We start from the raw sequence: 55167 nt of genomic DNA, 5'->3' as shown, positions 1-55167 counted from the left end.
TGAATTCGATGCCTACAAGCTCAAAGCCCAACGCTTCTACGGGTGCCGAAAGCATCTCTGTTAACTGTTGCTCTAATGTGGACAAGCCCACCCCCAAGACATAAAAAAAGGGCTAAATAGCCCAGTGATTCTGTTGCCAAATAACAAAAAACCCCGAAAAATCGGGGCTTTATGCAACTGGACCCTGTTTGCCGCTAGGCGGCCTCGGTACAACTTTCGAGCAAGTGTCATTTTCAAATGTTGATCGAGAAAAGCGGATTTCAATCGAAAAGTGTATTTGAAAATAAACACTTAAAGGAAAGTGGTTGCGGGGGCCGGATTTGAACCGACGACCTTCGGGTTATGAGCCCGACGAGCTACCAGGCTGCTCCACCCCGCGTCCGAAAACGTGGCAAATACTACGCCGATAATCGCAAAATTGCAAGTTATCTCTGGGATTTGGTACCGAGGATGGGACTCGAACCCACAAGCCCGTTAGGGCACTACCACCTCAAGGTAGCGTGTCTACCAATTCCACCACCTCGGTACTGATTCTTACTGCTAACGGCCGTTGTTCTTTCGAGTTCACAACCACCGTTTACAAACTTTTTCGGCTTACTGCGGGATATCGCTGCTCGGCTTGGCAGGTGCTGCCGGCGCGGTTGTCTGCTCAGTTTTCACTGGCTGACCCAGGTTTTCCCACTCGCTGCCTTTCTTGCTTTGGTTGCTGCTGAGGTTGCCCAGAATCAGGCTGATGACGAAGAACAGCGTCGCCAGCACAGCAGTCATGCGGGTCATAAAGTTACCGGAACCACTCGAACCGAACAATGTGCCTGATGCACCTGCTCCGAAAGAGGCTCCCATATCAGCGCCTTTACCTTGCTGCAACATAATCAGAGCAACCAGCCCGATTGAAATCAGCAGGAAAATTACCAGAAGAGCTTCGTACATAGTAGTACCCGTATCCTTGCGGCCTCACCGCATGCCAAATGCTTCACACTCATCAAGCAGGCGTTTTTATAAACTGCCTACTGAAGCGGGTGTGAATACTAACCAAAGCCGCCAACCCGCGCAAGGGCAATTTGCAGCCGCCGGCGCGTTTGCGGAAAAAAACGCCAACAATCGCCTATTCGGGCTCAGCTGTGCCGAGCCCGATGGCTAACTGTCTGTTTTAACCGGCGGATTTCACCGCGTCGGCGATGCGATGCGCCAGCGCGGTCACCTGCTGCTCGTCCTCGCCTTCCACCATTACGCGGATCAGCGGCTCGGTGCCCGATTTGCGCAGCAGCACCCGGCCGCGGCCGGCCAACTCGGCCTCTACCTGCTCGGTGACCTTGCGCACCGCGTCGGACTCCAGCGGATTGTGATCGCCGGCGAAGCGCACGTTGACCAGGATTTGCGGCAGCAGCTTCATGCCGCTGCACAGGTCGTGCAGGCTCATGTGGTTGCGCACCATGGCGGTCAGCACCTGCAGCCCGGCCACGATGCCGTCACCGGTGGTGGTTTTGTCCAGCAGGATCACATGGCCGGAGTTTTCCGCACCGATACGCCAGCCCAGTTCCTGCAGTTTTTCCAGCACGTAGCGGTCGCCCACTTTGGCGCGAGCGAACGGAATACCCAGCTGTTTCAGCGCCAGCTCCAGCCCCATATTGCTCATCAAGGTGCCGACCGCACCGCCGCGCAGCTGGCCCTGACGCAGGCCTTCGCGGGCGATGATGTACAAGATCTGATCGCCGTCCACCTTGTTGCCCAGGTGATCCACCATCATCACGCGGTCGCCGTCGCCGTCAAACGCCAGGCCTACGTGCGCTTTTTCCTGCAGCACGCGCTCCTGCAGCTGACGCACGTCGGTAGCGCCGCATTTTTCGTTGATGTTCATGCCGTCCGGCTCAACGCCGATGGCGATCACCGTGGCGCCCAGCTCGCGCAGCACGCTCGGCGCGATGTGGTAGGTCGCCCCGTTGGCGCAGTCGACCACGATTTTCAGCCCCTTCAGGCTCAGCTCGCTTGGGAAGGTGCCTTTGCAGAACTCGATATAGCGGCCGGCGGCGTCGATGATGCGGCTGGCTTTACCCAGCTCGGCGGACTCCACGCAGGTCAGCGGCTTTTCCATCTCGGCTTCGATAGCTTCTTCGACGTTGTCCGGCAGCTTGGCGCCGTCGATCGAGAAGAACTTGATGCCGTTGTCATAGAACGGGTTATGAGAAGCGGAAATGACGATGCCCGCTTCTGCGCGGAAGGTGCGCGTCAGATAGGCCACCGCCGGGGTGGGCATCGGCCCGGTGAAGGAGGCGGACAGCCCTGCGGCCGCCAGGCCGGCTTCCAGCGCGGACTCCAGCATATAGCCGGAGATGCGCGTATCCTTACCGATGATGATCTTGCGCGAACCGTGGCGCGCCAGCACTTTACCGGCCGCCCAGCCGAGCTTCAGCACGAAGTCCGGCGTGATGGGGCTGTCCCCGACCTTGCCACGGATGCCATCGGTGCCAAAATATTTGCGCTCGCTCATGTCTCTACTGTCCCTTAGCTGAAAGTGTTGCCTCGACGACACGCATCGCCTCGACGGTTTCTTTAACGTCATGCACTCTGACAATCTGCGCGCCCTGCATCGCCGCGATCACCGCGCAGGCAACGCTGCCGATCACCCGTTGATCCGGCGGCACGTTCAGCAGTTGCCCAATCATCGATTTACGCGACATGCCGACCAATAGCGGCAAACCGAAACGATGAAACTCCGACAACCGCGCCAGAAGCTGATAGTTGTGCGCCAAATTTTTACCGAAACCGAAGCCTGGGTCGAGCAGCAATTTCTGATTTGTTATCCCCGCCTCGTTGCAGCGCCGAATATGGTGCTCGAAAAACGCCTGAACGTCGGCGATCAGATCGTCGTAGTGCGGCGCCTGCTGCATGGTGCGCGGCTGCCCTTGCATATGCATCAAGCAAACAGGCAGGCCGCTTTCCGACGCCGCCGCCAGGGCTCCCGGCTCCTGCAGCGAACGGATGTCGTTGATCAGGTGTGCGCCGGCGTGTGCCGATTCGCGGATCACGCCCGCTTTCGAGGTATCGACTGAGATAAAGACTTCAAAACGCTGCGCCAGCGCTTCCACCACCGGCACGACCCGTTCCAATTCTTCCTCTTCACTCACCTCTGCCGCCCCCGGCCTTGTCGACTCGCCGCCGATATCGATCATCGTGGCGCCGGCCGAAATCAGCGCATGCGCGTGCAGCAATGCCTGGTTCAGGGTGTTGTGGCGGCCGCCGTCGGAAAACGAATCCGGCGTCACGTTGAGGATACCCATCACCTGCGGATGGGAGAGATTGAGCGTCATGTCGCGCACGGTTAACTGCATGGTTGGTCCACCTTACTGTTGCCTGGTTCACTGCCCGCCGGGCAAAAAAAAACCCCGGCGTACCGGGGTTTGATGTTATTACACAGCCACAGTTACTTGTCGAGCTGTTCGGACATGGTGTTGCCCGGCGTTGGGGTGCGCGGCTCATCTACCGGCGTCGGGGCTTTCGGGGTGCCGCCGTTGTCGGAGCTGTTGCCTTTGTTCGCATCGTCCCAACCTGCCGGCGGACGCACGTCTTTGCGGTTCATCAGATCGTCGATCTGCGGCGCATCGATGGTTTCGTACTTCATCAGCGCATCCTTCATCGAGTGCAGGATGTCCATGTTTTCCATCAGCAGCGAGCGAGCACGCGTATAGTTACGCTCGATCAGCGACTTCACTTCCTGGTCGATGATGCGCGCGGTTTCATCCGACATGTGCTTCGCCTTGGCCACGGAACGGCCCAGGAACACTTCGCCCTCTTCTTCCGCATACAGCAGCGGCCCCAGCTTCTCGGAGAAGCCCCACTGGGTCACCATGTTGCGGGCGATGGAGGTCGCCACTTTGATGTCGTTCGACGCACCGGTAGAGACTTTCTCCGGCCCGTAGATGATCTCTTCCGCCAGACGGCCGCCGTACAGGGTGGAGATTTGGCTCTCCAGCTTCTGACGGCTGGCGCTGATCGCATCCCCTTCCGGCAGGAAGAAGGTCACGCCGAGCGCACGGCCGCGAGGAATGATGGTCACCTTATGCACCGGATCGTGTTCAGGAACCAGGCGGCCAATGATGGCGTGGCCCGCTTCGTGATACGCGGTCGACTCTTTCTGCGCTTCGGTCATTACCATGGAGCGGCGTTCCGCACCCATCATGATCTTGTCTTTGGCTTTCTCGAACTCCACCATCGACACCACGCGCTTGTTGCCGCGGGCGGCGAACAGCGCCGCTTCGTTGACCAGGTTAGCCAGATCGGCACCGGAGAAGCCCGGCGTACCGCGCGCAATGACGGAGGCGTCGATGTCGGCCGCCAACGGCACGCGGCGCATGTGCACCTTCAGGATCTGCTCACGGCCACGCACATCCGGCAGCCCGACCACGACCTGACGGTCGAAACGGCCCGGGCGCAGCAGCGCAGGGTCAAGCACGTCCGGACGGTTGGTGGCCGCGATGACGATGATGCCTTCGTTGCCTTCGAAACCGTCCATCTCAACCAGCATCTGGTTCAGGGTCTGTTCGCGCTCATCGTGACCGCCGCCCAGGCCGGCGCCACGCTGGCGACCGACGGCGTCGATTTCATCGATGAAGATGATGCACGGCGCGGCTTTCTTCGCTTGCTCGAACATGTCGCGCACGCGGGATGCACCCACACCGACGAACATTTCGACGAAGTCGGAACCGGAAATGGTGAAGAACGGCACCTTCGCTTCGCCGGCGATCGCTTTCGCCAACAGCGTTTTACCGGTCCCCGGTGGGCCAACCATCAGCACGCCTTTCGGGATCTTGCCGCCCAATTTCTGGAAACGGCTCGGCTCGCGCAGGTATTCCACCAGTTCGCTCACCTCTTCTTTCGCTTCGTCACAACCGGCGACATCGGCGAAAGTGGTCTTGATCTGGTCTTCCGTCAGCATGCGGGCCTTGCTCTTGCCGAAGGACATCGCGCCCTTGCCGCCGCCGCCCTGCATTTGCCGCATAAAGAAGATCCAGACCCCGATCAGCAACAGCATCGGGAACCAGGAGATAAAGATAGAAGCCAGCAGGCTCGGCTCTTCAGGCGGCTCGCCGACAACTTTCACATTCTTCGTTAACAACGTATCCAGCAACTTAGGATCGTTGACAGGGATGTAGGTCGTGTATTTGTTACTGTCTTTCTTGGTAACGTTAATTTCACGTCCGTTGATTCGCGCTTCGCGAACCTGGTCCTGGGTCAGTTCGGACATGAAGGTAGAGTAATCCACCCTACGGCCATTCGACTCGCTGGGCCCAAAGCTCTGGAATACAGACATCAACACTACCGCGATGACTAACCAGAGAATTAGGTTTTTCGCCATGTCACTCAAGGGATTAACCTCATCTTACAACTGTGTTAACAAACAGCGTTAGGGTACTACAGTTTGCGCCCTGTCGCTACAATGTACACTTCGCGCGAACGGGCGCGGGAAGCGTCTGGCTTACGAATCTTAACCTTCGTAAACAGGGAGCGAATTTCCCGTAGGTACTCGTCAAAGCCATCTCCCTGGAACACCTTCACCAGGAAACTTCCGCCTGGTGCGAGGACATCCCGACACATATCCAGCGCCAACTCCACCAGATACATCGACCTTGGAATATCGACCGCCGGGGTGCCACTCATATTCGGGGCCATATCGGACATGACCACCTGAACCTTACTCTCGCCTACTCGTTCCAACAGCGCCTTCAGCACCAGTTCATCACGAAAATCGCCCTGAAGGAAATCGACGCCAACGATAGGATCCATTGGCAAAATATCACAGGCGATGATGCGCCCGGTACCGCCGATTTGGGTGACCACATACTGCGACCAGCCGCCCGGCGCGGCGCCGAGATCCACCACGGTCATGCCCGGTTTGAACAGTTTGTCGCTCTGCTGTATTTCATCAAGTTTAAACCAGGCGCGGGAACGCAGTCCCTTTTTCTGCGCCTGCTGTACATATTTATCGCTAAAGTGTTCTTGTAACCAGCGACTGGAGCTAGCCGAACGCTTTTTATTAGCCATCTCGTTTTCCAACTATCATAAAAAGAGTCTTATGTCAGGGTCGCTGCTCACGTAGACTCACACCGGTGAAGACCGATTTGGTGATATACATGAGATGGCGGTAGAATGTACCGTTTTCAATCCCAACTTAAGCAAAAAAGACAATGAATCTGAATAATAAACAAAAACAGCACCTGAAAGGCCTGGCGCATCCGTTAAAACCGGTGGTGATGCTGGGCAATAACGGTCTTACCGAAGGGGTGCTGGCTGAAATTGAACAGGCTCTGGAGCATCACGAGCTGATCAAGGTAAAAATCGCCGCTGAAGATCGCGAAACCAAAACCCTGATCGCCGATGCTATCGTGCGTGAAACGGGCGCCTGCAATGTGCAAGTTATCGGCAGTACGCTTATTCTTTACCGCCCGTCGAAAGAGCGCAAGATCAGTCTACCGCGTTAATAACCATCAGGTTAACGAAAAGGTGCCATGCGCCTGACCAAGATAAAAGGCCGCTTGCGGCCTTTTTCCTATCTTTACAAAACGTTGGCGCATTAATGACCAACGGCCTCGATCAGAGATACTCAACCTTCAGGATCTCATACTCGACGTCGCCGCCAGGGGTTTTGATCACCACCACATCGTCTTGCTCTTTGCCGATCAGGCCGCGCGCCATCGGCGAGTTTACCGAAATCAGATTTTTCTTGAAATCGGCCTCATCGTCGCCAACGATGCGGTAAGTCACTTCTTCTTCACTGTCCAGATTCATCACCGATACGGTGGCGCCGAAGATCACTCGGCCGGTGTTCGGCATCTTGGTGATATCGATCACCTGAGCATTGGACAGCTTGGCTTCGATTTCCTGAATGCGGCCTTCGCAGAAACCCTGCTGTTCGCGGGCGGCGTGGTACTCGGCATTCTCTTTCAAATCGCCGTGCTCGCGCGCCTCAGCGATGTCCGCAATGATTTTCGGGCGGCGCACGCTTTTCAGATATTCGAGCTCTTCGCGCAGTTTTTCAGCGCCAAACAAGGTCATCGGAATTTGGTTCATCGTATAAATACCTCTAAATCTTTCCTGTTCAAATAACCGTCATCCTGACGTATTCGTATGAAAACACGGTTGGCATACCGCCACCCGCCTCCAGGCGACAAACAAAAGAAACCTGACTCGGAACGGAGCCCAAGCCAAGATCGGTTTTGCATTTTGATACGCATTTTAGCCTAGAGTTCCTTGAGGGTCATCGTTTACTTTTTCCCTGATTGCACCGTAGTATGACGGCACGTTATCCAGCTGTTATCCCGAGATTATGCGTTTTTCACGAATTGTCAGTGCATTGGCTTGCGCATTTGTTCTGAATGCGAATGCGGCCCCGGTTGAAGAGTACACACAATATCTGCCTGATGGGGCCAACCTTGCCCTGGTCGTTCAGAAAATCGGTGCCGGCGCGCCGACGATCGATTATCACTCTCAGCAGATGGCGCTGCCGGCCAGTACCCAAAAAGTGCTGACGGCGCTGGCGGCATTGCTGCAACTCGGGCCCGATTACCGTTTCACCACCACGCTGGAGAGCCAGGGCGATATCCGCGACGGCGTGCTGCGCGGCAACCTGATCGCCCGCTTCAGCGGCGATCCGACCTTCAAACGCCAGAGCCTGCGCAATATGGTGGCCGTCCTGAAGAAACAGGGCGTGCGCCAAATCAGCGGCGACGTGCTGGTCGATACCTCGGTCTTCGCCAGCCATGACAAGGCGCCCGGCTGGCCGTGGAACGATCTGACGCAGTGCTTCAGCGCGCCGCCGGCCGCCGCCATCGTCGATCGCAACTGTTTCTCGGTCTCGCTGTACAGCGCGCCGAATCCGGGCGACATGGCGTTTATCCGCGTCGCCTCCTATTATCCGGTCAATATGTTTAGCCAGGTGCGCACCCTGGCGCGCGGCTCCGCTGACGCGCAGTACTGCGAACTGGACGTGGTGCCGGGCGAGCTGAACCGCTTTACCCTGACCGGCTGCCTGACGCAGCGCAGCGAACCGCTGCCGCTGGCCTTCGCCATCCAGGACGGTGCCAGCTATGCGGGCGCCATCCTGAAAGACGAACTGATCCAGGCCGGCATCCAGATCGACGGGCACTTGAAACGCCAGACGCGTCCCGGCATCACCGGCACGGTGATCGCGCAAACCCAGTCGGCGCCGCTGCACGATCTGTTGAAGATCATGCTGAAAAAATCGGACAACATGATCGCCGATACCGTCTTCCGCACCATCGGCCACGAACGCTTCGGCGTGCCGGGCACCTGGCGAGCGGGTGCCGATGCGGTACGTCAGGTGCTGCGCCAGAAGGCCGGCATCGATCTGGGCAACACCATCATCGCCGACGGCTCCGGCCTGTCGCGCCACAACCTGCTGGCGCCGGCGACCATGATGCAGGCGCTGCAGTACATCGCGCAGCACGACAACGAGCTGAACTTCATCTCGATGCTGCCGCTGTCCGGCTATGACGGCACCTTGCGCTACCGCGGCGGCCTGCACGAAGCCGGCGTCGACGGCAAAGTGTCGGCCAAAACCGGCGCGCTGCAGGGCGTGTACAACCTGGCGGGCTTCATCACCACCGCCAGCGGCCAGCGCATGGCCTTCGTGCAGTATCTCTCCGGCTACGCCGTGCCGCCGGAGGATCAGAAACAGCGCCGCGCGCCGTTGGTGCGTTTCGAAAGCCGCCTGTATCGGGATATTTACCAAAACAACTGAGGATCATCATGAAACTGCTGGTCGTTGAGGATGATGAACTGTTGCAACAGGGGCTGGCGCTGGCGCTGACCGGCGAAGGTTACGTCTGCGACTGCGCCGCCACGGCGGCGGAGGCCAACAGCCTGCTCATCACCAGCCAATACAGCATGGTGATCCTGGATCTCGGCCTGCCGGACACCGACGGCGCCGCGCTGCTGCGGCAGTGGCGCCGCCAACAGATCGATCTGCCGGTGCTGATCCTGACCGCCCGCGACGCGCTGGAAGACCGCGTCGACGGGCTGGACGCCGGCGCCGACGACTACCTGGTCAAACCCTTCGCGCTGGTCGAACTGCAGGCACGCGTGCGCGCCCTCCTGCGGCGCTACCAAGGCCACAGCGACAATCTGATGCAGGTGGATGATCTGCAGCTGAACCTCTCCAGCCAGCAGGTCTATCTGCAGCAGCAGCCGGTGGAGGTTACGCCGAAAGAGTTCGCCATTCTGGCGCGTCTTATCATGCGTGCCGGCCAAACGGTCAACCGTGAACTCCTGCAGCAGGATCTCTATACCTGGCAAGACGATTTAGGTTCCAACACGCTGGAAGTGCACATTCACAACCTGCGCCGCAAACTGGGCAAGGATCGCATCCGCACCGTGCGCGGCATCGGCTACCGTCTGGAAACCTCCTCATGATCAGCATGCGCCGCCGCCTGCTGCTGATGCTGGCGCTGATCCTGCTGATCACGCAGCTCATCAGCGCCTTTTGGCTGTGGCACGAAAGCCAGGAACAGATCGGCTTCCTGGTGGACGAAACCCTCTCCGCCAAAGTGCGTACCGAACGCGTCGATAGCGAGATCGCCGAGGCCATCGCGTCGCTGTTGGCGCCTTCGCTGATCATGATGATCGTCACGCTGCTGGCGTCGTTTTGGGCCATCAGCTGGATCATCCGCCCGCTCAACCAATTGCAGAAACGGCTGGAAAAGCGCTCTGCCGATAACCTGACGCCGCTGCCGATCACCAGCGACAGCCAGGAAATGGTGGCGGTCACCAATGCACTCAATCAGCTGTTCTCACGATTGGACAACACCATTCAACAGGAACGCCTGTTCACCGCCGACGCCGCCCACGAGCTGCGCACGCCGCTGGCCGGCATCCGCCTGCATCTGGAACTGATGGAGAAACAGGGCGTCAAGGGCAGCCAGGCGCTGATCGCCCGCATCGATCAGCTGATGCACACCGTCGAGCAGTTGCTGATGCTGTCGCGCGCCGGGCAAGACTTCGCCCGCGGCCATTATCAGCATGTCGATTGGGTGGCCGATGTGATCCAGCCGCTGCGTGAAGAGCTCGACGAAATGGCCGCCCAACGCGCGCAGACGCTGGACTGGCACTTGCCGGCTACTGCCACAGTAAACGGCGATCCGGTGCTGCTGCGGCTGCTGCTGCGCAACCTGGTCGAAAACGCCCACCGTTACGGCCCTGAAGGCGGCGCGATACAGGTGCAGTTAACGCCGCAAGACAACGGCTATCTGCTGCAGGTCATCGACGATGGCCCGGGTATCAAGGAAGAGATGGTCGGGGAGCTGACGCAGGCGTTTCGCCGCATGGATCAACGCTACGGCGGCAGTGGGCTGGGCCTGAATATCGTGATCCGCATCGTGCAGTTGCACCAGGGGCGTTTGACGCTGGAAAACCGCCGCGATGCGCGCGGCCTGAACGCCCAGTGCTGGCTGCCGGAAAAGGCGCTTAAATAACAAGGGCCCAGCGTTGCTGAGCCCCTTATCACCGAATTACTTCTGGTAAATGATTTCGACGCCTTCGTCGTCGTCTTCGTCCCAGTCGTCATCCCAGTCATCTTCCGCTTCGGCTTCCACTTCCGCGATTTGCTCGCGGTGGTAGTCATCCCACATGAATTCGACTTTTTCCGGTGCGCTTTCTTCGATCGCCATCGCTTTCGGCTGGGTGTTGATGAAGTTCATCACGTCCCAGCACAGCGCGTTGACGCCTTCGCGGTTGGCGGCGGAGATCATGTAGTACTTCCCTTCCCAGCCCATGCCTTCCACAATCGCCTTGGCGCGTTCGGCGGCTTCTTCCTCACCAATCACATCAATTTTGTTGAACACCAGCCAGCGAGGCTTCTGCGCCAGATTTTCGCTGTATTGGTTCAACTCGTTGATGATGACTTTGGCGTTCTCCACCGGATCGGATTCGTCGATCGGCGCGATGTCCACCAGGTGCAGCAGCACGCGGCAACGCTCCAGGTGTTTCAGGAAGCGAATGCCCAGGCCAGCGCCTTCGGAGGCGCCCTCGATCAGCCCCGGAATGTCGGCGACCACAAAGCTCTGCTCGTGGTCCATACGCACCACGCCCAGGCTCGGCACCAGCGTAGTGAACGGATAATCGGCCACCTTCGGCTTGGCGGCGGACACCGCGCGAATGAAGGTCGATTTACCGGCGTTCGGCAGCCCCAGCATGCCTACATCGGCCAGCAGCAACAGCTCCAGCAACAGGTCGCGCGCTTCGCCAGCGGTACCCAGCGTCTTCTGACGCGGTGCACGGTTAACCGAAGATTTGAAACGGGTGTTGCCCAGGCCGTGCCAGCCGCCTTTGGCGACCATCAGCTTCTGCTCGTGGCGGGTCATGTCGCCGAGGATCTCGCCGGTGCCCTGATCCTTCACGCGCGTGCCGACCGGCACCTTGATGATGACGTCTTTACCGCGTTTACCGGTACAGTCGCGGCTCTGGCCATTCTGGCCGCGCTCGGCGCGGAAAGACTTCTCAAAGCGATAGTCGATAAGAGTGTTGAGGTTCTCGTCCGCCAGCAGGTAGACGTCGCCGCCGTCGCCGCCGTCGCCGCCGTCAGGCCCGCCGTTGGGGATATATTTTTCGCGGCGGAAGCTGACGCATCCGTTGCCGCCGTCGCCTGCAACGACCAGAATCGCTGCTTCATCTACAAACTTCATTTACCGTCTCCGTAAATCATTCACCGGGCTGCTTCAAAGGAGCAACCAGGGGGGGTTCTGCCCGTCGCGGCCACCACCGGTGACCAATTGCGGAAAACATAGCGCCCGCCACAACCACAAACGCACCGACATAGCCGACAATGTTCAGCGTCGGCGCGGCGAATGCCTGGGGCCAGGCCAACGCCAATAAATCTGAAAACAGCAGGGTAAACAGCGGGGTCAGCGTCACCAACGCGCTTACCTGCGCCGCCTGCCAACGCGCCATCGCCTCTGCCAGCGCGCCGTAGCCGATCAGCGTATTGGCGCCGCAAAACAGCAAACACGCCAATTGCCAGCCGCTCAGCTGGAAAATCACCTCGGGCTTGGCCAGAGGGAACAACGCCATCGCACATAAAGTGTACAACATAACCAGGATCTGCGGCGAAGCCAGCCGGCGCAGCAACACCTTCTGCGCCACGCCATAGCTCACCCAGACCATCGCCGCGCACACGCCCAGCATGACGCCCAGCGTGTAGTCCGTCAGCCGGGTGAAGATCTCTATCAGACTGACGTTGAAAAACAGCATCAGTCCGCAAATCAGCATCAGGGCGCCAATGACCTGGGTGACGCGCATGCGTTCTTTTAAAATCAGCACGCTGGCGAACATCATGCCGACCGGCGACAGCTGGCCAATCACCTGCGACGCCGTCGGGCTCAGGTATTGCAGCGAGGAACTGAAGAACACAAAGTTGCCCAGCAGCCCCGCCGTCGCGATCGCCAACAGCAGCAGCCAACGCGGCTGGCGGAACATCGTCAGCGGCGGCAGCTTGCCGCGCACCGCGAGGATCGCGCCCAAACCGATGGCGGCCATGGTAAAGCGATACCAGACAACGGTAAACGGCTCCATCACCACCAACACTTCTTTCATCGCAATCGGCAACGCGCCCCAGCAAACCGCCGTGGTTAACGCCAGAGAAATGCCAACGCCGACCTGCTGCTTCGTATCCATATCACCTTCGCCAACGCTGACGGGCCTGCCCTCAGGCAACCCATAAATGTAAAAAGCCCCGCAACGAATTGCGGGGCTTACATCTATTTCGTAAGGCTCGAAAAATTATTCAGCTTCGATGCTGATGAATTTACGATTGCTCGGGCCTTTAACTTCGAATTTGACTTTACCGTCTTTCAAAGCAAACAGAGTGTGGTCTTTGCCGCAACCCACGTTGGTACCAGCGTGGAATTTGGTGCCGCGCTGACGAACGATGATGCTGCCTGCCAGTACTGCTTCGCCGCCAAAGCGTTTTACGCCCAGACGTTTAGCTTCTGAATCGCGACCGTTACGAGTCGAGCCGCCAGCCTTTTTGTGTGCCATTAATCCGCTCTCCTAACTTAAGCGCTGATGCCGGTGATTTTAACGTCAGTGAACCACTGACGGTGGCCCTGCTGCTTACGGTGGTGTTTACGACGACGAAACTTAACGATTTTAATTTTCTCGCCACGACCGTGAGCAACGACTTCAGCTTTGATCTTGCCGCCATCGACGAAAGGAACGCCGATTTTGATATCTTCGCCATTAGCGATCATCAGAATCTGGTCAAACTCAACCGCTTCACCAGTTGCGATGTCCAGCTTTTCCAAGCGAACGGTCTGACCTTCGCTTACTCGGTGTTGTTTACCACCACTTTGGAAAACCGCGTACATATAAAACTCCGCTTTCCGCGTGCCCGACTGTGTTAGTTCAGAGCGCGCTATAAATATTCACAATAGGGCGCGAATTCTACGCAAAAAAGCAGCGCATGACAAGAGCAGAATAAGACCAGAACAAGAAAAAAGAAGAAAAAAAGCGCAGTTTCTTTCGTGGCGTTTATCTGAACCGTTTTTCAAGTACAATCATAGGGACAGTTACCGCCATGTACCGATGTGAGCAGCGATCTCAACGCGGTGAAGAGAAACACAGCTGAAAAAAATACAATGAACCTAGAGCAAATTACCGAGTTAACCGCGCAAGATATGGCGGCCGTGAACGCAACAATTCTCGAACAGCTGAATTCCGATGTCACGCTCATCAATCAGCTTGGCTATTACATTATCAGCGGTGGCGGTAAGCGCATCCGGCCGATGATCGCCGTCCTGGCGGCGCGGGCATTGGGCTATGAAGGCAGCAAGCACGTCACCGTGGCCGCCCTGATCGAATTCATCCATACCGCCACGCTGCTGCATGACGACGTCGTCGACGAATCGGACATGCGCCGCGGCAAAGCCACCGCCAACGCGGCGTTCGGCAACGCCGCCAGCGTGCTGGTCGGCGACTTTATCTACACCCGCGCCTTCCAGATGATGACCAGCCTGGAATCCCTGCGCGTGCTGGCGCTGATGTCGGAAGCGGTCAACGTCATCGCCGAAGGTGAAGTGCTGCAGTTGATGAACGTGCACGATCCCGACATCAGCGAAGAAAGCTATATGCGGGTGATCTACAGCAAAACCGCCCGTCTGTTTGAGGCGGCGGCGCAATCGTCGGCGATCCTGTCCGGCGCCAGCGCTGAGCAAGAACGGGCGCTGCAAGACTATGGCCGCTACCTCGGCACCGCTTTCCAGCTGATCGACGATCTGCTCGACTACAGCGCCGACGGCAGCACCCTGGGCAAAAACACCGGCGACGATCTGAACGAAGGGAAACCGACCCTACCGCTGCTGCACGCGATGCACAACGGCGACGACGCCCAGCGTGACATGATCCGCGGCGCGATTGAGCAAGGCAACGGCCGTCACCTGTTGGAGCCGGTGCTGCAGGCGATGCAGCAATGCGGTTCGCTGGAATACACCCGCAAACGCGCCGAGGAAGAGGCCGACAAGGCGATCGCCGCGCTGCAGGCATTGCCGGCATCGGAGCACCGCACGGCGCTGGAGGGCCTGGCCCATCTGGCGGTGCAACGCGACTTTTAAGAAATCAATATTTCTTAAAAACCATCAGGCCCGCGTACGCGGGCCTGCCTAGGTATTGCTCTCTTCGTCGATACGCGCCAGCAGGCCGCCGATCCCTTCCCGCATCAGGAAAGCCACCATTTTCTCGCGCTCGCTTTCCGTCAAATGGTAGTAATACTCGATCCAGACCGCCAGCGGATCCTGACGCTCTACGTCATATGCCGCCCCGTCTTCCTTCAACACCAGCAGGTTACGCACGTCTGAAGGCAGGCTGTCGATATAGTACTCCAACGCTTTTCCCTGCACGCCTTTACGCCTGCGGCTGATCCAGCCTTCGCGCCGGGCCATCAGATTGATTCCCTGTGGTGAGGAAGGTAATCCTGCGATGCCTGTCAGTTCCTTGGCGGCAAACCACTCTTTTTTCATAGCCATCATCTCTGGGCAATAGTGGGCAACGTCATTTTTTGGAAATTACTTGGGTATTTTTTAGGAAATTTAATGGTATTCTGGTTTCCGAATAAGCGTTTCACGTTGTTCATGCGCTTAACCTTGACCCGTTAGTTATACCACTAACGCAACTTTGGCTAATCAGAAAAGGAATGTAAACATGAATTCAAGGAACCCAGATTGGCATCCGGCAGATATCATCGCGGCGCTACGCAAGCAGGGCACCACGCTGGCGGCAGTGTCGCGCAAGGCCGGGTTAAGCTCATCGACGCTGGCCAACGCGCTGTCGCGCCCGTGGCCGAAGGGGGAATGGCTGATCGCCGAAGCGATAGGCGTCCACCCTTCGGAGATCTGGCCAAGCCGCTATTACGATCCGCACAGCGATTGCCTGCTGGATCGCAAGGCGCGCATCAAATCGTGAACGCGGAGCAAAAAAAACCGCCGGAACAGCGTCCGGCGGCGTTTATCGGCTGACTATCGGCGTCGATCAGTTATTGATGAACTTCTCGCCCAGTTCGATATCTTTGTGCAGCACGTCCAGCATCTCGTTCAGCGCTTTCTGCTCGAAGGCGCTCAGGGTGCCGATATCCTTGCGCTCTTCAACGCCGTTCTTGCCCAGCACCAGCGGCTGTGCGAAGAAACGAGCGTATTTGCCGTCGCCTTCAACGTAAGCGCATTCCACAACGCCTTTCTCGCCCTGCAGCGCACGCACCAGAGACAGACCGAAACGGGCGGCCGCCTGACCCATGGACAGCGTCGCAGACCCGCCGCCGGCTTTGGCTTCCACCACTTCGGTGCCGGCGTTTTGAATGCGCTTGGTCAGATCCGCCACTTCCTGATCGGTGAAGCTCACGCCTGGGATCTGCGACAGCAGAGGCAGGATGGTCACGCCGGAGTGGCCGCCGATGACCGGCACGTTCAGCTCTTCCGGCTGCTTGCCTTTCAGCTCGGCCACGAAGGTGTTGGAACGGATGATATCCAGCGAAGTCACGCCGAACAGTTTGTTCTTGTCGTAAACGCCGGCTTTTTTCAGCACTTCCGCCGCGATGGCGACCGTAGTGTTAACCGGGTTGGTGATGATGCCGATGCAGGCTTTCGGGCAGGTTTTCGCCACTTGTTCAATCAGGTTACGCACAATGCCGGCGTTAACGTTGAACAGATCAGAGCGATCCATGCCTGGCTTACGGGCCACGCCGGCGGAAATCAGCACCACGTCCGCACCTTGCAGAGCCGGGGTCGCGTCTTCGCCGCTGAAGCCTTTGATTTTAACTGCGGTTGGGATGTGGCTTAAGTCGACGGCAACGCCTGGGGTAACGGGGGCAATGTCGTAGAGAGAGAGTTCAGAACCTGAAGGAAGCTGGGTTTTGAGTAGAAGGGCGAGGGCCTGGCCGATACCGCCAGCAGCACCGAGAACTGCAACTTTCATCCTATACTCCTTTATTATCTTAAATATATAAAGCGCCGTGAATGTGTTGGTTACGGACCTTAAGTCATTACACCTTTCAAAACAATAAATTAGCCAATTCTTGCCTGCAGGTGTAATAAAACGGCCGCTGTCGCGCCCATTTTAGATTAAATCGCTTACGCATGAAGGGCATAGCGCACACTAATCAAAAATAGTGCGAGGTTATTCACGAGCAAGTTAACCGGCCGTTACATTACACCCTTACGCAACATCAGAACAACATCATTTTAATAACATTTTATTTACCACTGTGGGCCGATTTTCCGTCGCCAAAAGGGCATATTCATCGCGGCCGGATTTTGTTAAAATGCCGCCCTTTCCTCGCCGCCCGGTCATGCTTATTTTCTTTGGGTCGGCCTTTGTTGCATAAAAATTCATCTATATGCATAATCATGACTTCCACTATCAACATTCCACGGTGCAAAATGCGTAATCCCGCAAAACAGGAAGATCTGATCAAGACGTTCAAAGCGTTATTGAAAGAAGAAAAATTCAGTTCTCAAGGCGAGATCGTTTTGGCGCTGCAAGAAGAAGGCTTCGAAAACATTAACCAATCCAAAGTATCGCGCATGCTGACCAAGTTCGGCGCGGTACGTACGCGCAATGCCAAAATGGAAATGGTGTATTGCCTTCCTGCCGAACTCGGTGTGCCGACCACCACCAGCCCATTGAAGAATCTGGTGCTGGACGTCGACCATAACGACGCCGTCGTGGTGATCCACACCAGCCCGGGCGCCGCGCAGCTGATCGCCCGCCTGCTCGACTCATTGGGGAAATCCCAGGGCATCCTCGGCACGATTGCCGGCGACGACACGATTTTCGTCACCCCGTCCAACGGCTTTACCGCTCAGAAACTGCATGAGGCTATTCTGGGCGTGTTCGAGCAAGAGCTGTGAAACCTGGCGCTAACAAAGTGCGGCTTTAGCCCGCACTTTGTTAGCGCTTCTTTAACTCTCACGTTACCTTTCCCGTCTTCAACCGCGTTTAACACTGCTTTTTTATCCCTCAGCAACACATTTCCATGACATCTCCATGTAACCAGCAGTACCCACTGTGATCTTCCGCACTTTTGGTCAAAAGCACTTACCTTATTGAAACTACATAAATTTAACATCAAAAGATCGTTTTGTGAGCGTTTTTTATTCCTTACAGTTATAAAAAATAAGGATCATAAGGTTAAAGTTTCACTAGCAACTGTTAGCGAACTATTAATTTTTCGCGTTACTAGCTGTATACTCATTTTCGTGAACTGAATCACAGTTCGTTGGAACTGATAAAAGAATACGATGAGGTGAGATGATGAAAATTAAAGCTACCGTTGCAACCCTGAGCGTTCTGTCCATGCTTTCCTTTGGCGCATTCGCAGCACAATCTATTGATGCAACTCAGGCCGCAAAACTGCAGCCGGCCGGTGTAATCACCGTGAGCGGCGTCGCCGCTGCGCCTTCCGACATCCGCCAGGCGCTGTCCGACAAAGCCGACGCCAAAGGGGCGACCGCTTACCGCGTAATCGAAGCCCGCAATGACGGCAGCTTCCACGCAACCGCTGAAATCTACAAATAAGTACCGGCATTACCCGGCAACGGGCAATACATCTCTGGAATCAAACGCTGTCATAACGGCCTTCAAGAATAAAAATCGCTGCCAAGCCCTTCCAGGCTGTTATGACCAAGGATCGCTATCATGAACATGAAAACTACTCTCGCTGCATTCGGCCTGCTGTCTGTCATCTCCTTCGGCGCCTCCGCCGCCCAACTGGTGACTAACGATCAGACCGCCAATCTGCAATCTATCGGCACCATCACCGTCAGCGGCATCGACGGCGCGCCGACCGACATTCGCCAGGCGTTGTCGGAGAAAGCCGACGCGAAAGGCGCGACCGCCTACCGCGTGATCGAAGCGCGTAACGAAGGCAACTACCACGCCACCGCCGAGATTTACAAATAACAACTCTGGGAACGGCTTTGCAGAGCTGATTACCCTCGTCACTGCCACTGCCGAGTTCTGACGCAAACGCCGATTTCCCAGAGACCCTCTCGTCGTCCTATCCGACGAACCCCGTTGCCCTCGCTCGCGAGGGCTTTTTTATGGGCGTAAAAAAGGCCGCGAATGCGGCCCTTGATGTGGCTGATGCGGCTGAGCGATCAGTAGGTGACTTTCGGTTCCTGCTTTTTCGCCAGCGCGTCCAGCAGACGGTCGTGAATGCCGCCGAAGCCGCCGTTGCTCATCACCAGAATGTGATCGCCCGGCTGTGCGGTTTTCACCACCATGTCCACCAGCGTGTCGAGATCCGCGCTCCAGTGCGCCGGCTGCACGCAGGCATCCGCCACCTCCGCCACCTGCCACGGAATGTGGTGCGGCTGGAACAGAAACACCTCGTCGGCGCGGCCGAGCGAAGGCGCCAGATCGTTTTTGCTGATGCCCATTTTCATGGTGTTGGAGCGCGGCTCCAGCACCGCCAGAATGCGCGCCGTGCCGCCGACCTTGCCGCGCAGCGCGGCCAGGGTAGCGAGGATCGCCGTCGGGTGGTGCGCGAAGTCGTCGTAAACCGTGACGCCGTTGGCCTCGCCACGCAGCTCCAGGCGGCGGCGGGCGTTGATGAAGTCGCCCAAGGCGCGGCAGGCATCCGCCGGCTGCACGCCGACGTGACGGGTCGCCGCGATGGCCATCAGGCCGTTATGCATGTTGTGCTCGCCCACCAGCGCCCAGTTCACTTCGCCGACCTGCTCGCCGTCGAGGAACACCGCGTAATGACTGGCGTCCGGCGTCAGCTTCTGCGCGCGCCAGGTGCCCTCTTCGCCTACCAGCTCCTGTTCGCTCCAGCAGCCCATCGCCATCACCTGCTTCAGGTGGCTGTCGTTGTCCGGTAGGATGATCTTGCCTTTGCCCGGCACCAGGCGCACCAGGTGGTGGAATTGTTTCTGAATGGCTTTCAGATCGTCGAAGATATCGGCGTGGTCGAACTCCAGGTTGTTCATGATCAGCGTGCGCGGGCTGTAGTGCACGAACTTGGAGCGCTTGTCGAAGAACGCGCAGTCATACTCGTCGGCCTCGATCACGAAGAACGGGCTGCCGCCGAGGCGAGCCGAGACGTCGAAGTTGCCCGGCACGCCGCCGATGACGAAGCCCGGCTGGTAGCCGCAGGCTTCGAGGATCCAGGTCGCCATGCCGGCGGTGGTGGTTTTGCCGTGGGTGCCGGCGACCGCCAGTACCCAGCGATCGCGCAACACGGCGTCGTGCAGCCACTGCGGGCCGGAAACGTAAGGGATGCCACGTTCCAGTACCGCCTCCACGCACGGGTTGCCGCGCGTCATGGCGTTGCCGATGATCACCAGATCCGGCGCCGGATCCAACTGGGCTGGATCATAACCCTGAATAAGATCGATCCCCTGGTTCTCCAGCAGCGTGCTCATCGGCGGATAGACGTTGGCGTCCGAACCGGTGACGTCATGCCCCAATGAACGCGCCAGCATCGCCAGCCCGCCCATAAAGGTGCCACAGATCCCAAGAATGTGAATGCGCATAGGTTTCTCATGTGAGTGCATCGAATGTCGGCATATTCTAACGCTCAGAATCGTCCAGAAGAAATGGATTTGCCTATGAATAGCGCGCATCTTTGGGCTACACTGCACGCGAAAACGTTGGCGGTTTGTTAACAGGCCGCTATCCATCCGTAGATTCAGGGATTGTGTCATGAAAACGTTAGGCGAATTTATCGTCGAGAAACAGCACGACTTCTCTCACGCCACCGGCGAGCTGACCGCGTTACTTTCTGCAATTAAACTGGGCGCCAAAATCATCCACCGCGACATCAACAAGGCCGGCCTGGTTGATATTCTGGGAACCAGCGGGGTGTCCAACGTACAGGGCGAAGTTCAGATGAAACTGGACCTGTACGCGAACGAAAAACTGAAAGCGGCGTTGAAAGCACGTGGTGAAGTTGCGGGTATCGCTTCCGAAGAAGAAGATGAAATCGTGATATTCGACGGCGAGCGAGCTGAAAATGCCAAGTATGTCGTTTTGATGGACCCGTTGGACGGTTCGTCCAACATCGATGTCAACGTCTCGGTCGGTACGATTTTCTCTATCTACCGTCGCATCACGCCGGTCGGCACGCCGGTGACCGAAGAAGACTTCCTGCAGCCGGGTAGCGCCCAGGTCGCAGCGGGTTATGTGGTTTACGGTTCGTCCACCATGCTGGTGTACACCACCGGTTACGGCGTCCACGCCTTCACTTACGATCCGTCTCTGGGCGTGTTCTGTCTCTCTCACGAGAAAGTACGTTTCCCGGCGAGCGGCAACATGTATTCCATCAACGAAGGCAACTACATCAAGTTCCCTCTCGGCGTGAAGAAATACATCAAGTACTGCCAGGAGCAGGATGAAGCGACGCAGCGCCCTTACACCTCGCGCTACATCGGTTCTCTGGTGGCGGACTTCCACCGCAACCTGCTGAAAGGCGGCATCTACATCTACCCAAGCACCGCCAGCCACCCGCAAGGCAAGCTGCGCCTGCTGTACGAATGCAACCCGATGGCGTTCCTGGCCGAACAGGCCGGCGGTAAGGCCAGCGACGGCAAAAACCGCATTCTGGACATCACGCCGGTGAAACTGCACCAGCGCGCGCCATTCTTCGTCGGCACCAAGTCGATGGTAGAAGACGCGGAACGCTTCATCGCCGAAAACCCGGACGAGTAACGCGTTCTTTGCAAGGGTTCGGCGCCGCGCCGAACCCTTATCGCCTTACAGCTTGAACGCCGCCATGCTCTGCGCCAGCAGCTGAGCTTGATCTTCCAGCGAGCGCGTCGCCGCCGCCGACTCTTCCACCAGTGCCGCATTCTGCTGCGCCACCTGATCCATCTGCGCCACCGCCAGGTTCACCTGTTCGATACCGCTGCTTTGTTCGCGCGTCGCCGCCGAGATCTCACGCATCAACGCCGTCACCCGGCCCACTTCGCCGGTGATGCCGCTCATGGTCTGCGCCGCCGACTCCACCATCTGCTCGCCTTCCTGCACCCGGTTCTGCGACGCTTCGATCAACCCTTTGATCTCTTTCGCCGACTGGGCGCTGCGCTGCGCCAGATTGCGCACTTCACCGGCCACTACCGCAAAACCTCGGCCCTGTTCGCCGGCGCGCGCCGCTTCCACCGCCGCGTTCAGCGCCAGGATATTGGTCTGGAAGGCGATGCCGTCCATCACGCTGATGATGTCGGCGATGCGGCGCGAGCTGTCGGTGATCGCCTGCATCTTGCTCATCACCTGGCTGACCACCTCGCTGCCCTGGTTGGCGATATCGGACACGCTCAGCGCCAGCTGGTTGGCCTGTTCGCAGTTCTCGGCGTTCATTTTCACCGTCGAGGTCAGCTGTTCCATGCTGGCGGCGGTTTCTTCCAGCGAAGCGGCCGATTCTTCGGTGCGCTGCGCCAGATGCAGGTTGCCGGCCGCCAGTTCGCGTGAACCGGTGTCAATCTGGCTGCTGGCGTCGCGCACTTTGCTGACCGAACTGGCCAGCGCCTGCTGCATACGCTGCATCGCCCGCACCAGGCGGCCCATCTCGGTATCGCCCTCGCCGCGGATCTCGTGGGTCAGATCGCCGCCGGCGATGTGTTCCAACTGCGCGATGGATTCGTCCAGCGGGCGCAGAATGATCACCCGCAGCGCGAACCAGGCCAGCACCGCCAGCAGCACGCTGAGCAGGCCCGCCACCACGATCAGCGAGATCTTGGTGCTGGCGTTGCTTTCCGCGTCATACACCTGCTGCGCGCCGAGCTTCATGGCGAAGCTGCGGAAATCGCTGAGATCCTTTTCGAACGCGATGCTCAACGCGGAGATGCGCGTTTCCTGAATATGATAATACTCATCGATTTTGCCGGCCTTGATGGCGGCGGCCATCGGCTTCACGCCCTGATCCAGATAGGCGCGGTAGCTGTTTTGCAGGCGGTTGGAGAGTTCGCGGCCGCGCTCGGTCACGGTGCCGACGCCGACAAAGCGCGCCATTTCCTTGTTCGACTGCTCAAGGTAACCGTAGATGCGGCCCACGGTGGCGTCGGAGACATCAGTCTGGCCGATCTCCCGTTGGCGCACCGCCAGCGAGGCGGCGGTTCTGGCGCGCAGCGTCAGGTTGGAGCTGTTGGCCAGCGAGCCCAGCTCTTCGCCGAGGATCTGGTTTAAGGTATGGATCGAGCGCGATCCTTCGTTAATCGCGTTGACGCCAATAACGCTGACCATGATCAGCAGCATGGTCATCAGGCTCAGCAGGGCGATCAGCCCAGCCTTCACCGTAATCTTTTTTAGCATGAGTTCTTCCCGGCTTCAGAATAGTGAGATCAGACGTAGTAGGGGCGGCAAAACGCGGAGCCAGCTTTGCTGGCTCATTATTGTTTGTTGAAGTTATCGGCAGGCGGAGGCAAAACTTCATGCCGCGGCGGGATTAATCTGGAAATTCTCCGTGCGCCAGCGCACTGGGTTTTCGACGATGAAAAGGGCAGGAAATCGCAAAAGAGTCCGCTATAATAGCCGCCACTCCATTTCTGGTTTGATGATTAAAGGAAACCGACATGAGCTTGAATCTGGTCCCTGCTGGCAAAGACCTGCCGGAAGACATCTACGTAGTAATCGAAATCCCGGCCAACGCCGATCCAATCAAATACGAAATCGACAAAGAAACCGGCGCGCTGTTCGTTGACCGTTTCATGTCCACCGCGATGTTCTACCCGTGCAACTACGGCTACATCAACCACACCCTGTCTCTGGACGGCGACCCGGTTGACGTGCTGGTCCCAACCCCATACCCGCTGCAGCCGGGCTCCGTGATCCGCTGCCGTCCGGTTGGCGTGCTGAAGATGACCGACGAAGCCGGTGAAGACGCCAAGCTGGTTGCGGTACCGCACAGCAAGCTGACCAAAGAGTACGATCACGTGAAAGACGTGAACGACCTGCCGGAACTGCTGAAAGCCCAGATCGCTCACTTCTTCGAGCACTACAAAGATCTGGAAAAAGGCAAATGGGTGAAAGTGGAAGGCTGGGCAGACGCTGCCGCGGCTAAAGCGGAAATCATCGCCTCGTTCGAACGCGCCGCCAAGAAGTAATGCCTGCCGCCGTCCGATGAAAAAACACCGCTCAATGAGCGGTGTTTTTTTATTACTGATCGTCGAGACGTTTCAGCCAGTCGCCGCTGGTAATTCGCGGGTAACCGTCCACGCTGTGTTTGTACAGGTAGATCCACGCACTCCCATAAGGCGTCTGAATCAGTTCGCGCTTATAGTCCTTGGTGTTGCTTTTCAGTTCGTCCAGCTCTGCCAGAATCGATGAGTTAATACGATACACTTCGCAATGTATCGTGCCCTCTCCAGGGATCGCCGCCGGGTAATGGCCCAGATTATAAATCTGATAGCCTTCGAGCTCGTGCTCGCCGAGCCATTGGGCGTTGGTCATCCAATGGCTGTTTCCCTGTTTGCGCCGTAAACTGCCGTAGACAATTATTCGCATCGCTAAAACTCAAACTGATAGAGCAAATCTAATGCCTGGTCGAGACCAGACACCGCTTCAAGATACAACTTAGGCATCAGGCGATAACGCAACGTCAGCGTGGCCAAGGAGTCGAAGATGCCCACCCCATATTTTACTTGTAAGCCTGGGAGAACATAGCCGCTCACGACAACCTGGGAACTGTCGCCAACCCCCTGAGTGTCCAGAGCCAAATTACTTACGCCGAATGCCTCGCCGATTTTACCCACAAGTTGACCACTTTGTGCAACCCCCATGCCGATTAACATCGAGGTCATGGCGTTGCCGTCGGCGCCGGAGCTGCTCAAGCCCTGGCCGCGCAGCAGATAAGACAGGGCTTCCTGTTGCGATTTGGCCGGATCGGAGAACACTTCCAGCTTCGGCGCATCCGCCAGGCCGGTCACGCGCACGCCGGCGGTCACATCGTCCTCGGTGGATTCCGGGTTGCGGATCGCCTCGATATTCAGCAGCGGCTGATCCGGCGGGCCGGAGAACATCAGCTGCCCTTTACGCACGATCAAATCCTGACCATAAGCATGGAAGCGGCCGGAAGGGATGTCAATCTGGCCGTTGAGGCCCAGCCCTTTCTTGTCCTGCACCACCTTCAGGTCGCCCTTCAGGCGGGCTTTCAGACCAAAAGCGTCCAGCCGCACGTCGTTGCCGACGTGGATCATCAGATTGCTGTTGATCGGGATCGAGGCGGTCTTCGGTTGAATCGGCTTCAGCTGGTCGTCCAGCATCACCTCGTCGGAAGAGACGCCCACCGCGCTTTCCGGCAGCTCCTGCACCGTGATGCGCGCCCACGGAATGTCGACCTTGCCGTTGAGCGAGAACAGCTGCGGCGTGGCTTCGAACACCAGATCCGGCGACACGTCGATGCGGATCATCGGCGGCACCGTCACCCGCAGCTTATCGCCCTTGGCGGCAATGCGCGCACGCCAGGCGTTGATGTCACGCCAGTCGGCGTCGCCCGCCAGATTCAGCTGGCCGCGCGTGGTGCTGAGCAGCCCTTCCAACGTCGAAGTCATGCCGTTGAAATTCACCGCCAGCCGCGCGTCGGTCATATCGAACGGCATCCAGTGCCCCTGCACCTTCGCCCGATCCAACGCCAGGCGCCCGAACACCAGCGGCTTCTGCGCGCTGCCGCCCAGGCGCAGGTTGGCGTTCAGCATGCCCGCCGCGCTTTCGCCCTTCATCAGCGCCGGGTTGATCAGCGCCAGTGAGATGTTGGTGATATTGACGTTGCCGCTGATGGTGCGCCGCACCTGCGGATCCGCCACCTGGATATTGCCGTCGAACTGGCCGTTGTTGGTCAGCTTGATCCGCCAGTCGGCCAGCGCGCGACCGTTGTTCAGGCCGGCGTTGAGGGTCAGCATGTCGAAGGCGATCGGCAGCGCGTTGCCCTGCACCTGCTGCACCACTTTGACGCCGTTGCCGGCCAGCGTGACTTTCGCCTCCGGCAGCGCGCCGCCCGGTTTCCAGCTGACATCGGCCCGGCCGGTGAACACCCCGCTCAGGGCAGTTTCCGGGCCGAGGAACGGCTTGATCATCGCCAGATCGAACCGGTTGAGCACCACGCTGGCCTGGCCGCTCTGGCCGGCTTCAATGGTCTTAGGCACGCACAGCTCGGCGTTCGGGTTCTGCCAACAGTGCGGCCCGACGCTGATTTTCTGCTCGGTGTTCAGGTAGTCCAGCGCGATGGCGCGCGTCAGGCGCCATTCCCCGACCGGCGTATCGAAGCGGGTGTTGTTCAGATTGCCGCGCCAGCGCTGCTGCTGGCGATCGAAGCTGCCCTGCAGCGCCAGCTGGCCGGAGACCGGTTTGCCGTCGATCTTCAGCTGCAGCTGGTGCTGCTTCTCGCTGCCCTTGGCGTCGAGGGTCAGCAGGCTGACCTCCAGCGCATCCTGCTTCAGCTGCTCGACGCGTACCGCCAACTGCCCCTGGATCTGATCCGTGGAGCGCACGTCGCCGTCTATTTTCACGCGGTTGATGCGCAGCGCCTGCCACTGCAGGCCGGAAGCGGTCAAATCCGCCAGCAGCTGCGGCGCCTGCAGATTGCCGCGCAGCTTCAGCAGCCCTTTGGCGGTGCCGCCCAGGCCCGGCAGCGCGCCGTCCAGACGCGGCGCGTCGATGTTGGCGTCCAGGTTCCAGCTCTTCTCGTCCAGTTGCCCTTTGACGTTCAGTTGGTTACGCCCCAGCGCCAGATCGATGCCGGGGATTTTCCACTGCCCGGCGGCGTTGCCGCTCAGCGTACCGCGCGCCGTGACCTTGTTCTGCTTCACGTTGCCGTCCAACTGCAGCACCGGCACCTGCAGCTGCCAGCTGCCGCCGTGCAGGCTGCCGCGCGTGGTGATCTTGCCGTCGAGTTTCGCCGGCCATTCCGGCCACTGCTTGGCGGTATTGATGCCGCTCAGCGTCAATTGCGAGTTCCAGCTGATGGCCTTGCTCCAGTCCACCAGCGCGGTGAGATCGGTATTGCCCTGCAGCGCCGCCAGCCGCAGGCGCTCCAGCTTGAACTGCTCGACGTTGCCTTTGCCGTCCAGCGTCAGCACCGCCGGCGGCAGATCCTGGCCTTTCAGATTGGCGCGCGTCGACAGCGCGTAGTCGGTCGCCTTGCCGTTAAAGCGCAGGCGGAAATCGTTGACCTGATACTGCGCCTCGCCGCTCAGCGGCCATTTCAGCTGCTTGCTCTGCAACGTCAGCGCCAGCGGCAGGCCGGCTTCGGCCAGCCGGGTTTGCACATCGAGCTGGGCGCCGACCGGGCCGGACAGGTTCAGCGCCACCTTCAGCTCGTCACGCAGCCCGCCGCCGACGTTCAGCTTCACCTTCTCGCCCTTCAGCGGTTCGATGTTCAGCGCGCTGTTGGCGCTCAGGGACACCGGCCAGTCGCCGGTCAGCGTTGCCTGCCCCTGCAGCGACAGCGTGCCCTGTGGCGACTTCACGTCGAAGTTGTCCAGCTGGATATGTTGATCCTGCGTGCTGGCCTGCAGCAACAGGCTCGTGATCAGCACGTCGGTATCGCCGGTCAAGCGCAGCTGCTCGCCGCTGATCTCTTTGACGGTGATATCCAGCGGCAGGCGGATGTCCGGCAGATCCGGCAACAGCGGTTTGGCGAACAGTTCCTTCAGCGTTTCGCCCAGCGGCTTCTCTTCCGGCTGCGGCGCCGGCTTCGCCGCGTCGGTAACCTGTTCGCCGACCTTTTTCGCCACCTCGACCGCCGGCTGCACCGCTTCCGGCAACGGGTTTTGCGGGGTTTTCGGCAAGGCGATCAGCAGCGAGCCGATCTTGGTCGGCATCAGCGTCAGCGCGCGCTCTTGCCACTGCGCGCCGGTGCGGAACTCGGCCAGCGAGATGGCGGTGTCGTCGACGGTGACCTTGACGTTGTTCAACGCCAACAGGCGCAGCGTGATCGGGTAAGGCGTGCTGAGATTGGTGGTCGGCTCACTGCTCTCCTCCACCGGCGCGGAAGGCGCCATCTCTTTGGTGTTCACCGCCACGTCCACATCCTGGGCGGTCAAGGCGTTGACGCACAGCGAGCTGCGCTTAAAGCAGGAGAGATCGAGCGACAGATGGAACTGCCCGGCGTTAACCGTCACGCCCGGCATCTGATACTTCACGCCCTTCAGCGTCAGATCGCGCCAGCCGCCGCTGACGCCGGCGATCTCCAGCCCCGGCACCCAGCGCGCCGCGCCGTTGATGACCATATGCAAACCGGTGGTGGTGCCTATCAGGAAGGCCAGGCCGCCGATCAGCAACAGCAGAACGACCAGAAATCCGAGACAAATCTTTTTAACCAGGCTCATAGTTCAGGCCCCAAACCGATGTAGAACTGCATCCCGTGGGTGTCCTTGTCCCCCACGGGCGCGGCGATATCCAGCTTCACCGGTCCCACCGGCGACTGCCAGCGCACGCCTACGCCGGCGCCGGTCTTGAAGTTGCTCTTCTTGATATCGTTCACCGCTTCACCGGAGTCGACGAACATCGCCCCCCACCATTTGCCGGTCACGTTGTATTGGTACTCCAGCGAGCCGGTCAGCATCTTGGAGGCGCCGGTCAGCTTGCCGTCGTCACCGCGCGGCGAGATGTCTTTGTACTTGTAGCCGCGAATGCTGCGGTCACCGCCGGCGAAGAAGCGCAGATCCGGCGGCACCTTGTCGAAGTCGTTGGTTTCTATCCAGCCCACCTGCCCGCGCGCCACAAAACGATGCTTGTCGGCCAGGGTGCGGATCCAGACGTTCTGCGCCTGCATCAGCGCAAAGTCCACGCCGGAGCCCCAGGAGGTGTCGGACACGTCGATAGAGTAGCGCTGGCTGTCGCCCCAGGTCGGCATCAGACCGCCGCGCGAACGGGTGCGGCTGAAGCTGACGCCGGGATACAGCAGCATGGTGGTGTTGCTGACGTTACCCTGGGTAAAGTTATCCCAGCGCCAGGTCAGGTTGATCGCCCGCTGCCAGCCGCTGGAAAGATCCCAGTTGCGCGAGGCCACCACTTTGGAGGTGACGGACTTGGTGTCGTTAAGATCGACGTTCTTGAGGCCGCCCTGCAGCAGGTAATACTGCTCCAGCGGGTTCTTCAGCAACGGGATCTTGTAGGTCAGATCCAGCTGCTGCTCCGGCGCCGACACGCTGGCGCTGGTTTCCAGGCTATGCCCGCGATCGTTGAGCCAGGGCTTTTTCCAGGTGCCTTTCACCCGCGGGCCGACGTCGGTGGAGTAGCCGATACCGGTTTCGACGGTGTTGCGCGTGCGCGGCGTCACCAGCGCGTCCAACGGCAAAATCTTGTTCTCTTTGGCATCGTTGAAATCAGGGGACACCACCACCGAGTTGAACCAGTTGGTGGCGGACAAACGGCGGTTCAGCTCGGCCAAATCCTCCGAACTGTAGTAATCCCCCTGATGAAAGGGCACCAGATTTTGCAGATAGTCTTCGCGGATTTGCGAACCGGTGAATTTCACCTTGCCGAAGCGGTAACGTTCGCCGCTGTTGAAATCGATATCCCAAAACGCCTTGTGCAGATCTTCGACCACGCCGAGTTGGCTTTTGGTCATGTCGGCGTCGAAGTAGCCTTTGCGCAGCGCCAGGCCGGTGAGCGAGCCTTTGAAACTGTCATACTTGCCGTGGTTGAGGATCTCGCCGATGGTCGGCCGCCCCTTCTTCACCAGCGCCAGGTAGTCCTCATCGGTCTTCGCGCCGCCTTCCAGCACGATGTTGGCGCCGGCGATACGCACCGGTTCGCCCGGATTGACCTTGGCGTGCAGCACCGGGCGCGACATCCCCGGCCGATCGTCCAGCGTAAACTCGATGGTCGGCTGGTAATAACCGAGCGCGCGCAGCCCCTGGCGCACCGCCTCATCCACCCGCGCGCGGAAGCGCCCGTCGGTGCCGACCTCTTCAGGCGTGATCGACGACAGCCGCACCCGGACGTTTTTTTCCAACTCTCCGCTTAACCCCTCCACCTGCAAGCGCACGTTGGCCGCATAGGCCGCAGGTGCCGCAAGCAACACAGATATCAAGCACATGACCGGGTACTTTGGCACGTGTTCTCCTTATTGATTTTACTTTCCTGTTATGGTGTTCGCTCCGGGGCCAGGGCAGACTCCGCGCTATCATGACGGCAGCCCTCTTCAACCTTGTTCCGGACGCCGCCCGCCGCGCTTGCCACCACCGCGCAACAGGCGAATTCTTCACTTTTGGCGCTCAAAATACTGCGTTAAGCTTATACATAAACTCAACTTGCCACTTATTGTGGGCAAAGACGCGGTGAGATACAACCGAACCGCCCCCATGTAGGGTCAATTCTTACTGTGACAACAGGAGTCAACCGTGGTGCCATTTTTTGATAAATCACAAACCGTCGATAAGGCAAGCGCGCTGCCTGGCCGCACCACGCCAATGCCTGTCGCAACGCTCAACGTGGTCACCGAACACTCGATGACCCAGGTGCCGGCAGGCATGGAGGTGGCGATCTTCGCCATGGGCTGTTTCTGGGGCGTTGAGCGCCTGTTCTGGCAGCAGCCGGGCGTCTACAGCACCGCCGCCGGCTACAGCGGCGGCTACACGCCGAACCCGACCTACCGCGAAGTGTGCAGCGGCCAGACCGGCCACGCCGAAGTGGTGCGCGTGGTGTTCGATCCGCAGGTCGTCAGCTACAAACAGCTGCTGCAGGTGTTCTGGGAAAATCACGATCCGGCACAGGGCATGCGCCAGGGCGGCGACGTCGGCACCCAGTACCGCTCGGCGATTTATACGCTGAGCCCGGAGCAGCAGGCCGAGGCGGAAAGCAGCCTGCAGCGCTTCCAGCAGGCGATGGAGGCGGCGGGCGACAAGCGCGTCATCACTACCGAGATCGCGCCGGCGCTGCCGTTCTATTACGCGGAAGACGATCATCAGCAGTACCTGTTCAAAAACCCGGAAGGCTACTGCGGGCTGGGCGGCATCGGCGTTTGCCTGCCGCCGCAGGGCTGATCCGATGCCGGCCGGCGGCACTTTTTTAACCGCTGGCGGCCCCTATGGGGCAACTGCTATACTGTGCGGGCCGCTTCTGCGGCCCGATAGCTTCCCTTCTGGTTGTTATCGCTGCTTTTTTTGCTATGTACTACCCTTCCTCAAGAGCGCCGGCATCCCGTCGGCACGTATGGATAGATTATGTTAAACAGTATTTTACTGATTCTTTTTCTGATCGCGGTGAGTGCGTTCTTCTCACTGTCGGAAATCTCTCTGGCCGCCTCGCGCAAGATCAAACTGAAGCTGATGGCGGACGAAGGCAACGTCAACGCCGCCAGAGTGCTTAAACTGCAAGAAACCCCAGGCATCTTCTTCACCGTGGTGCAGATCGGCCTGAACGCCGTGGCCATCCTCGGCGGTATCGTCGGCGACGCGGCTTTCTCTCCCACCTTCAAGGTGTTGTTCGATCGTTTCCTGTCGCCCGAACTGGCGGAACAGGTCAGCTTCATCTGCTCCTTCGTGCTGGTGACCAGCCTGTTTATCCTGTTCGCCGATTTGACCCCGAAGCGCATCGGTATGATTGCACCAGAGACGGTCGCCGTCCGGATCATCAACCCGATGCGTTTCTCCATCATGATCTTCCGCCCGCTGGTGTGGTTCTTCAACGGCATGGCCAACCTGATCTTCCGTATGTTCAAGCTGCCGATGGTGCGCAAGGACGACATCACCTCCGACGACATCTACGCGGTGGTGGAAGCCGGCGCCCTGGCGGGCGTGCTGCGCAAGCAGGAGCATGAGCTGATTGAAAACGTGTTCGAACTGGAATCGCGCACCGTGCCGTCTTCGATGACCTCGCGCGAAAGCGTGGTGTACTTCGACCTGCGCGAAAGCGAAGAGAGCATCAAGGAGAAGGTCTCGACCCATCCGCACTCCAAGTTCCTGGTGTGCGACGGCCATATCGATCAGGTGGTCGGCTACGTCGATTCCAAAGACCTGCTGAACCGCGTGCTGGGCAACCAGAGTCTGGTGCTGAGCAGCGGCGTGCAGATCCGCTCGGCGCTGATCGTGCCGGATACGCTGACGCTGTCCGAAGCGCTGGAAAGCTTCAAGACCGCCGGCGAAGACTTCGCGGTGATCCTCAATGAATATGCGTTGGTGGTGGGCATCATCACCCTCAATGACGTGATGACCACGCTGATGGGCGATCTGGTCGGCCAGGGCCAGGAAGAGCAGATCGTGGCGCGCGACGAAAGCTCATGGCTGATTGAGGGCGGCACGCCGATCGACGACGTGATGCGCGTGCTGGATATCGACGAGTTCCCGCAGGCGGGCAACTACGAGACCATCGGCGGCTTTATGATGTATATGCTGCGCAAGATCCCGAAACGCACCGACTTCGTCAAATACGCCGGCTACAAGTTCGAAGTGGTGGATATCGACAGCTACAAGATAGACCAGTTGCTGGTCACCCGGCTGAGCGACAAACCGGCGGCGGTGCTGCCGAAAGCGCCGGAAGACACCCCGTAGCTTGACGGCGATAAGACAAAAACATCAGCGGCCCCATCGGGGCCGCATTTTTTTACCGCTGTCAGCGAGGTGTTCACCCCATCTCGGCCTGCAGCAGCAGCACCTGACGGTTCACTTCAGACATCACGCTGAAATGGCGCTTGTCGCGAATCTTCGGCGGCAGGATTTTCCCCTCGTCGAATTCAAATGCGCCCACGTCCTTGATATACAGCCTTCCGCGAAACAGGGTCTTAACGTACTTCGCCACTTTCAAAGGGTTATAACGCTGGAAGATTCTCATTCTTTTACGCTCCTCCCGTTGATCCATGCGCTCAGCGAGCCGCCAAAGGTGGCAGCCTCGAAATTCAGAACGCAACTTGATTGCATGTAGTAGACCCAGTAAAGACCAGATCGTTCACTTCTGCCCGGTGATCTGCACTGGATTTACACTTTTTGACAGAATTGTATATGATAATTTATAACGTTTTCAGGATATCCCTTCAAAATCTGATGATTAGCGAACCAAGGGAAAATCTGCGATCCGGTTAACAGGACAGACCTCTTATCACATCCTATGCTTTAGGCTGTCGAAGTGCTGTCGCACAAATTTCCCCCATTACAAGGAGAAAGCATGAAAACAAGTCGCATGCTGATGGTATCCCTGCTGCTCGCCCCGCTTTTCGCTTCCGCGCACAACTTCCAGCTCCAGCAGCGCGTGGCGCCGGTCGGCGTCAGCGACAAAGGAGAGCTCAATTACGCTGAAGGTAATTTTAGCTACCAGAACTGGAACAGCGCGCAGCTCAGTGGAAAAGTGCGAGTGATACAACATATTGCCGGCCGCAGCTCCGCCAAAGACATGAACGACCCACTGATTGAAGCGATCAAGAAGGCGAAGCTACCACACGATCGTTACCAAACGACGACAATCGTCAACACCGACGATGCCCTGATGGGCACCGCGATGTTTGTGCGCAGCAGCATTGAAGACAGCAAGAAGGAGTTCCCGTGGTCGCAGTTTATCGTCGACAGCGACGGTAACGTGCGCAAGGCCTGGGATCTGCAGCCGAAAGGCTCCGCCATCGTGGTGCTGGATAAGCAAGGGCGCATTCAGTTTGCCAAAGACGGCGCGCTGACGCCGGAAGAGGTGCAGCAGGTGATGTCCAAGCTGCACCAGCTGTTGGCGAACTAACTCAGAACAGCGACACCCGGAAGCCGGGGTTGAGGAAGGATTCACGCGGGGTATAGAGCAACGGCTTGCCCTGCCAATCGTGAATTTGCGCCCCGGCGGCCACCGCCACCGCATGCCCTGCGGCGGTATCCCAAATGTTGGTCGGCCCGAAGCGCGGATAGAGCTGCGCCTTGCCTTCCGCCACCAGGCAAAACTTCAGCGAGGAGCCGACGGACACGGTCTGGTGCTCGCCCAGCTGCTGCAGATAATCTTTCAGCTCGTCGTCGATATGCGAGCGGCTCACCACCACCAGCGGCGGATGCGCGTTGCTGACGCCGATCGCCTGCCGCACGCCCTTCTCTTCTTTCCAGGCCTTGCCGCGCTCCGCCAGATACAATACGTCTATCGCCGGCGCGTACACTACGCCCATCACCGCCTGCCCCTCTTCAATCAGAGCGATATTGACCGTGAACTCACCGTTGCGGTGCAAAAACTCTTTGGTGCCGTCCAGCGGATCGACCAGCCAGTAACGCGTCCAGCTGCGGCGCTCTTCCCACGCCGGCGGATCTTCTTCCGACAGCAGCGGCACCTCGGGCGTCAGCGCCGCCAGGCCGCGCTTGATGATGTGATGCGCCGCCAGATCGGCCGCCGTCACCGGTGAATCATCTTTTTTCTGTGCGACATCAAGCGGTTGTTCACCGTCGTACACCGCCATGATCGCCGCCCCCGCCTCGCGGGACAGTTGGCAAATTCGCTCTAACATCATGCACCTCAACTCTGCATCTCCGTGGGAAATTTCCCTCTGTCTCTGCTAGCAGACTAGTTTTTTTTACGCCGAATATCCATCTCAACCGGCTAACCCCCGGGAATTCCTCAGATCTTGTTGGGCACAACTGTGAACTTCCCCGCGTTACCTGCCGCCGTTTTCTGCCACACTTCACAGTTTACTGTGGCAAGCAATGTTAATTACATTTCCCTCTGCGATAACACTCGAATAATGGAATGGAGAGCCCCCAAATGATGAAGCATCCACTGACGCTGTCCGCGCTTGCGCTGCTGGTGTGCGCCTCGGCGCAGGCGGCGACCGTCGATCTGCGCGTGCTGGAAACCACCGATCTGCACAGCAACATGATGGACTTCGATTACTACAAGGACACGCCGACCGACAAGTTCGGCCTGGTGCGCACCGCCAGCCTGATCCAGCAGGCGCGCCAACAGGCTACCAACGCGGTGTTGGTGGACAACGGCGACATCATTCAGGGCAGCCCGCTCGGCGACTACATGGCGGCCAAGGGGTTGAAGCCGGGCGACGTGCACCCGGTCTATAAGGCGATGAACACGCTGGACTACGTGGTCGGCAACATCGGCAACCATGAATTCAACTACGGGCTGGACTACCTGAAGAACGCCATCGCCGGCGCCAAATTCCCGTACATCAACGCCAACGTCATCGACGCCAAAACGCAAAAACCGCTGTTCACGCCCTACATCATCGTCGATACGCCGGTGAAGGACCGCGACGGCAAGGCGCATACGCTGCGCATCGGCTACATCGGCTTCGTGCCGCCGCAGATCCTGGTGTGGGATAAAGCTAACCTGCAGGGCAAAGTGACGGTGGACGACATCACCGCCACCGCCAAGCGCTACGTGCCGGAAATGCGTAAACAGGGCGCCGATCTGGTGGTGGCGATCCCGCATTCCGGGCTGTCCAGCGAGCCTTACAAGGCAATGGCGGAAAACTCGGTCTATTACCTCAGCCAGGTACCGGGCATCGACGCCATCATGTTCGGCCACGCCCATGCGGTGTTCCCGAGCAAGGACTTCGCCAACATCAAAGGCGCGGATATCGATAAAGGCCTGCTGAACGGCGTACCGGCGGTGATGCCGGGCCAATGGGGCGATCATCTCGGCGTGGTCGACCTGCAGCTCAACAACGATGGCGGCAGCTGGAAAGTGACCGCCGCCAAAGCGGAAGCGCGGCCGATCTACGACAAAGAGAACAAGAAATCGCTGGCGGCGGAAGACGCCGCGCTGGTGAAAGTGTTGGCGGACGATCACAAGGGCACGCGCGAGTTCGTCAGCCAGCCGATCGGCAAATCCGACGGCAATATGTACAGCTACCTGGCGCTGGTGCAGGACGATCCGACGGTGCAGATCGTCAACAATGCGCAGAAGGCCTACGTTGAACATTACATTCAGGGCGATCCGGATCTGGCCGATCTGCCGGTGCTGTCGGCGGCGGCGCCGTTCAAGGTCGGCGGCCGCAAGAACGATCCGGCCAGCTTCGTCGAAGTGGAAAAGGGCCAGCTCACCTTCCGCAACGCCGCCGATCTCTATCTCTACCCCAATACCCTGGTAGTAGTGAAGGCCAGCGGCAAAGAGGTGAAAGAGTGGCTGGAGTGCTCCGCCGGCCAGTTCAACCAGATCGACGTCAACAGCGCCAAGCCGCAGGGCTTGATCAACTGGGACGGCTTCCGCACCTATAACTTCGACGTGATCGACGGCGTCAACTACCAGATCGACGTCAGCCAGCCGGCACGCTACGACGGCGAATGCCAGCTGATCAACGACAAGGCGGAGCGCATCAAGCAGCTGACCTTCAACGGCAAGCCGATCGATCCGAACGCCACCTTCCTGGTCGCCACCAACAACTACCGCGCCTACGGCGGCAAGTTTGCCGGCACCGGCGACAAACACATCGCCTTCGCTTCGCCGGATGAGAACCGTTCGGTGCTGGCGGCCTACATCAGCGCCGAAACCCAACGGCACGGCGCGGTGCATCCGCAGGCGGACAACAACTGGCGTTTGGCGACCTTCAACAGCCAGCAGCCGCTGGATATCCGCTTCGAGACTTCGCCGTCGGACAAAGCGACGGCGTTTATCAAGGAGCACGCTCAATATCCGATGACCGCCGAGGGCAATGACCGTATCGGCTTCACGGTCTATCGCATCGATTTAAGCGCGAAATAATCACCCGGCCGGGGCAATCCCCCGGCCATCTTCGCTATTTTCCCACTGGCGCGCCCTTTAAATTGCATTTAAAATGCATGTTATAAAATTCCTTCGTTTAAAGAGGCACTACCATGGATTACCGCAACCAATCCCTTGGCGCGCTCGCCATCGCCATTCCCCGGGCATCCCGACTGTTTCGCCAGCATCAGCTGGATTTCTGCTGCGGCGGCCGGCAGTCGCTGGCGCGCGCCGCCGAGCGTAAAGGGCTGGACATCGACCAGTTGGAGAACGCGCTGGCCGCACTCGCCGCCACGCCGGAACAAAGCCGGGACTGGCGCACAGCGCCGCTCGGTGAGGTGATCGATTACATTCTGCCGCGCTTTCATCAGCGGCACCGCGAGCAATTGGCAGAACTGGTGCTGATGGCGGAAAAAGTCGAACGCGTGCACGGCGACAAACCCAGCTGCCCGCGCGGGTTGGCGAAGCAGCTGAACCTGATCCGCCTGGATCTGGAGAATCACATGATGAAAGAGGAACAGGTCCTGTTCCCGCTGATCAAACAGGGCATGGGGCCGCAGGCCGCCGGACCGATTTCGGTGATGGAGCATGAGCACGACGAGGCGGGTGAGCAGCTGGAAGTGGTGAAGTTCCTCACCGATAACGTGACGCCGCCGGAGGGCGCCTGCACCACCTGGCGAGCGCTGTACACCGGCATCGATGAGTTTATCGGCGATCTGATGGAGCACATCAGCCTGGAAAACAATCTGCTGTTCCCGCGCGCGCTGCGCGGCGCATAAAATAAGGGCGCCACGAAGGCGCCCGGAGCAATCCTCGGTGGGATTACAGGATTTCCAGCAGCTCGACGTCGAACACCAGCGCGCTGAACGGCGGGATGGACGCGCCAGCGCCACGCTCGCCGTAGGCCAGGTTGTGCGGGATATACAGCTGCCATTTGGAGCCGACCGGCATCAGGGTCAGCGCTTCGATCCAGCCTGGGATCACGCCGCTGACCGGGAATTCTGCCGGCTGGCCGCGCTCGACCGAGCTGTCGAACACGTCGCCGTTGATCAGACGACCGGTGTAGTGCACGCGCACGCGGTCCTGACGGGACGGGATCGGGCCGTTGCCCTGCTCCAGCACGGAGAACTGCAGGCCGGACTCGGTCAGCGTCACGTCGTCGCGCTTGGCGTTGTCGTCCAGGAATTTCTGGCCTTCCACGGCCATCGCCTGCTGGCGCTCGCGGCGCACCGCGTCCGCACGCTCGTGGATTTCACGCAGCGCACGGTGCACCACGTCTACCGGAACCGCCGGGGCATTCCCTTCCAGCGCGTCACGCAGGCCCGCCAGCAAAGCTTCCGGTTGCAAACCTTCCAGCCCGGACTCTTGCAGCTGCTGGCCGACCTGTAAACCAATCCCGTAACTTGCTTGCGCTTCAACGCTGTCAAAAGAAGGGGTTGTCATGGGGTTTTCCTTAAGTCTGTAAAAAGTCGAAAGCGCAGCATAACAGCGCGTCAATGCCGGGTAAAATCTTGTGTGGAGAATGATGACTTTTGTCGTAGAAAAAGAAACAATAACCTTCTGTTAACGCCCGCAGCCGCAAACCCCGGCCCTGCCGCTCAGCCGCCTTTCACTTCAATCAGTTAGCGGACTATACTGAAAGCAGGATATCGGGCAGGCGACGCGCTTGCCGCGCCGCGCTCATTATTACGCCGTCGAAGAGAGGTCACCATGGGCAGAATCGCGCCCAGGAGAAGGAAAACCACCCGCATCTACCAGCCGCTGCTGCGCACCTGGCTGAACGTCAGCCAGCGCCTGAAACCGGGCGCCGCACCCACGTCTGAAGGCGCGGAACCGCCATCGGAGCCACCGCCGGCCAACGACAAAATGCAGCTGGTCAAAGCGCTGCTGGCCAAAGTCTGGCATCTGCCGGACGGTTTCCATTGGATGGAGCCGCTGCCCTACTTTCACCGCCGCTGGGTGCTGATTTTCGGCGCTATCCTGCTGCTGGCCCTGCTGTGGCCCTACTCGCCCGAAAGACAGCCGTTCCCGGTATCCCAGCAGGAAACCAGCGTGCCGCTGCAGGCCGAGCGGCAAAACGGCGGCGGCGCCACTCCAGCCAACGAACCGACGCCGGCGGGCAACTGGCAGCGTTATCAGATCCAGCCCGGCCAGACCCTGGCTCAGCTGTTTCGCGACAACAATCTGCCGGTGAATGAAGTGTTCGCCATGGCGCAGGTGGAAGGCGGCGACAAGCCGCTGAGCAACATGAAAGCCGGCCAGGAAGTGCGCATCGAACGCGGTGCCAACGGCATGATTAACGCGCTGTCGGTGACCACGGTGGACAACAGCCAGGCGCTGTTCCGCCGCCAGGCCGACGGCAGCTACCGCCGGGAACGCTAATCCCTACAGCTGCGCCAGCAAAAACTCGCGCAGCACCACGCCCTGGTTGTGCTCGGTATCTTTGCTGCCATACAGCAGCGTCAGCGCTTGCCCCTGCCGTAACAGCGCCACCAGCGGCCGCCAGGCGTCGTTGGCCGCCAGCTGTTGGCGATAACGCGCCTCGAAGACCGCCCACTGGTCGGTATGCTGATGGAACCACTTGCGCAGCTCATCATCCGGCGCCACCTGTTTCAGCCACTGCACGCCCGTCAGCCGCGCCTTGCTGATGCCGCGCGGCCATAGCCTGTCTATTAGATAACAGTGTTCCGGCGCCGGCGCGCTGAAATCGTAAACCCGCTGTAGCGTAATCTTTGCCATCGCACGCTCTCCTTTTTATCCCGTCTTCAAGCGTAGCGCGTTTTGCCGGGCGCAGAAAAGCAAAACGCCAGCGCGAGGCTGGCGTTTTAACCGGGTTAACAGCAGCGTAAATTACGCTTCTGCAACCACAACTACATTCAGCTGTGCGAACACGTCGCTGTGTACCTGGAAGTGCACTTCGTGCTCGCCAGTGGTACGCAGAACGCCGTTCGGCAGACGAACTTCGCTCTTGGCAACTTCAACGCCTGCCGCAGTCACTGCGTCAGCGATGTCGCGGGTGCCGATAGAGCCGAACAGTTTACCTTCGTCGCCAGATTTGGAAGCGATGGTGACTGAACCCAGTTCGTTGATCTTGGTTGCGCGAGCTTCAGCAGCAGCCAGAACGTCAGCCAGTTTGGCTTCCAGTTCAGCACGGCGTGCTTCGAAGAACTCAACGTTTTTCTTGGTAGCAGGAACAGCTTTGCCCTGTGGTACCAGGAAGTTACGAGCGTAGCCCGCTTTAACGTTAACTTGATCACCCAGGCTGCCCAGGTTTGCTACTTTATCAAGCAGAATAACTTGCATTACCTTATCCTCTCAAAGTCGTTAATGGACAGTGGCCGATTACTGATGACGATCAGTGTACGGCAACAAAGACAGGTAGCGCGCGCGCTTGATAGCACGGGCCAGCTGGCGCTGATATTTTGCACGAGTACCGGTGATACGGCTCGGTACAATTTTACCACTTTCGGTGATGTAGTTTTTCAGCGTAGCGATGTCTTTATAGTCAATCTCTTGAACGCCTTCCGCGGTGAAACGGCAGAACTTGCGACGACGGAAATAACGTGCCATTTGGCTAGTCTCCAGAATCTATCAATTCAATCTGCTCGGCATGCAGAACCAATTTGCTCAGCCCGTTGCGCCCTTGATGGCAGCTTACAAAGCCTTGCACGGTAATCTGACTGCCGACCGTTAATCTTTGAGTTAGTGCTTGTGACTGTTGTCCGCTGACAACCACGGGCATTCGGCACCATGCTTGTCTGCTGAATCCGGCTTCCATCTGCTGCGAACGGTGCTCTAGCACAAATTGGCAGTGCGGTATCCCGGAAGGACTCACTTTTCGAACCGGCGCCTTGCACACAGTGCCCGACAAAACCAGACGATTAGCCGTCACGGCGGCAATTACTCTTCAGAATCCCCAGCATCTGCATCATCTGCGGTTTCGTTAGCGAAGTCTTCGCGGCGATCGCCACGACGTTCGTCTTTCGCTTTAACCATCGGAGATGCTTCAGTTACCGCGTGCTTAACGCGCATAACCATGCTGCGGATAACGGCGTCGTTGAAGCGGAAGTTAGTTTCCAGCTCATCGATCGCTTCCTGCGGCGCTTCAACGTTCAGCAGAACGTAGTGAGCCTTGTGCAGTTTGTTGATCGGATAAGCCAGCTGACGGCGGCCCCAGTCTTCCAGACGGTGAATCTGACCTTGCGCGTTAGTGATGGTAGCACTGTAACGCTCGATCATGCCCGGAACCTGTTCGCTTTGGTCAGGATGGACCATAAAAACGATTTCGTAATGACGCATCGAATTGCTCCTTACGGATTATTCAGCCTCCTGTCAGGGTCAACCGCGGCCCATGGAAGCAAGGAACGTGTTTAGTGTGCGGCTGAAAAATGACGCGTAATCATACTGACGCAGGGCGGGAAACTCAAGGACTGCGTGGGTTTTATTCGCGTTAATGCGAGGCGTTATGGGAAATAGCACGATTTGCTCGTGGGAGAACCTATGTACGCCGATCCATCGGTTTCAAAAATCTTTCAATGAAATCAGCGCTGAGTCACAAATCTATTTCACTTTTTTTGAAAGAGGCCATCAAAAGACCCCGCTTTTTAATCCGCCGCAACGGTCTAAAATTAACCATATCCGCCGCAGACAGCGCGACGAAAAAGATTCCAGGTTATTCAATGCAGATAAATGACTTTTTGCCGCAGCGACACTCGCTGTCAGGCCGTAACGGCAAAAAGTAAGAGAGGCACTATGAAACGCATCATTCTCGCAACGGCGCTGGCCGCCCTGTTCTCCGCCAACGTAATGGCCGCCACGGAGATCACGTCGCACCAGGCCGATCAACGCCAGAGCGTCGGCTTCGTCACCCTGAACCAGAACGTGGTTTCGCCGGATGACGCCAGCAGCCAGGTCAGTAAAATTGCCGATCAACGCGGCGCGACCTCTTATCGCATCATCGCCCTGCACGAACCGGGCGACAACAGCACGATGCACGTCAGCGCCGAGCTGTATCGCTAAAGAGACAAGCCACGCCAGGGAAATCCCCAGGGCTTCATCAGAAAGCCCGTTCAGTCCGCACCGGAGCGCCGCCCGTTGGGCGCTCCGCTTTCCTCATCAGAACTTGAGCAGCGCCGGCATGCTGAACGCCTTGCCCGGATTATGCAATTGCAGCGCCGTCCGCAGATAGTTCGTTCGCGTTTGCAGCAGCTCTGCGCTTTCGGTCAGGGTCGCTCGCTGCTCGAATGAGAGCGTACCGGCTGCCACGGGGTGAGTGGGCGCCGCTTTCGCCGCGGAGGCGAACAGCGCCGTCACGTTTTGCATCGTCTGCGCGGTGATGCGCGACAGCGGATTCGCCTTGTTTTGCCGCGCCTTGCCGTCGGCGGCCCCCAACATCTCGCTGAAGGCCGCTGAGTTAAGCTCGGCGCGTGCTTTCATCGTTCCCATTAAACCGGCCGCACTGCCGATGTTTTTTATCATGCCCTTTGCTCCTTGCTGCCCTGAAAGAATTCACGCTGGCATTCTGCCCTTTATTCGGCCATACGATGGCCGAAACAGCAGGCACAGAGCGGTGCAATTCCCTGCATCGCACCCGGCGGAGCATTACAGCTCACGGCGGAAGAAGTCGGCCGTGGCGGACAGCGCCAGCGGCGTGATGCGGTGCTTCACCCCCGGTTCGACGAGCGACGTCAGACGGCTGTCCGCACCTTGCCGGCGCAGTTCAGCCGCCAAACGCAGGCTGTCCGCCGCCGGCACCACGTCGTCCGTCTCGCCGTGCCACAGCAACAGCGGCCGCCCGGCGATCGCCGCCAAACGCCCCTCCAGCTCATATTCCGCCAGCACGGCGGTGCGCGCCGCAAACGCCGCCGGCGAGAGCGCCTCGCCCTCTGCGCCCAACGGCGGATACAGCGTTTGCGCCAGCGAACGGTAATAGCCGGAACCCATCAGGCTGGCGGCCGCCCGGACCCACGGGAAGCGCACGAAGACGCCAAGCGCGGTCATGCCCCCCATAGAGGCGCCGGCGACGCCGATACGCCCGTCGGCAATCTGGCCGAGCCGCTCAAAATGCGCCTTGATCTGCGGCAGCTCGTCGATATTGCTGCGCAGGATCTCCCAAAACGTGGCCAGACGCCGCGCCTCATCGCCATCGAACCGCTCGCCGTGCCGATCGGCATCCGGCAATACCACCCGAAAACCGACGCGCGCCAGCGCATAGGCGAAGTAGGCGTACACCTCTTTCGACGAGGTATAGCCATGACAGAAGAACACCGTCGGCAACGGCCGATGATACTGCCCCGCCGGCACCGCATGGATCACCGCGATATCGCCCGCCCGCTCGTCATGAATTTCGATCATCCGTTCATCCTCAACGCACCTGTTGGCATTCATCATGACAAACTTGCGCCAGCCAGCGTTAGCTCAATCTGTTCCAGCTTATATTGCGTTACACTGAAGCCATCGTACCGGCTCTTTCGAGGTCATCATGACGCTTGTCCGCACACTTATCGCCCTGACGCTGGCCGCACAGCTTTCCGCCTGCGGCATCATGACCACCACGCCGAAACCGCCGCCACCGCCCACCGCACAGGCGCAGGAGATCGTGCGCGCGCAGACAGCCGAGCTGGTGAAAATGGGCACCGTCACCGCCGTGGTGCGCGGCAGCCCGATGGACGTGGAAGCGGAGATCCAGCGCAAGGCCACCGCCGCCGGCGCCCGGTATTACGTGATCATCATGAACAGCGAAACCATCGTGCCGGGCCAATGGTATTCCCAGGCAATCCTGTATCGGTAAGACGGGGATTTTTTAAGCAGATTTACACTGACTTTGCACAGGCTGAAGTAGGGTGTTGCACACTGGCGGACAGCATGCCGCATGTTGCGGGTGCGATTCAGGATCTGACGAAGGGGAACGCCATGAAACGCTCCACCGCACTCACCTCCCTCCTGCTTTCAGTAGGGCTGCTCAGCACCGGCGCACAGTCCGCCGAACTGGCGCCCGCCGATCGCGTGACGCCGCTCAGTGAAATCGCCGAGATCACCTTTAACGATCTGCCCGGTTCACCGCAGGAGGCGGAGCAGGCCATCGCCCGCACCGCCGGCCAGCACGGCGCCAGCTATTACCGCATCCTGCGGATGGAAGAACAGGCGCACCCGCTTGGCTGGCGCGCCTCGGCCATCTTATACCTTTAGTAGCTCATGCAAGCCGCATTCAACACGCCGCCGCTGACGGAGACGCCCCCCAGGAAAATCCCGGCGGCCAGGTGGTTCGCTTCGATCTTGTCGCTGATGCGCGGCATGTAGATCTTCACGGCCGCGAACAACAGCAGTTGCACCACCAGCGCCACCACGCCCCACAGCAGGTAATCCAGCAGGCTGATCGAGTTGATCGCCGCGCTGGCCAACGGGATCACATACCCCAGGCAAGCGCCGATGAAAGCAAAGGCGGCGGATTGGTTATCGGCCTTGATCAGCGCCCATTCGTCGTGCGGGGTGATGCGGGTATAGACGAACAGAAACACCAAAACCATGGCGAAACCGCTGAAGAAGTAAGAGGCGAACGCCGCCAACGCGCTGAGAATATCCATGTGCATTTTCCTGTCAGAGTGAGACTGAATTAAAAAGGTTTTCGCCGCCGCGCGCCACCCTTTTCCCTAACCGCCGATGGCGCGGTTCAGCAGCAGTTCGCACACCTCGGCCGACAGCAGGCTCTCGCCGCGGTGATCCAGCGTCAGATGGCACCAGGCGTCGGCTACCAGCGGGCTGGCGTGCTGCAGCAGCTGCGCGGCGCAGCACAGATCGAACAGCTGCTGGGTCAGCAGCCGCCCCATCTCCTCACTCGGTTGCCGGGCGCGCTGCTGCCACTGCCGCCAGGCATGATCGAACAACCGATTCTGGCCGCGCACCGGCTGCAGTTCGAACTGCAGCATCTCGAGCGCGCCCGGCAGTTTGTGCAGGCTGCGCAATACGTCCAGACACATGATGTTGCCGGAACCTTCCCAGATGCTGTTGACCGGCATCTCGCGATACAGGCGCGGCAGCTCGCTCTCTTCGCAGTAGCCGATGCCGCCCAGCACCTCCATCGCCTCGGCGATGAACGGCATGCCCTGGCGGCAGATGCTGTATTTGGCCGCCGGGGTTAGCAGACGGCTGTAAATCAGCTCGCCCTCATTGCTGCGGCTCTCCCAGGCGCGGGCCAGCCGGAACAGCAACGCGGTATGCCCTTCCAGCCGCAGCGCCATGCGCGCCAGAACCTGGCGCATCAGCGGTTGTTCGATCAAGAGCTTGCCGAACGCCTGCCGCTGCAGCGCATGATACAGCGCCACCGACAGCCCGCGGCGCATCAGGCCGTGGCTGCCGAGCGAGCAGTCGAAACGGGTCAGGCCGCCCATCTTCAGGATATGCCGCACGCCGTCACCCTCCTCCCCCAGCAGCCAGGCGGTGGCGTCCTGAAATTCCACTTCGCTGCTGGCGTTGGAGCGGTTACCCAGCTTGTCTTTCAATCGCTCCAGGCGAATGGCGTTGCGGCTGCCGTCCGGCAAAATGCGCGGCAGGAAGAAACAGGACAACCCGCCTTCGGCCTGCGCCAGCACCAGGTGCGCATCGCTCTGCGGCACCGAGAAGAACCACTTGTGCCCCACCAGCCGGTAGGCTTCACCCGGCCCGCGCGCGCCGAGCGGCGCGGCGGTGGTGGTATTGCTCAGGACATCGGAGCCGCCCTGTTTCTCCGTCATGCCCATGCCGATGAGCAGGCCGCGCTTTTGCCCGCCCGGCAGCAGGTGAGCGTCATAACGATCCGACAGCAGCGGCGTCAGCCATGAGCGAAACTCGGCCGGTAACGCCTGCAGCAACAGCGGCGTAGCGCCGAAGGTCATGGTCACCGGGCACAGCGTGCCGGCCTCGACCTGCGCATGCAGCATAAAGCGCGCGGCGCGCGCCACGAAGGAACCGATGCGCGCATCCTCCTGCCAGGGCAGGTTGTGCACCCGGTTGGCGATCAGCCCCTGCATCAGGATATGCCAGGCGGGGTGAAAGCGAACGTCGTCCAGCCGCTGGCCGGTGGCGTCGTAGCGCAGCAGCTCCGGCGGGTTGGCATTGGCCAGGCGCCCCAGCTCCAGCGACTCCTGGGTGCCGAGCTGCTGGCCCAGCGAGGCCAATACCTCGGCGTCCCAGCCGCCCTGCTCGCGCTGCAACGCTTCGCGCAGCGGCGTATCGGAGAGAAACAGGTTGCTGTTGCCCAGCGGCTTGGGTTGGTTAAAAACGGTGTGCGTAGTCCAGACCATGAGAGTGCTCCCTGAGAAAAGCGTCAGGAGTAAGTATGGTCGGCGCAGAGATTTCTGCCGCAGGCGGGATCACAAGAGGGGGAATTAACGGGAGCACTAAGCCCCCGTCAGAAGAATCAGCCGCGCTGGCGCACCGCTTCGAACAGGCAGATGCCGGTGGCGACCGACACGTTCAGCGAAGAGACGGTGCCGGCCATCGGGATACTGATCAGTTCGTCGCAGTGTTCGCGGGTCAGACGACGCATGCCTTCGCCTTCCGCGCCCATCACCAGCGCCATCGGGCCGGTCATTTTGCTCTGATACAGCGTATGGTCGGCTTCGCCGGCGGTGCCCACCACCCAGACGTTCATTTCCTGCAGCAGACGCAGCGTGCGCGCCAGGTTGGTCACGCGGATCAGCGGCACGTTTTCGGCGGCGCCGCAGGCCACTTTCTTGGCGGTGGCGTTCAGCTGGGCGGAACGGTCGCGCGGCACGATCACCGCGTGCACGCCGGCAGCGTCGGCGCTGCGCAGGCAGGCGCCGAGGTTATGCGGGTCGGTCACGCCGTCCAGCACCAGCAGGAACGGTGTCTCCACGCTTTCCAGCAGGCCCGGCAGATCGTTCTCCTGATACTGACGCCCTTCGCGCACCCGGGCGATGATCCCCTGGTGCACCGCGCCTTCAACCTTGTCATCCAGCCATTGGCGGTTCGCCACCTGGATCACGATGCCGGTCGCTTCCAGCTCGGCGATCAGCGGTTGCAGGCGGCGATCTTCGCGGCCTTTCAGGATAAACACTTCCAGGAAGCGTTGCGGATCGCGCTCTAACAGGGCTTTGACGGCGTGAATGCCGTAAATAATTTCGCTCATGATGCTCTTTTAAATTCGTGCGGCCGGCGATAACCGGCCGATGATAACGATGTGCGGCAGGTTAAGCCTGCTCGGCACCTTTCTTCTTGGCTGCGCGTTTGGCTTTGGTCGCCGCCGCGATTTTCCGCGTTTTGTCGGACGCTTTCTTGGCTTTCTTTTTCGCCTTCTTCACGTTGTCCGCGGGCTTGGCGTCATCCTGCTTGCGGAAGGCGCTGTCCGGCTCGAAGTTGGCCGGCGGTTTGCCGCCGCGGCGCTTGCCGCGCCCCGCGCTGCCGTTGTCGCGCAGCGTGCGCTGGCCGCCCTTCTTGGCGCGATCGCGCTCGGTTTTGCCTTCACCGCGCGCTTTGCGGGTGCTGGACACCAGCGCGAAGTCGATCTTGCGCTCGTCCATATGCACCGCGTCCACGCGGATCTCCACCGTATCCCCCAGGCGATAGACGGTGCCGGAAGATTCGCCAATCAGGCGCTGGCCGATATTATCGTAGCGATAGTAATCATTATCCAGCGTTGATACGTGCACCAGCCCGTCGATGAACAGATCGTTCAGGCGCACGAAGAAGCCGAAGCCGGTCACGCTGGAGATGATGCCGCTGAACACTTCACCGACGTGATCCTGCATGAAGTCGCACTTCAGCCAGTCGGCGACGTTGCGCGTCGCTTCGTCCGCGCGGCGCTCGGTCATCGAGCAGTGTTCGCCCAGCTGCAGCATCTCTTCGAATTCGCTGTGCCAGCCGCCGGTCGGCGTCCAGCGCTCTTTCGGCTCGCCGTGTTCTTTGGCCAGCTGATATTTGATCGCGCGGTGCAGCGCCAGATCCGGATAACGACGGATTGGCGAGGTGAAGTGGCCGTAAGACGCCAGCGCCAGGCCGAAGTGGCCGCGGTTTTCCGGATCGTAAATCGCCTGCTTCATCGAACGCAGCAACATGGTTTGCAGCATTTCGTGGTCAGGGCGCTCGGACACTTCATCCATCAGCACCGCATAGTCCTTCGGCTGCGGCTTGTTGCCACCGCCCAACGTCAGCCCCAGCTCGCTCAGCACGCTGCGCAGCGCGGAGATGTGGTCGTCGCTCGGACGATCGTGCACGCGGTACAGCGCCGGCTCGTTGCGTTTCTCGACGAAGCGCGCGGCCGCCACGTTGGCCATGATCATGCACTCTTCGATCAGCTTGTGGGCGTCGTTGCGCACCGTCGGCTCCACGCGTTCGATGCGACGCTCGGCGTTGAAAATGAACTTGGCTTCTTCGGTTTCAAACGCGATGCCACCACGCTCGGCGCGCGCCTTATCCAGCACCTTATACATCGCGTGCAGCTCTTCCAGGTGCTTGACCAGCGGATGGTAGTGCTCGCGCAGCTCCTGATCGCCCTGCAGAATGTGCCACACCTTGTTGTAGGTCAGGCGGGCGTGCGAGCTCATCACCGCCTCGTAAAACTTGGCCGTGGACAGGCGCCCCTGGGCGGAGATGGTCATCTCGCACACCATGCACAGGCGATCGACCTGCGGGTTCAGGGAGCACAGCCCGTTGGACAGCACTTCCGGCAGCATCGGGATCACCTGCGACGGGAAGTACACCGAGTTGCCGCGGCTGCGCGCTTCGTCGTCCAGCGCGGTGCGCGGGCGCACGTAGTAACTGACGTCGGCGATCGCCACCCACAGGCGCCAGCCGCCGCCGCGTTTCTTCTCACAGTACACGGCGTCATCGAAGTCGCGTGCGTCTTCACCGTCGATGGTGACCAACGGCAGTTTGCGCAGATCGACGCGGCCCTTCTTGGCCGCTTCCGGCACCTGCTCGCTGAGATCGGCCACCTGTTTTTCCACCTGCGGCGGCCAGGTATGCGGGATCTCATGGGTGCGCAGCGCGATGTCCACCGCCATGCTGGTGCCCATCTTGTCGCCGAGGATCTCGACGATCTTGCCGACCGCCTTGGTGCGGCGGGTCGGGCGCTGAGTCAGCTCCACCACCACCATAAAGCCCATGCGCGCGCCGCTGACGCTGTCCGCCGGGATCAGAATATCGAAGCTCAGACGGCTGTCGTCCGGCACCACGAAGCCGGTGCCGGCGTCCATGAAGAAGCGGCCGACAATCTGGCTGGTTTTCGGCACCAGCACGCGCACGATGCGCGCTTCGCGGCGCCCTTTGCGATCCGCGCCCAGCGCCTGCGCCAGCACCACGTCACCGTGGATCGCCATTTTCATCTGTTCGGCAGACAGGTACAGATCGTCTTTGCTGCCTTCAACGCGCAGGAAGCCGTAGCCGTCGCGGTGGCCGATCACCGTGCCGCGCAGCAGATCCAGACGTTCCGGCAGCGCGTAGCACTGGCGGCGGGTAAACACTAACTGGCCATCGCGCTCCATGGCGCGCAGGCGGCGACGCAGCGCTTCCAGCTGCTCTTCACCGCTGAGGCCCAGTTCGTTGCCCAGTTCTTCGCGGCTGGCCGGCGTTTCTCTTTTCGCCAAATGGGCCAGGATATATTCACGACTGGGGATAGGGGATTCGTATTTTTCTGCTTCTCGTTCCAGGAATGGATCTTGTGACATTGCGGTTCCTCCGTTGTCATCAGCAGGATGACGTTGAGCCTTGTCTTCTCAACGTCGTTTTATTCGACAAGCAATAGCTTGTAGAGCGGCGGATTGTCTTCGACCATGTCGGCCAACGTATGCTTATCCAGCTCTTCAAGGAAATTCTGTACGCCCTGGTGGAGCACCTGCTTCAATCGGCAGGCAGGGGTGATGTGGCAAAAATCACTGCTGCAGTTAACCAGCGCGAGCGGCTCCAGCGCCCGTACCACGTCGCCGAGGCGAATGCTCTCGGCCGGTTTGCCCAAGCGAATGCCGCCATGCTTGCCGCGCACCGCCGTGACAAAACCTACCCGGCTCAACTGATTGATGATCTTCACCATATGGTTGCGAGACACGCCGTAAACCTCGGTCACTTCCGAGATGCTGGTCATCTTGTCCTGCGGCAACGAGGCCATGTAGATCAACGCCCGCAGGCCATAATCAGTAAAACTTGTTAACTGCACATCTTACCTCTGGGTATCGTTTTACCCGTCTGATACGCCGCTTTTCGGCGCTATTCAAAAGATTACTCATTGGATAATAAACCAGCCGGAGAGTTCGTCGCTAATTATTTAGCGAATCCCGCGCCCTAAGGCGGGTTTATGAAAGGATTTTTTGACGTGAAACCGCAATCGGAGGGAGTCAGGATAAAAACAAACCGGGACGCGCCCGGTTTGTTTAATGCCGCAAAGCCTGATTATGCGTCGAACGGGTCGCGCAAGATCATGGTTTCGCTGCGATCCGGGCCGGTAGAGATGATATCTACCGGTACGCCGGTCACTTCTTCGATGCGCTTGATGTAGTTCAGCGCAGCTTGAGGCAGCTTGCTGTGCTCTTTCACGCCAAAGGTGGTTTCGCTCCAGCCCGGCATGGTTTCGTAGATAGGCTCGATGCCTTCCCAGCCTTCAGCCGCCAGCGGAGTGGTGTCCACTTCACGGCCGTCCGGCATGCGGTAACCCACGCAGATCTTCACTTCTTTCAGGCCGTCCAGGACGTCCAGCTTGGTCAGGCAGAAGCCGGACAGGGAGTTGATCTGCACGGCGCGGCGCACCGCTACCGCGTCCAGCCAGCCGGTACGACGACGACGGCCGGTGGTGGCGCCGAACTCGTTACCCTGCTTGCACAGGTACTCGCCGGTTTCATCGAACAGCTCGGTTGGGAACGGACCTGCACCCACGCGAGTGGAGTAAGCTTTCACGATGCCCAGCACGTAGTCCACATAACGCGGGCCGATGCCGGAACCGGTAGCCACGCCGCCGGCGGTGGTGTTGGAAGAGGTGACGTACGGGTAAGTACCGTGGTCGATATCCAGCAGGGTGCCCTGAGCGCCTTCGAACATGATCAGGTCGCCACGCTTGCGCGCGCCGTCCAGCAGTTCGGAAACGTCAACCACCATGGCGGTCAGGATGTCGGCGATAGACAGCACGTAGTCCAGCGTCGCCTGATAATCGACGGCTTCAACTTTGTAGTAGTTGACCAGCTGGAAGTTGTGGTAATCGACGATCTCTTTCAGCTTAACGGCGAAGGTTTCTTTGTTGAACAGATCGCTGACGCGCAGACCGCGACGAGCGACTTTATCTTCGTAAGCCGGGCCGATGCCGCGACCGGTGGTGCCGATCGCTTTTGCGCCGCGCGCTTTCTCACGCGCGTTATCCAACGCAACGTGGTAAGGCAGGATCAACGGGCAAGCTTCAGAGAGTAACAGACGTTCGCGTACCGGGATGCCACGCGCTTCGAGTTCACCCATTTCTTTCATCAACGCGTCCGGCGCCAGAACAACACCGTTGCCGATGATGCTGGTGACGTTTTCACGCAAAATACCTGAAGGAATTAAATGAAGAACGGTTTTTTCACCGTTGATTACCAGAGTGTGGCCAGCGTTATGGCCACCTTGGTAGCGCACAACATATTGAGCCCGTTCAGTCAGCAGGTCTACAACCTTGCCTTTACCTTCGTCACCCCATTGGGTGCCCAGTACGACGACGTTCTTACCCATTTTTCAAAATCACCGATTGCTTAAAAATGGATTCTACCACCGTAATTTTCGATTTTCAGCACTTTTAGCATACGATTGCATAAATTTTGGGCTAGACTTTAAAGACCCGTGCGGCCGCTCAACATGTAGTAGATCACGCAGCCCGCAACCACTATTCCACCGCCAAATCGCCGCAGCGTCGCGTCCGGCAACTGCGACATCGCCACAATCATTTTGCGCCAGGCCTGCGGAAACAGCATCGGCCCCAATCCTTCCAACACCAGAACCAGCCCGAGCGCCAGCCAAATCGTTGAGTTCATGCATCCCCCAAAAACGAGAAAGGGCCCGCGTAAACGGGCCCTCGATCAGATTGCCTGCCGCGCTTACTTGCGCAGGGTATCAGGCGACTTCATGTAGCGGAAGAAATCGCTGTCCGGGCTCAGTACCAGCACGTCCTGGTTGTCCTTGAAGCTGGCTTCATAGGCACGCAGGCTGCGGATAAAGGCATAGAAGTCCGGATCCTGGCTGAACGCGTTGGCGAATAGCTTGGCCGCTTCGGCATCGCCTTCACCGCGGGTGATACGCGCCTGACGCTCGGCTTCCGCCAGGGTGCGGGTCACTTCGTAGTCCGCGCTGGCGCGCAGCTTCTCGGCTTCTTCCTGGCCCTGCGAGCGCAGACGACGGGCTACCGCTTCACGCTCGGCGCGCATACGCTGGTAGATGGCGTCGGACACTTCGGCCGGCAGGTTGATCTGCTTGATACGCACGTCGATCACTTCGATGCCCAGCGCCGCCATGCTGTTCGGGTTAACCTGCGGCTGTTTGCCGGTGGTTTCCCGCTCAACGCGCGCCGCCGCAGAGGCGATAGCGTCATCGGCTTCGGTGGTCGCCACTTCTTCGCCATCACCCACGGTGCCGGTGTTCAGCGCGTCACGCACGTCGGACATCAGCTTGCCGCGCGAGTCAGTCACGATGTCTTTCACGTCCAGGCGGCCGATTTCGGAACGCAGACGGTCGCTGAACTTGCGTTTCAGCAGCACTTCGGCCTGGGAGACGTCGCCGCCGCCGGTCGCCAGGTAGTAACGGCTGAAGTCGCTGATGCGCCACTTCAGATAGGAGTCGACGATCAGGTCTTTCTTCTCGCTGGTCACGAAACGATCGGCCTGGTTGTCCATGGTCTGGATGCGCGCATCCAGGTTCTTCACGGTCTCAATGAACGGGATCTTGAGGTGCAGACCCGGCGCATACACCAACGGCTTGTTTTCGCCGTCGCGCAGAACCTTGCCGAAGCGCAGTACGATGCCGCGCTGGCCTTCCTGCACCACGAACAGCGAAGCGTACAGCACCACCAGCACCGCGAGGACAATAACTACAAAAGACTTACGCATTGATTACTCTCTCCCTACGCGAGTGGTGTCGTCACGCTGCGCATTCGCCCGGCGCTGATCCATAATCGAACCGCCGCTGGTGCGCGGGGCGCTGCTGTTGGCAGCCGGCGCAGGATTCGGATTGAGGCGAATCAGGCTGGTATCCTTGTTGCCGCTCTCCGGCGCCGCGCCTTGGCCGCGCAGCATCTGATCCAGCGGCAGCACCATCAGGTTGTTGCCTTTGTCGCTCACCAACACCTTACGGGTATGGCCCAGCACTTTTTCCATGGTTTCGATATACAGACGCTCGCGGGTGATCTGCGGTGCGGACTTGTATTCCGGCAACAGCTTGGCAAAGCGCGCCACCTCACCCTGAGCTTCCAGGACGGTACGGTCCTTATAAGCCTTGGAGTCTTCCAGCAGACGCTGCGCCTGGCCGTTCGCACGCGGCTGAACTTCGTTGGCGTAAGCTTCCGCTTCACGGATGTATTGCTGCTCGTTCTCACGCGCGGCGATCGCATCGTCGAAGGATGCCTTCACCTCTTCCGGCGGACGCGCCGCCTGGAAGTTGACGTCCAGCAGCGTGATGCCCATGTTGTAAGGACGAATGGTCTCTTCCAGCATGCGCTGCGTATCGTTACGCACCACGGTACGGCCTTCGGTCAGGATGCGGTCCATCGAGTATTTGCCGATCACGCCGCGCAGGGCGCTGTCGGTCGCCTGGCTCAGACTGTCGTCGGCATTGACGACGCTGAACAGGTACGCTTCCGGGTTGGTCACGCGGTACTGCACGTTCATTTCCACGCGCACCACGTTTTCATCGGAGGTCAGCATCACGCCGGACGCCGCCAGCTCGCGCACGGATTCCACGTTCACCGGACGCACGTCGTCGATGAAGGTCGGCTTCCAGTTCAGGCCCGGCTGCACCAGGTGGCTGAACTTGCCGAAACGCGTCACGACGCCGCGCTCGGCTTCCTTGATGGTGTAGAAGCCGCTGGCGGCCCAAATCACCACCACGGCCACCGCCGCGATACCGATAATGCGGCCGCTGAAGCCCGGACCAGAGGTGCCGGTGCCGCCGCTATTGCTGTTGGAGCCTTTGCCCCCGCCGAAACCGCTCAATTTCTTGCTCAGTTTGCGGAAGATATCGTCCAAATCAGGTGGCCCTTGATCACGACCGCCTTTGTTGTTACCGCCAGAGTTGCCGCCATTGTTATTGCTGCTCCCCCACGGGTCGCGGTCCTGTCCGTTATTACCGGGCTGATTCCACGCCATGTTTTAGCTCCATATTCTGTGATTGGGTACTTCAGGCTTTCGCGAAGCATAAATGTAACAGGATATGATCATACGATAAAGTCAATCAGGTCCTGTTCTTGCTTGCAGAGACGACGCCATTCGACGATCGGCATTCGCACCACCACGCCAATGCTGCCGTCCTCCTCGTTCCACTCTTTTTCAATCGCCTGAAGCTGGTAAAAACGGCTGCGAAGACGGCCTGCCCGTGGCGGTAAGCGCAATTTGTAATGCGCGATCTCCCCCGATAAGCGCTCCGTCAACGCCTGATACAGCAACGGAATACCCTCTCCGCTGGCGGCGGACAGCCACACCCGGATCGGCAGGTTTTCGTCGTTGCGGTCGATACGCGGCACAAAATCGTCCAGCATATCTATTTTGTTCATCACTAACAGTGTAGGGATTTCATCCGAGTCTATCTCCGCCAGCACGGTGTTCACCGCTTCGATGTTCTCATCGACGCGCGGATCTGCGGCATCGATGACGTGCAGCAGCAGAGATGCCTGGCGCGTTTCCTGCAGCGTTGCCTTGAAGGCGGCCACCAGATCGTGCGGCAGGTGCCGGATAAAGCCTACGGTATCCGCCAACACGGTATCCCCCACGTCCGGCACGTCAATGCGCCGCAACGTAGGATCCAGGGTGGCAAATAGCTGATCCGCCGCATACACCTCGGCAGACGTTATTCGGTTAAACAGGGTGGATTTGCCGGCGTTGGTGTAGCCAACCAGCGATACGGTCGGCACATCGGCGCGGGTCCGCGCGCGTCGGCCTTGTTCACGCTGCTTTTCTACCCGCTCCAGGCGGCGCAGAATCAAGCTGATGCGATCGCGCAACAGGCGACGGTCGGTCTCAAGCTGGGTTTCCCCCGGCCCACGCAGGCCAATCCCCCCTTTTTGCCGCTCCAGGTGCGTCCAGCCGCGTACCAGACGCGTGGCAATGTGACGCAACTGCGCCAGCTCCACCTGCAGCTTACCTTCATGGGTGCGGGCACGCTGGGCGAAGATGTCTAAAATCAGCCCGGTGCGATCGATCACCCGGCATTCGCACAGGCGCTCGAGGTTTCTTTCCTGCGCCGGGGAAAGGGAATGATCAAACAGGACAACAGACGCGCCGCTGGCTTTCACCGCATCTGCAATTTCTTCGGCCTTTCCTTCGCCGACAAAGTACTTCGGATGCGGGGCTTTGCGGCTACCGGTCACCACTTGCAAAGCTTCGACACCGGCTGAGGAAACCAACGATTCGAACTCGTTGAGGTCTTCCGTATCTTTGTCTTGCGAGAAATAGATATGAACCAGTACGGCCTGCTCACCGGCTTCATAACGGTCAAACAAGCGTGCAACCTCTCAAACGGACACTCACCGTGAGTTTGGGGGACATAAACAGCCCGCGGCTGCTTATGCTCCCCGTCATGGTTGACTTGCAACGCGCTTTATTCAGCGTCATCGCTTTCCTGCTGCGGCTGTTGCTGCGCAGACGGATTGTTGCCATGGTGATAGTTGCTTGAACCGCCGCTCGGGTTGTTGCTGTGATGCGAGACCGGGCGAGACGGGACAACGGTAGAGATAGCGTGCTTGTACACCATCTGGCTAACCGTGTTCTTCAACAGGATGACAAACTGGTCACAAGACTCAATCTGGCCTTGCAGCTTAATACCATTCACCAAATAAATAGAAACCGGAACACGTTCACGACGCAATGCGTTCAGGAACGGATCTTGCAAAGATTGCCCCTTAGCCATTCTATCTTTTCC

At 59.2% G+C, this 55167-nt stretch carries 60 protein-coding genes and 2 tRNA genes (1 of these 62 only partly in view); 21 read left to right on the top strand and 41 right to left on the bottom strand.

From position 1 onward, the window contains the following. The 8 genes from rimP to rlmE form a co-directional block, all read right to left on the bottom strand. Positions 1-85, bottom strand: the 5' end (the start) of a protein-coding gene (gene rimP / locus ACK3CV_RS02470) for a ribosome maturation factor RimP (RefSeq protein ID WP_028127574.1). 368 nt of this gene lie to the left of the window's left edge; the window shows 85 of its 453 coding nt (coding positions 1-85); it begins with the start codon at positions 83-85; its stop codon lies off the left edge, out of view. Between the two features lie 217 nt (positions 86-302). Further along, positions 303-379 (bottom strand) — tRNA-Met (locus ACK3CV_RS02465). A 60-nt stretch (positions 380-439) separates the two neighbouring features. Beyond that, positions 440-526: transfer RNA gene (locus ACK3CV_RS02460), tRNA-Leu, on the bottom strand. Positions 527-594: 68 nt separating this feature from the next. Further along, complete coding sequence (gene secG, locus ACK3CV_RS02455; RefSeq protein ID WP_004933519.1) at positions 595-930, bottom strand: preprotein translocase subunit SecG; 336 nt, start codon at positions 928-930, stop codon at positions 595-597. A gap of 220 nt (positions 931-1150) precedes the next feature. Next, the gene (gene glmM, locus ACK3CV_RS02450; RefSeq protein WP_033636821.1) at positions 1151-2488 is read right to left on the bottom strand and encodes a phosphoglucosamine mutase; all 1338 of its coding nucleotides are present in this window, start codon (positions 2486-2488) and stop codon (positions 1151-1153) included. A 4-nt stretch (positions 2489-2492) separates the two neighbouring features. Next, entirely contained in the window at positions 2493-3329 is an 837-nt protein-coding gene (folP, locus tag ACK3CV_RS02445; RefSeq protein ID WP_164038648.1) for a dihydropteroate synthase, read from the bottom strand. A gap of 92 nt (positions 3330-3421) precedes the next feature. Beyond that, entirely contained in the window at positions 3422-5353 is a 1932-nt protein-coding gene (gene ftsH / locus ACK3CV_RS02440) for an ATP-dependent zinc metalloprotease FtsH (protein ID WP_004933529.1), read from the bottom strand. A 56-nt stretch (positions 5354-5409) separates the two neighbouring features. Further along, complete coding sequence (gene rlmE, locus ACK3CV_RS02435; protein ID WP_004933533.1) at positions 5410-6039, bottom strand: 23S rRNA (uridine(2552)-2'-O)-methyltransferase RlmE; 630 nt, start codon at positions 6037-6039, stop codon at positions 5410-5412. 143 nt (positions 6040-6182) lie between these two features. Between rlmE and yhbY the strand changes: the two genes are divergently transcribed. Next, positions 6183-6476 (top strand): ribosome assembly RNA-binding protein YhbY, encoded by a 294-nt coding sequence (yhbY, locus tag ACK3CV_RS02430; protein WP_004933536.1) that lies wholly within the window; start codon positions 6183-6185, stop codon positions 6474-6476. A 112-nt stretch (positions 6477-6588) separates the two neighbouring features. Here the strand turns inward: yhbY and greA are convergent, their stop codons facing one another. After that, a complete protein-coding gene (gene greA, locus ACK3CV_RS02425; RefSeq protein WP_004933539.1) occupies positions 6589-7065 on the bottom strand; it encodes a transcription elongation factor GreA in 477 nt (158 codons plus the stop codon). A 256-nt stretch (positions 7066-7321) separates the two neighbouring features. Here greA and dacB point away from each other — a divergent pair, with 256 nt between their 5' ends. The 3 genes from dacB to pmrB are packed head-to-tail and all read left to right on the top strand — an operon-like array spanning position 7322 to position 10484. Next, entirely contained in the window at positions 7322-8755 is a 1434-nt protein-coding gene (gene dacB / locus ACK3CV_RS02420; protein WP_033648675.1) for a serine-type D-Ala-D-Ala carboxypeptidase, read from the top strand. A gap of 8 nt (positions 8756-8763) precedes the next feature. Further along, on the top strand, positions 8764-9426 hold the full coding sequence (pmrA, locus tag ACK3CV_RS02415; protein WP_033636818.1) for a two-component system response regulator PmrA: 663 nt from the start codon (positions 8764-8766) through the stop codon (positions 9424-9426). After that, positions 9423-10484 carry a two-component system sensor histidine kinase PmrB gene (gene pmrB / locus ACK3CV_RS02410; RefSeq protein WP_164038650.1) on the top strand — a complete coding sequence of 354 codons (1062 nt, stop codon included), beginning with the start codon at positions 9423-9425 and terminating at the stop codon, positions 10482-10484. Before pmrA ends, pmrB begins: the two co-directional genes overlap by 4 nt. 36 nt (positions 10485-10520) lie before the next feature. On the opposite strand, the gene cgtA is transcribed toward pmrB, so the two are convergent. The 4 genes from cgtA to rplU form a co-directional block, all read right to left on the bottom strand. Beyond that, positions 10521-11693, bottom strand: a complete 1173-nt coding sequence (gene cgtA, locus ACK3CV_RS02405) for an Obg family GTPase CgtA (RefSeq protein ID WP_004933553.1) — start codon at positions 11691-11693, stop codon at positions 10521-10523. A 16-nt stretch (positions 11694-11709) separates the two neighbouring features. Continuing rightward, positions 11710-12681: a DMT family transporter gene (locus tag ACK3CV_RS02400; protein WP_033636816.1), complete on the bottom strand. Its 972-nt coding sequence runs from the start codon at positions 12679-12681 to the stop codon at positions 11710-11712. Positions 12682-12786: 105 nt separating this feature from the next. Further along, positions 12787-13044 (bottom strand): 50S ribosomal protein L27, encoded by a 258-nt coding sequence (rpmA, locus tag ACK3CV_RS02395; RefSeq protein ID WP_004933559.1) that lies wholly within the window; start codon positions 13042-13044, stop codon positions 12787-12789. Positions 13045-13061: 17 nt separating this feature from the next. Further along, positions 13062-13373: a 50S ribosomal protein L21 gene (gene rplU, locus ACK3CV_RS02390; protein WP_004933561.1), complete on the bottom strand. Its 312-nt coding sequence runs from the start codon at positions 13371-13373 to the stop codon at positions 13062-13064. Positions 13374-13643: 270 nt separating this feature from the next. Here rplU and ispB point away from each other — a divergent pair, with 270 nt between their 5' ends. Further along, positions 13644-14615, top strand: coding sequence for an octaprenyl diphosphate synthase (gene ispB, locus ACK3CV_RS02385; protein ID WP_033636815.1), 972 nt, complete (start codon positions 13644-13646; stop codon positions 14613-14615). A gap of 48 nt (positions 14616-14663) precedes the next feature. Here ispB and ACK3CV_RS02380 read toward each other — a convergent pair whose 3' ends face one another. Beyond that, positions 14664-15020, bottom strand: coding sequence for a DNA-binding protein (locus ACK3CV_RS02380; protein WP_033636813.1), 357 nt, complete (start codon positions 15018-15020; stop codon positions 14664-14666). Positions 15021-15201: 181 nt separating this feature from the next. Between ACK3CV_RS02380 and ACK3CV_RS02375 the strand changes: the two genes are divergently transcribed. Further along, on the top strand, positions 15202-15462 hold the full coding sequence (locus ACK3CV_RS02375) for a helix-turn-helix domain-containing protein (RefSeq protein ID WP_033636812.1): 261 nt from the start codon (positions 15202-15204) through the stop codon (positions 15460-15462). Between the two features lie 66 nt (positions 15463-15528). Here the strand turns inward: ACK3CV_RS02375 and mdh are convergent, their stop codons facing one another. Beyond that, on the bottom strand, positions 15529-16467 hold the full coding sequence (gene mdh, locus ACK3CV_RS02370; RefSeq protein WP_033636811.1) for a malate dehydrogenase: 939 nt from the start codon (positions 16465-16467) through the stop codon (positions 15529-15531). A gap of 464 nt (positions 16468-16931) precedes the next feature. Between mdh and argR the strand changes: the two genes are divergently transcribed. The 3 genes from argR to yhcN (ACK3CV_RS02355) all read left to right on the top strand — a co-directional run bounded on the left by argR (position 16932) and on the right by yhcN (ACK3CV_RS02355) (position 18453). Continuing rightward, entirely contained in the window at positions 16932-17402 is a 471-nt protein-coding gene (gene argR, locus ACK3CV_RS02365) for a transcriptional regulator ArgR (protein ID WP_004933572.1), read from the top strand. 403 nt (positions 17403-17805) lie between these two features. Next, entirely contained in the window at positions 17806-18069 is a 264-nt protein-coding gene (gene yhcN / locus ACK3CV_RS02360; RefSeq protein WP_033638655.1) for a peroxide/acid stress response protein YhcN, read from the top strand. 120 nt (positions 18070-18189) lie between these two features. Further along, positions 18190-18453 carry a peroxide/acid stress response protein YhcN gene (gene yhcN, locus ACK3CV_RS02355; RefSeq protein ID WP_033638654.1) on the top strand — a complete coding sequence of 88 codons (264 nt, stop codon included), beginning with the start codon at positions 18190-18192 and terminating at the stop codon, positions 18451-18453. Between the two features lie 197 nt (positions 18454-18650). On the opposite strand, the gene mpl is transcribed toward yhcN (ACK3CV_RS02355), so the two are convergent. Beyond that, positions 18651-20030 carry a UDP-N-acetylmuramate:L-alanyl-gamma-D-glutamyl-meso-diaminopimelate ligase gene (gene mpl, locus ACK3CV_RS02350; RefSeq protein WP_033636810.1) on the bottom strand — a complete coding sequence of 460 codons (1380 nt, stop codon included), beginning with the start codon at positions 20028-20030 and terminating at the stop codon, positions 18651-18653. 169 nt (positions 20031-20199) lie between these two features. Between mpl and fbp the strand changes: the two genes are divergently transcribed. Next, the gene (gene fbp, locus ACK3CV_RS02345; protein ID WP_004933587.1) at positions 20200-21204 is read left to right on the top strand and encodes a class 1 fructose-bisphosphatase; all 1005 of its coding nucleotides are present in this window, start codon (positions 20200-20202) and stop codon (positions 21202-21204) included. 45 nt (positions 21205-21249) lie between these two features. Here fbp and ACK3CV_RS02340 read toward each other — a convergent pair whose 3' ends face one another. Further along, the gene (locus tag ACK3CV_RS02340) at positions 21250-22803 is read right to left on the bottom strand and encodes a methyl-accepting chemotaxis protein (RefSeq protein ID WP_033636809.1); all 1554 of its coding nucleotides are present in this window, start codon (positions 22801-22803) and stop codon (positions 21250-21252) included. A gap of 260 nt (positions 22804-23063) precedes the next feature. Here ACK3CV_RS02340 and ppa point away from each other — a divergent pair, with 260 nt between their 5' ends. Then, positions 23064-23594 carry an inorganic diphosphatase gene (gene ppa, locus ACK3CV_RS02335; RefSeq protein ID WP_004933594.1) on the top strand — a complete coding sequence of 177 codons (531 nt, stop codon included), beginning with the start codon at positions 23064-23066 and terminating at the stop codon, positions 23592-23594. 52 nt (positions 23595-23646) lie between these two features. Here the strand turns inward: ppa and ACK3CV_RS02330 are convergent, their stop codons facing one another. Genes ACK3CV_RS02330 through tamA form a run of 3 tightly spaced genes read right to left on the bottom strand, consistent with a single transcriptional unit; the run spans position 23647 to position 29530 of the window. After that, positions 23647-23994, bottom strand: coding sequence for a gamma-glutamylcyclotransferase family protein (locus ACK3CV_RS02330; RefSeq protein ID WP_033636808.1), 348 nt, complete (start codon positions 23992-23994; stop codon positions 23647-23649). Between the two features lie 2 nt (positions 23995-23996). Beyond that, positions 23997-27815, bottom strand: coding sequence for an autotransporter assembly complex protein TamB (gene tamB / locus ACK3CV_RS02325; RefSeq protein WP_164141521.1), 3819 nt, complete (start codon positions 27813-27815; stop codon positions 23997-23999). Next, positions 27812-29530 (bottom strand): autotransporter assembly complex protein TamA, encoded by a 1719-nt coding sequence (gene tamA / locus ACK3CV_RS02320; protein WP_204280380.1) that lies wholly within the window; start codon positions 29528-29530, stop codon positions 27812-27814. Before tamA ends, tamB begins: the two co-directional genes overlap by 4 nt. A 304-nt stretch (positions 29531-29834) precedes the next feature. On the opposite strand from tamA, the gene msrA reads away from it, so the two are divergent. Together msrA and paeA are read left to right on the top strand one after the other, a co-directional pair. Continuing rightward, positions 29835-30476, top strand: coding sequence for a peptide-methionine (S)-S-oxide reductase MsrA (gene msrA / locus ACK3CV_RS02315; protein WP_033648689.1), 642 nt, complete (start codon positions 29835-29837; stop codon positions 30474-30476). A gap of 180 nt (positions 30477-30656) precedes the next feature. Beyond that, positions 30657-31982 carry a polyamine export protein PaeA gene (paeA, locus tag ACK3CV_RS02310; RefSeq protein ID WP_033636802.1) on the top strand — a complete coding sequence of 442 codons (1326 nt, stop codon included), beginning with the start codon at positions 30657-30659 and terminating at the stop codon, positions 31980-31982. A 73-nt stretch (positions 31983-32055) separates the two neighbouring features. Here paeA and ACK3CV_RS02305 read toward each other — a convergent pair whose 3' ends face one another. Beyond that, positions 32056-32262 carry a DUF1107 domain-containing protein gene (locus tag ACK3CV_RS02305; RefSeq protein ID WP_033636801.1) on the bottom strand — a complete coding sequence of 69 codons (207 nt, stop codon included), beginning with the start codon at positions 32260-32262 and terminating at the stop codon, positions 32056-32058. Positions 32263-32592: 330 nt separating this feature from the next. On the opposite strand from ACK3CV_RS02305, the gene ACK3CV_RS02300 reads away from it, so the two are divergent. Beyond that, entirely contained in the window at positions 32593-33150 is a 558-nt protein-coding gene (locus ACK3CV_RS02300) for a YtfJ family protein (RefSeq protein WP_033636799.1), read from the top strand. A gap of 1 nt (position 33151) precedes the next feature. On the opposite strand, the gene cysQ is transcribed toward ACK3CV_RS02300, so the two are convergent. After that, positions 33152-33892 carry a 3'(2'),5'-bisphosphate nucleotidase CysQ gene (gene cysQ, locus ACK3CV_RS02295; protein ID WP_033638653.1) on the bottom strand — a complete coding sequence of 247 codons (741 nt, stop codon included), beginning with the start codon at positions 33890-33892 and terminating at the stop codon, positions 33152-33154. A 254-nt stretch (positions 33893-34146) separates the two neighbouring features. Here cysQ and ACK3CV_RS02290 point away from each other — a divergent pair, with 254 nt between their 5' ends. After that, positions 34147-36099: a bifunctional 2',3'-cyclic-nucleotide 2'-phosphodiesterase/3'-nucleotidase gene (locus tag ACK3CV_RS02290; RefSeq protein ID WP_060422735.1), complete on the top strand. Its 1953-nt coding sequence runs from the start codon at positions 34147-34149 to the stop codon at positions 36097-36099. Between the two features lie 113 nt (positions 36100-36212). Further along, positions 36213-36878: an iron-sulfur cluster repair protein YtfE gene (ytfE, locus tag ACK3CV_RS02285; RefSeq protein WP_164038655.1), complete on the top strand. Its 666-nt coding sequence runs from the start codon at positions 36213-36215 to the stop codon at positions 36876-36878. A gap of 43 nt (positions 36879-36921) precedes the next feature. Here the strand turns inward: ytfE and bamJ are convergent, their stop codons facing one another. Beyond that, positions 36922-37542: a BamJ family beta-barrel-assembly machinery protein gene (gene bamJ / locus ACK3CV_RS02280; protein ID WP_004933618.1), complete on the bottom strand. Its 621-nt coding sequence runs from the start codon at positions 37540-37542 to the stop codon at positions 36922-36924. A 267-nt stretch (positions 37543-37809) separates the two neighbouring features. Between bamJ and ACK3CV_RS02275 the strand changes: the two genes are divergently transcribed. Further along, positions 37810-38481, top strand: a complete 672-nt coding sequence (locus ACK3CV_RS02275) for an OapA family protein (RefSeq protein ID WP_060388201.1) — start codon at positions 37810-37812, stop codon at positions 38479-38481. 3 nt (positions 38482-38484) lie between these two features. On the opposite strand, the gene ACK3CV_RS02270 is transcribed toward ACK3CV_RS02275, so the two are convergent. The 5 genes from ACK3CV_RS02270 to rpsF all read right to left on the bottom strand — a co-directional run bounded on the left by ACK3CV_RS02270 (position 38485) and on the right by rpsF (position 40398). Beyond that, on the bottom strand, positions 38485-38838 hold the full coding sequence (locus tag ACK3CV_RS02270; protein WP_103772861.1) for a DUF488 domain-containing protein: 354 nt from the start codon (positions 38836-38838) through the stop codon (positions 38485-38487). A 111-nt stretch (positions 38839-38949) separates the two neighbouring features. After that, a complete protein-coding gene (gene rplI, locus ACK3CV_RS02265) occupies positions 38950-39402 on the bottom strand; it encodes a 50S ribosomal protein L9 (protein ID WP_004933629.1) in 453 nt (150 codons plus the stop codon). A 39-nt stretch (positions 39403-39441) separates the two neighbouring features. Further along, positions 39442-39669 (bottom strand): 30S ribosomal protein S18, encoded by a 228-nt coding sequence (gene rpsR, locus ACK3CV_RS02260; protein ID WP_000135199.1) that lies wholly within the window; start codon positions 39667-39669, stop codon positions 39442-39444. A 4-nt stretch (positions 39670-39673) separates the two neighbouring features. Next, positions 39674-39991, bottom strand: coding sequence for a primosomal replication protein N (gene priB / locus ACK3CV_RS02255; protein WP_049233092.1), 318 nt, complete (start codon positions 39989-39991; stop codon positions 39674-39676). An 8-nt stretch (positions 39992-39999) separates the two neighbouring features. Continuing rightward, on the bottom strand, positions 40000-40398 hold the full coding sequence (gene rpsF, locus ACK3CV_RS02250) for a 30S ribosomal protein S6 (RefSeq protein ID WP_004933634.1): 399 nt from the start codon (positions 40396-40398) through the stop codon (positions 40000-40002). 236 nt (positions 40399-40634) lie between these two features. Between rpsF and ACK3CV_RS02245 the strand changes: the two genes are divergently transcribed. Further along, complete coding sequence (locus tag ACK3CV_RS02245) at positions 40635-40841, top strand: hypothetical protein (protein WP_125863085.1); 207 nt, start codon at positions 40635-40637, stop codon at positions 40839-40841. Positions 40842-40851: 10 nt separating this feature from the next. After that, positions 40852-41118: a YdgH/BhsA/McbA family protein gene (locus tag ACK3CV_RS02240; RefSeq protein WP_033636793.1), complete on the top strand. Its 267-nt coding sequence runs from the start codon at positions 40852-40854 to the stop codon at positions 41116-41118. A 96-nt stretch (positions 41119-41214) separates the two neighbouring features. Here ACK3CV_RS02240 and ACK3CV_RS02235 read toward each other — a convergent pair whose 3' ends face one another. Together ACK3CV_RS02235 and yjfP are read right to left on the bottom strand one after the other, a co-directional pair. After that, complete coding sequence (locus ACK3CV_RS02235; protein WP_086580867.1) at positions 41215-41577, bottom strand: hypothetical protein; 363 nt, start codon at positions 41575-41577, stop codon at positions 41215-41217. Between the two features lie 123 nt (positions 41578-41700). Beyond that, the gene (gene yjfP / locus ACK3CV_RS02230) at positions 41701-42453 is read right to left on the bottom strand and encodes an esterase (protein ID WP_164038658.1); all 753 of its coding nucleotides are present in this window, start codon (positions 42451-42453) and stop codon (positions 41701-41703) included. Positions 42454-42580: 127 nt separating this feature from the next. Here yjfP and bsmA point away from each other — a divergent pair, with 127 nt between their 5' ends. Together bsmA and ACK3CV_RS02220 are read left to right on the top strand one after the other, a co-directional pair. After that, positions 42581-42889 (top strand): biofilm peroxide resistance protein BsmA, encoded by a 309-nt coding sequence (gene bsmA, locus ACK3CV_RS02225; RefSeq protein WP_033636788.1) that lies wholly within the window; start codon positions 42581-42583, stop codon positions 42887-42889. Between the two features lie 122 nt (positions 42890-43011). Beyond that, the gene (locus ACK3CV_RS02220) at positions 43012-43287 is read left to right on the top strand and encodes a YdgH/BhsA/McbA family protein (RefSeq protein ID WP_033638652.1); all 276 of its coding nucleotides are present in this window, start codon (positions 43012-43014) and stop codon (positions 43285-43287) included. Here ACK3CV_RS02220 and ACK3CV_RS02215 read toward each other — a convergent pair. The 11 genes from ACK3CV_RS02215 to hfq all read right to left on the bottom strand — a co-directional run bounded on the left by ACK3CV_RS02215 (position 43284) and on the right by hfq (position 55155). Beyond that, complete coding sequence (locus tag ACK3CV_RS02215) at positions 43284-43682, bottom strand: DUF350 domain-containing protein (RefSeq protein WP_033636787.1); 399 nt, start codon at positions 43680-43682, stop codon at positions 43284-43286. The two genes, ACK3CV_RS02220 and ACK3CV_RS02215, sit on opposite strands and share 4 nt — an antisense overlap. Before the next feature lie 66 nt (positions 43683-43748). Then, positions 43749-45377, bottom strand: coding sequence for an isovaleryl-CoA dehydrogenase (locus ACK3CV_RS02210; protein ID WP_164038661.1), 1629 nt, complete (start codon positions 45375-45377; stop codon positions 43749-43751). A 116-nt stretch (positions 45378-45493) separates the two neighbouring features. After that, on the bottom strand, positions 45494-46225 hold the full coding sequence (rlmB, locus tag ACK3CV_RS02205; RefSeq protein ID WP_004933653.1) for a 23S rRNA (guanosine(2251)-2'-O)-methyltransferase RlmB: 732 nt from the start codon (positions 46223-46225) through the stop codon (positions 45494-45496). A 61-nt stretch (positions 46226-46286) separates the two neighbouring features. After that, the gene (gene rnr / locus ACK3CV_RS02200; RefSeq protein WP_015376392.1) at positions 46287-48761 is read right to left on the bottom strand and encodes a ribonuclease R; all 2475 of its coding nucleotides are present in this window, start codon (positions 48759-48761) and stop codon (positions 46287-46289) included. Positions 48762-48820: 59 nt separating this feature from the next. Then, positions 48821-49246 (bottom strand): nitric oxide-sensing transcriptional repressor NsrR, encoded by a 426-nt coding sequence (nsrR, locus tag ACK3CV_RS02195; RefSeq protein ID WP_033636784.1) that lies wholly within the window; start codon positions 49244-49246, stop codon positions 48821-48823. A 233-nt stretch (positions 49247-49479) separates the two neighbouring features. Beyond that, positions 49480-50778: an adenylosuccinate synthase gene (locus tag ACK3CV_RS02190; protein ID WP_033648701.1), complete on the bottom strand. Its 1299-nt coding sequence runs from the start codon at positions 50776-50778 to the stop codon at positions 49480-49482. Positions 50779-50876: 98 nt separating this feature from the next. Continuing rightward, positions 50877-51077, bottom strand: coding sequence for a DUF2065 domain-containing protein (locus tag ACK3CV_RS02185; RefSeq protein WP_004933666.1), 201 nt, complete (start codon positions 51075-51077; stop codon positions 50877-50879). A gap of 63 nt (positions 51078-51140) precedes the next feature. Continuing rightward, positions 51141-52145 (bottom strand): protease modulator HflC, encoded by a 1005-nt coding sequence (hflC, locus tag ACK3CV_RS02180; RefSeq protein ID WP_004933669.1) that lies wholly within the window; start codon positions 52143-52145, stop codon positions 51141-51143. A gap of 3 nt (positions 52146-52148) precedes the next feature. Next, positions 52149-53399, bottom strand: a complete 1251-nt coding sequence (hflK, locus tag ACK3CV_RS02175) for an FtsH protease activity modulator HflK (RefSeq protein ID WP_033636782.1) — start codon at positions 53397-53399, stop codon at positions 52149-52151. 68 nt (positions 53400-53467) lie between these two features. Further along, entirely contained in the window at positions 53468-54748 is a 1281-nt protein-coding gene (gene hflX, locus ACK3CV_RS02170; RefSeq protein WP_086580865.1) for a ribosome rescue GTPase HflX, read from the bottom strand. Between the two features lie 98 nt (positions 54749-54846). Further along, positions 54847-55155 carry an RNA chaperone Hfq gene (gene hfq / locus ACK3CV_RS02165; protein ID WP_489009801.1) on the bottom strand — a complete coding sequence of 103 codons (309 nt, stop codon included), beginning with the start codon at positions 55153-55155 and terminating at the stop codon, positions 54847-54849. Between the last annotated feature and the right edge of the window lie 12 nt (positions 55156-55167).

This window comes from Serratia sp. TSO36, assembly GCF_057808395.1.
This window is presented reverse-complemented; position numbering and strand designations above follow the sequence as displayed.

Bases quoted from the DNA above. Each gene is read 5' to 3' on its own strand.
- folP (WP_164038648.1), bottom strand. From the start codon at position 3,329: ATGCAGTTAACCGTGCGCGACATGACGCTCAATCTCTCCCATCCGCAG.
- ACK3CV_RS02305 (WP_033636801.1), bottom strand. From the start codon at position 32,262: ATGAGAATCTTCCAGCGTTATAACCCTTTGAAAGTGGCGAAGTACGTT.
- ispB (WP_033636815.1), top strand. From the start codon at position 13,644: ATGAACCTAGAGCAAATTACCGAGTTAACCGCGCAAGATATGGCGGCC.
- ACK3CV_RS02275 (WP_060388201.1), top strand. From the start codon at position 37,810: ATGGGCAGAATCGCGCCCAGGAGAAGGAAAACCACCCGCATCTACCAG.
- tamB (WP_164141521.1), bottom strand. From the start codon at position 27,815: ATGAGCCTGGTTAAAAAGATTTGTCTCGGATTTCTGGTCGTTCTGCTG.
- ytfE (WP_164038655.1), top strand. From the start codon at position 36,213: ATGGATTACCGCAACCAATCCCTTGGCGCGCTCGCCATCGCCATTCCC.
- yhcN (WP_033638655.1), top strand. From the start codon at position 17,806: ATGAAAATTAAAGCTACCGTTGCAACCCTGAGCGTTCTGTCCATGCTT.
- ACK3CV_RS02185 (WP_004933666.1), bottom strand. From the start codon at position 51,077: ATGAACTCAACGATTTGGCTGGCGCTCGGGCTGGTTCTGGTGTTGGAA.
- ftsH (WP_004933529.1), bottom strand. From the start codon at position 5,353: ATGGCGAAAAACCTAATTCTCTGGTTAGTCATCGCGGTAGTGTTGATG.
- rlmE (WP_004933533.1), bottom strand. From the start codon at position 6,039: ATGGCTAATAAAAAGCGTTCGGCTAGCTCCAGTCGCTGGTTACAAGAA.
- tamA (WP_204280380.1), bottom strand. From the start codon at position 29,530: ATGTGCTTGATATCTGTGTTGCTTGCGGCACCTGCGGCCTATGCGGCC.
- fbp (WP_004933587.1), top strand. From the start codon at position 20,200: ATGAAAACGTTAGGCGAATTTATCGTCGAGAAACAGCACGACTTCTCT.
- pmrA (WP_033636818.1), top strand. From the start codon at position 8,764: ATGAAACTGCTGGTCGTTGAGGATGATGAACTGTTGCAACAGGGGCTG.
- rplI (WP_004933629.1), bottom strand. From the start codon at position 39,402: ATGCAAGTTATTCTGCTTGATAAAGTAGCAAACCTGGGCAGCCTGGGT.
- cysQ (WP_033638653.1), bottom strand. From the start codon at position 33,892: ATGTTAGAGCGAATTTGCCAACTGTCCCGCGAGGCGGGGGCGGCGATC.
- ACK3CV_RS02300 (WP_033636799.1), top strand. From the start codon at position 32,593: ATGAAAACAAGTCGCATGCTGATGGTATCCCTGCTGCTCGCCCCGCTT.
- ACK3CV_RS02220 (WP_033638652.1), top strand. From the start codon at position 43,012: ATGAAACGCTCCACCGCACTCACCTCCCTCCTGCTTTCAGTAGGGCTG.
- rnr (WP_015376392.1), bottom strand. From the start codon at position 48,761: ATGTCACAAGATCCATTCCTGGAACGAGAAGCAGAAAAATACGAATCC.
- rpsF (WP_004933634.1), bottom strand. From the start codon at position 40,398: ATGCGTCATTACGAAATCGTTTTTATGGTCCATCCTGACCAAAGCGAA.
- rplU (WP_004933561.1), bottom strand. From the start codon at position 13,373: ATGTACGCGGTTTTCCAAAGTGGTGGTAAACAACACCGAGTAAGCGAA.
- ACK3CV_RS02375 (WP_033636812.1), top strand. From the start codon at position 15,202: ATGAATTCAAGGAACCCAGATTGGCATCCGGCAGATATCATCGCGGCG.
- paeA (WP_033636802.1), top strand. From the start codon at position 30,657: ATGTTAAACAGTATTTTACTGATTCTTTTTCTGATCGCGGTGAGTGCG.
- ACK3CV_RS02340 (WP_033636809.1), bottom strand. From the start codon at position 22,803: ATGCTAAAAAAGATTACGGTGAAGGCTGGGCTGATCGCCCTGCTGAGC.
- secG (WP_004933519.1), bottom strand. From the start codon at position 930: ATGTACGAAGCTCTTCTGGTAATTTTCCTGCTGATTTCAATCGGGCTG.
- yhcN (WP_033638654.1), top strand. From the start codon at position 18,190: ATGAACATGAAAACTACTCTCGCTGCATTCGGCCTGCTGTCTGTCATC.
- ACK3CV_RS02290 (WP_060422735.1), top strand. From the start codon at position 34,147: ATGATGAAGCATCCACTGACGCTGTCCGCGCTTGCGCTGCTGGTGTGC.
- mdh (WP_033636811.1), bottom strand. From the start codon at position 16,467: ATGAAAGTTGCAGTTCTCGGTGCTGCTGGCGGTATCGGCCAGGCCCTC.
- hflK (WP_033636782.1), bottom strand. From the start codon at position 53,399: ATGGCGTGGAATCAGCCCGGTAATAACGGACAGGACCGCGACCCGTGG.
- dacB (WP_033648675.1), top strand. From the start codon at position 7,322: ATGCGTTTTTCACGAATTGTCAGTGCATTGGCTTGCGCATTTGTTCTG.
- yhbY (WP_004933536.1), top strand. From the start codon at position 6,183: ATGAATCTGAATAATAAACAAAAACAGCACCTGAAAGGCCTGGCGCAT.
- cgtA (WP_004933553.1), bottom strand. From the start codon at position 11,693: ATGAAGTTTGTAGATGAAGCAGCGATTCTGGTCGTTGCAGGCGACGGC.
- ppa (WP_004933594.1), top strand. From the start codon at position 23,064: ATGAGCTTGAATCTGGTCCCTGCTGGCAAAGACCTGCCGGAAGACATC.
- ACK3CV_RS02215 (WP_033636787.1), bottom strand. From the start codon at position 43,682: ATGGATATTCTCAGCGCGTTGGCGGCGTTCGCCTCTTACTTCTTCAGC.
- greA (WP_004933539.1), bottom strand. From the start codon at position 7,065: ATGAACCAAATTCCGATGACCTTGTTTGGCGCTGAAAAACTGCGCGAA.
- yjfP (WP_164038658.1), bottom strand. From the start codon at position 42,453: ATGATCGAAATTCATGACGAGCGGGCGGGCGATATCGCGGTGATCCAT.
- ACK3CV_RS02240 (WP_033636793.1), top strand. From the start codon at position 40,852: ATGAAACGCATCATTCTCGCAACGGCGCTGGCCGCCCTGTTCTCCGCC.
- hflC (WP_004933669.1), bottom strand. From the start codon at position 52,145: ATGCGTAAGTCTTTTGTAGTTATTGTCCTCGCGGTGCTGGTGGTGCTG.
- ACK3CV_RS02400 (WP_033636816.1), bottom strand. From the start codon at position 12,681: ATGGATACGAAGCAGCAGGTCGGCGTTGGCATTTCTCTGGCGTTAACC.
- mpl (WP_033636810.1), bottom strand. From the start codon at position 20,030: ATGCGCATTCACATTCTTGGGATCTGTGGCACCTTTATGGGCGGGCTG.
- ACK3CV_RS02210 (WP_164038661.1), bottom strand. From the start codon at position 45,377: ATGGTCTGGACTACGCACACCGTTTTTAACCAACCCAAGCCGCTGGGC.
- ACK3CV_RS02235 (WP_086580867.1), bottom strand. From the start codon at position 41,577: ATGATAAAAAACATCGGCAGTGCGGCCGGTTTAATGGGAACGATGAAA.
- ACK3CV_RS02380 (WP_033636813.1), bottom strand. From the start codon at position 15,020: ATGAAAAAAGAGTGGTTTGCCGCCAAGGAACTGACAGGCATCGCAGGA.
- glmM (WP_033636821.1), bottom strand. From the start codon at position 2,488: ATGAGCGAGCGCAAATATTTTGGCACCGATGGCATCCGTGGCAAGGTC.
- pmrB (WP_164038650.1), top strand. From the start codon at position 9,423: ATGATCAGCATGCGCCGCCGCCTGCTGCTGATGCTGGCGCTGATCCTG.
- hfq (WP_489009801.1), bottom strand. From the start codon at position 55,155: ATGGCTAAGGGGCAATCTTTGCAAGATCCGTTCCTGAACGCATTGCGT.
- ACK3CV_RS02245 (WP_125863085.1), top strand. From the start codon at position 40,635: ATGAAATCAGCGCTGAGTCACAAATCTATTTCACTTTTTTTGAAAGAG.
- argR (WP_004933572.1), top strand. From the start codon at position 16,932: ATGCGTAATCCCGCAAAACAGGAAGATCTGATCAAGACGTTCAAAGCG.
- ACK3CV_RS02190 (WP_033648701.1), bottom strand. From the start codon at position 50,778: ATGGGTAAGAACGTCGTCGTACTGGGCACCCAATGGGGTGACGAAGGT.
- rpmA (WP_004933559.1), bottom strand. From the start codon at position 13,044: ATGGCACACAAAAAGGCTGGCGGCTCGACTCGTAACGGTCGCGATTCA.
- rpsR (WP_000135199.1), bottom strand. From the start codon at position 39,669: ATGGCACGTTATTTCCGTCGTCGCAAGTTCTGCCGTTTCACCGCGGAA.
- rlmB (WP_004933653.1), bottom strand. From the start codon at position 46,225: ATGAGCGAAATTATTTACGGCATTCACGCCGTCAAAGCCCTGTTAGAG.
- bsmA (WP_033636788.1), top strand. From the start codon at position 42,581: ATGACGCTTGTCCGCACACTTATCGCCCTGACGCTGGCCGCACAGCTT.
- ACK3CV_RS02330 (WP_033636808.1), bottom strand. From the start codon at position 23,994: ATGCGAATAATTGTCTACGGCAGTTTACGGCGCAAACAGGGAAACAGC.
- bamJ (WP_004933618.1), bottom strand. From the start codon at position 37,542: ATGACAACCCCTTCTTTTGACAGCGTTGAAGCGCAAGCAAGTTACGGG.
- ACK3CV_RS02270 (WP_103772861.1), bottom strand. From the start codon at position 38,838: ATGGCAAAGATTACGCTACAGCGGGTTTACGATTTCAGCGCGCCGGCG.